Below are 45,676 nucleotides of genomic sequence, written 5' to 3' on the forward strand. Positions count from 1 at the left end.
TATTGGGCTTGTTTGGGTCTTTGGGTTGTTTCTACTACGATGTTAAGTGCCCCCCGGGGGCGCGGCGGGGTCCACCGGGGGGCCCGACTTCGAGAGCTGACGAGGAGCACGACACCATGACCACCCAGCCAGGCGCCGCCTACCCCACGCTCGGGCTGCACCCCGGTGCCGGTTCGCAGCAGAGCCGCGCCGAGACCCGGGAGCAGCTGTCGCGGGCGACGTACGACCTCCTGGTCATCGGGGGCGGCATCCTCGGCATCTCGACGGCCTGGCACGCCGCCCAGTCGGGGTTGCGGGTGGCCCTGGTGGACGCCGCCGACTTCGCCGGCGCCACCTCGTCGGCCTCGTCCAAGCTGCTCCACGGCGGGCTGCGGTACCTCCAGACCGGGGCCGTGAAGCTCGTCGCGGAGAACCACTTCGAGCGGCGGGCGGTCTCCCGTGAGGTGGCGCCCCACCTGGCGAACCCGCTCACGTTCTACCTCCCGGTGTACAAGGGCGGCCCGCACGGCGCGGCGAAGCTCGGGGCGGGCGTCTTCGCGTACTCGGCGCTCTCCGCGTTCGGCGACGGCGTGGGCCACCTGCTGTCGCCCGCGCGGGCCCAGCGGGACGTGCCGGAGTTGCGCACGGACAACCTGAAGGCGGTCGCGGTCTACGGCGACGGCCAGATGAACGACTCCCGGATGGCCCTGATGACCGTGCGCGCGGCCGTCGAGGCGGGAGCGGTGGTCCTCAACCACGCCGAGGTCACGGGGCTGCGCTTCACCCGGGGCCGGGTCACCGGTGCCGAACTGAAGGACCGCATGGACGGCACCGAGTTCGGGGTGGACGCCCGGCTGGTGCTCAACGCGACCGGGCCGTGGGTGGACCACCTGCGCCGGATGGAGGACGCCGGCTCGGCCCCGTCCATACGCCTGTCCAAGGGCGCCCACCTGGTCCTGAAGCGCACCTCGCACTGGCGGGCGGCGCTCGCCACGCCCATCGACAAGTACCGCATCACCTTCGCGCTGCCCTGGGAGGACATGCTCCTGCTGGGCACCACCGACGAGGAGTTCGAGGGCGACCCGTCGGAGGTGGCGGTGACCGAGAAGGACACCGCGCAGATCCTCGACGAGGCCGCGTTCTCGGTCCGGGACCGGCAGTTGGACCGGGAGCTGATCACCTACTCCTTCGCGGGGCTGCGGGTGCTGCCCGGTGGCCCGGGCGACACGTCCAAGGCCAAGCGGGAGACGGTCGTGAGCGAGGGCCGGGGCGGCATGCTGTCCGTCGCGGGCGGCAAGTGGACGACCTTCCGGCACATCGGCCGCACCATCATGGACAAGCTCGCCGCGCTGCCGGGCCGTCCGCTCGGCGAGGACATGGAGCCCATGTCGGCGCTGCCGAACCGGCTGCCGCTGCCGGGCATCGCCAACCCGCAGGCCGTGGCGCACCGGCTGCTGGTCGACGGCGGCACCCCCGGTCCGCGGATGGCCGCCGACACCGCCCGGCACCTGGCCACCCACTACGGCTCGCTGGCCTTCGACATCGCCCGGCTCGCCAACGAGGACCCGCAGCTGGCCGCGCGCGTCCACCCGGACGCCCCGGAGATCTGGGCCCAGGTGGTGTACGCCCGGGACCACGAGTGGGCCGAGACGGTCGACGACGTGCTGCGCCGCCGGACCACGCTGACCGTCCGCGGGCTGGACACCGACGAGGTGCGGGCGCGGACCCGGCAGCTGCTGGACGCGCGGCGCTGACCCCGCTCCGCCCGGACGCCCGTCGGCCGTCGGGTGGCACCCCCTGGGGAGCCGCCCGGCGGCCCTCGTGCGTCCGGCGCGGCGCACGCTCCGGACACGAACGGCCGTGCGACCGCCGCCACGCCGCGTACACACCCCGGCAACACGGCGCCGGGACAGTGGACGCATGAGGTTCCAGGTGCTCTCCATCGTGGGCCACGCGCCCCACCCGCTGACCGGTCGGCTCAGCTCCGCCGCGGACCGTCTCCAGGAGGTGGTCGAGACCGGGGTCGCCGCCGAACGGCTCGGTTTCGACGCGTACGCGATCGGGGAACGGCACGCGGGCGCGTTCCTCTCCTCCAGTCCGACGGCCCTGCTCGGCGCGCTCGCCGCACGGACCCGTCGGATCAGGCTGCTGACCGGGGTGACGGTGGTGGCGATCCTCGACCCGGTGCGGGTCGCGGAGGACTACGCCACCTTGGACCAGCTGTCCCGGGGCCGGATCGAACTGGTCGTCGGCAAGGGGGCCGAGGCCGGTCACTTCGATCTGTTCGGGCTGGACGAGGCGCGGCAGTGGGACCTCCAGAAGGAGAAGTACGAGTTGCTGCGGCGGCTCTGGCGCGAGGAGGGCGTCGACTGGGAGGGCGAGTTCCGGCCCGCGTTGAAGGGCGTCACCACCGTGCCCCGCCCGTTCGCGGGTGCCCCGCGCGTCTGGCACGGTTCGGCGACCAGCCTCAACTCCCCCGAACTGGCGGCCCAACACGGGGACCCGCTGTTCACCGCCAACGCCGTCCAGCCGCGGGCGGCCTACGTCCGGCTCATCGACCACTACCGGGAGCGCTTCGAGGCGCACGGGCACGACCCCGCACAGGCGTACGTCGGTGCCGGGTCCGGCGGGCTCCTCATCGCGGACACCCACGAGCAGGCCGTCGCCCGGTACAAGGAGCTGTACGAGGCCCGGGTGCGGCAGAGCTTCAAGCCCCATCTGGTGGGTCGACCCGGCTACAACACCCCGTTCACGACCATCGAGGACGCCATCGCGGACGGGCCCCAGCTCATCGGCTCGCCGCAACAGATCATCGACAAGATCCTCGGGTACCACGCCGCGTACCGGCACCAGCTCCAGTCGGTCACCGTGGACGGCTTCGGGCTGTCGGCCGGCGAGCAGGTCGACACGCTCCAGCGCTTCGCCGAGGAGGTCGCGCCCGTGGTCCGCCGGGCGGCTCCGTCCACGCTCTGGAGCTGAGCGGGCCCGGGCGCCGCGTCCGCACGGACCGCCCCCGCCCCCACCGGTCGGGCCCGAGGATCATCGGTCGCCGGTCGGGGGTGTCACCGGGCGTTGACCGGGGCAGTGTCCGTTCACTCCCCCGTGCGAGGGGGCTGCGGCGGGTCGCCCCGATGGCCGTAAGGTTGGGGCGTACGTGAGGGCTTGTCGGAAGGAGGCGCTGGGTGATCGAGCTCGACGGGGTTCCCGAGCTGATCGACCCGGTCATGGTGGCCGCGTTCGAGGGCTGGAACGATGCCGGTGACGCCGCCTCCACCGCGGTCGCGCACCTCGACAGGGAGTGGAAGGGCGAGGTCTTCGCCGCGTTGGACGCGGAGGACTACTACGACTTCCAGGTCAACCGGCCGACGGTGTGGTTGGACGGCGGCGTGCGGAAGGTCACCTGGCCGACGACGCGGCTGTCCGTGGTGCGGGTCGGCGGTGACAAGCCGCGTGACCTGGTGCTGGTCCGGGGCATCGAGCCGTCGATGCGGTGGCGGTCGTTCTGCAACGAGTTGCTGGGCTTCGCGCACGAGTTGGGCGTCGAACTGGTGGTGATCCTCGGGGCGCTGCTCGGCGACACCCCGCACACCCGACCGGTACCGGTCAGCGGGGTCACCTCCGATCCGGACCTGGCGCGCACGATGGACCTGGAGGAGACCAAGTACGAGGGCCCGACCGGCATCGTCGGCATCCTCCAGGAGGCGTGCACCCACGCCGGTGTGCCCGCGGTGTCGCTGTGGGCGGCCGTTCCGCACTACGTGTCGCAGCCGCCGAACCCGAAGGCGACCCTGGCCCTGCTCAACCGGCTGGAGGACCTGATCGACCTGCGCATCCCGCTCGGGGAACTACCGGAGGACGCGCGGGCGTGGCAGCTCGGCGTGGACCAGCTCGCCGCCGAGGACAGCGAGGTCGCGGAGTACGTCCAGACCCTGGAGGAGGCCCGGGACACCGCGGAGCTCCCGGAGGCGTCCGGGGAGGCCATCGCACGGGAGTTCGAACGCTATCTCCGGCGGCGGGACGGCGGGAACGGCCCCGCGGCCACCGCGCCGGGGCTCACCACCGACGGCGGTGAGGCCGCGGCGTACCTGCGCGAGTCGCCGAGCGAGCGGACCCGTCCGCCCCGTCCGCAGCGGGCGGCCGACGGCGCCGAGGCGCGGGAGGGCGACGGCCCCGCAGCCGAGGCCAAGGGCCCGTCCGGGGAACGCCGCGCACCGTCCGGGGAGGAGCCCCCGGGCGCCGACTCCGAGGACGGGTCTTCGGGGGACGGACCGGAGCGGGAGACGGACTGAACCGCCGCAACGCGGGTACGGGCCGTCGCACGGGAGGAATCTCCCGTGCGACGGCCCGTTCGTCGTTTCGCCCTCTGAACCGCTACTGACCTGCGGATTCGCCTGCGGCACCAGGGGGCGCCCGAGCCCTCGCCGCCCGGATGTCATCGATCTGGAGAAGAATCTTCGGCAGCGGTGTCGATCCGTCGGTGTTCCGTTCGTCGTCAGGGTGTACGGCGGATCACCGCCGCTGACACACCTTGACGACAGGAGTCGAACCATGAAGTACATGCTGCTGATCCAGACCAGCTCCGCCGACGCATCGGGCAGCTCCGCCGGCTGCGAGGTCTCGGACTGGATCGCGTACACCAAGGCGGTGCAGGACGCCGGGATCTACGTCTCGGGCGAATCCCTCGCCGACCTGGTCACCGCGACCACCGTGCGGGTCTCCGCCGAGGGCGAGCGGACCGTGACCGACGGCCCGTTCGCGGAGACGCGCGAGTTCCTGGGCGGTTTCTACGTCATCGACGTGCCGGACCTGGACGCGGCACTGGACTGGGCCGCCCGCTGTCCGGGGGCGCTCGGCGACGGCGCGGTCGTCGTGCGGCCGATCGCCGACTTCACCGGCTGAGGCTCCGGGACCGAAGGAACGGATCATGACGGACACGGGCCGGCCGCACCCCGCCGACGAGGGGGGCGAGGTGAGCGCCGCCGACCGAGCGGTCGAACAGGTGTTCCGTGAGGAGCGCGGACGGTTGCTCGCCTCGCTCGTCGGCCGGTTCGGCGATCTCGACCTGGCCGAGGAGGTCGCCTCGGAGGCCGTGGAGGCGGCGCTGCGGCACTGGCCCGTGGACGGCGTGCCCGCACGACCGGGCGCCTGGCTGCTGACCACGGCCAGGCGCAAGGCCGTCGACCGGCTGCGCCGCGACCAGACGTACGCCACCCGGCTCGCCGTCCTCCAGGCCGAGGCGGACCGGGCGGCCCCCGCCCCGCCCGCCGACACCACCCGGGACCTGCCCGACGAGCGGCTCCAACTGTTCTTCACCTGCGCCCACCCCGCGCTGGCGGAGGACGCCCGGGGCGCCCTGGTGCTGCGCTGCCTGGCGGGGCTGACGACGCCCGAGGTCGCCCGGGCCTATCTGATGCCCACGGCGACCATGGCCCAGCGGATCGTCCGGGCGAAGAAGAAGATCCGGGAGGCGCGCGTCCCGTTCCGCGTCCCCGGCCCCGACGAACTGCCGCGGCGCCTGCCCGGTGTGCTCCAGGTCCTCTACTCGATCTTCACCGAGGGGTACGCGGCCAGTGCGGGGCCGCGGTTGCAGCGGCTGGACCTCGCCGAGGAGGCGATCCGTCTGACCCGCCTGCTGCACCGGCTGCTGCCCACGGAACGGGAGGTCACGGGGCTGCTCGCGCTGATGCTGCTGGTCCACGCGCGCCGCGCCGCCCGGACCGGACCGGACGGCGCCCTGGTCCTCCTGGCCGACCAGGACCGGAGCCGCTGGGACCGGCCGATGATCGAGGAGGGGCTCGCCCTGGTGCCCCGGGCGCTGGCGCCGGGCCCGCCCGGACCGTACGGGGTGCAGGCGGCGATCGCCGCGCTGCACGACGAGGCCACGGACCCGGCGGACACCGACTGGCCGCAGATCGTCGCCCTGTACGACGTGCTGCTCGCGATCGCCCCGTCCCCCGTCGTCGCGCTGAACCGGGCGGTGGCGGTGGCGCTGCGGGACGGTCCGGCCGCCGGGCTCGCCCTGCTCGACGCCCTCGCCGACGAACCGCGGCTACGCGGCCACCACCCGTACGCGGCGGCGCGGGCCGAGCTGCTGCACCTGCTCGGCCGGCGGGCCGAAGCCGTCGTGGCCTACCGCGCGGCGCTCGCCCTCGCCGGCACCGCGCCCGAGCGGGCCCATCTACGGCGCCGACTGGACGCCGCCCTGGCAGCGGGCGACGCGCCCTGCTCATGAACGGTGCCCCCGGGCCCTCCCCCGTCGTGGCGGGAGGGCCCGGGGGCACCGTGCGCTGACCGTGGTGGCGCGCTACAGGGCGACGCCCAGCAGGGCGTCCACGGTGCGGGAGACCACACCGGGCGCGCCCTCGTCGCTGCCGCCCTCCGCGGCCTGGCGGGCGGCCCAGCGGTCGACAGCGGCGAGCGCGGCGGGAGCGTCCAGGTCCTGGGAAAGGGCCTGGCGGACCTCCTCGACCAGGGCCTGCGCCGCGGGGCCGTCGGGGCGCGAGACGGCGGCGCGCCAGCGCCCGAGGCGGTCCACGGCGTCCCCGAGGACGGTGTCGGTCCACTCCCAGTCGCTGCGGTAGTGGTGCGCCAGCAGGGCCAGCCGGATCGCGGCCGGGTCGACGCCCTCGCGGCGCAGGGTGGAGACGAAGACCAGGTTGCCCTTGGACTTCGACATCTTCTCGCCGTGCAGGCCGACCATTCCGGCGTGGACGTACGCCCGGGCGAAGGGGTGCTCGCCGGTCAGCGCCTGGGCGTGGGAGGCGCCCATCTCGTGGTGCGGGAAGGCGAGGTCGGAGCCGCCGCCCTGGATGTCGAAGCCCATCCCGAGGTGGTCCAGGGCGATGGCCACGCACTCGATGTGCCAGCCGGGCCGACCGGGGCCGAGGGAACCGCCGTCCCAGTGGGGCTCGCCGTCGCGGGCCGCCATCCAGAGCATGGGGTCGAGCGGGTTCTTCTTGCCGGGACGGTCGGGGTCGCCACCGCGTTCGGCGGACAGCAGCCGCATCGCGGCGGCATCGAGGCGGGACACCTCGCCGAAGTGCGGATCGGACTCGACGGAGAAGTAGACGTCGCCCTCCAGCTCGTAGGCGGCGCCCGCGTCCCTGAGGCGTTCGACCAGGGGGACGATCCCCGGTATGGCTTCGACGGCCCCTATGTAGTGGCGCGGCGGGAGCATCCGCAGGGCGGTCATGTCCTCGCGGAAGAGGTCGGTCTCGCGGTGGGCGAGCCCCGCCCAGTCGACACCGTCGCGCTCCGCCCGTTCCAGGAGCGGATCGTCGATGTCGGTGACGTTTTGCACGTAGTGGACCTGGCGCTTGGTGTCGAGCCACACGCGCTGAACGAGGTCGAACGCGTTGTAGGTCGCCGCGTGACCCAGATGGGTCGCGTCGTACGGCGTGATGCCGCAGACGTAGATACGGGCGACGGGACCGGGGGCGAGATCGACGAGGCCGCCGGTCGCGGTGTCGTGAATCCGAAGGTCGCGGCCCCGTCCGGGCAGGGCGGGGACCTCAGAAGCGGGCCAGGCATGCATGACATGAGCGTAACCGGACGGTGCGTCCGCTACACCGGTGGCCAAGGGTTTAAACCGGTGGCCAGGGAATCGCGGGCCACTGCCCGCCGGGCCGCGGGTGGACGCCGGAGGCCAGCAATGCGGCCACCCGGGCCCGCGTGGCGTCGATCTCCGGCCCGGTGATCAGTTCCGCGAGCCGTGTGGCCAGGGGCTCTTCGGGCTCCAGGGCGGCCCGCAGCGCGGTGAGGGCGGCCAGCGCCCCGGTGGTCAGCGGCTCGCCCGCCCAGCCCCACAGGAGGGTGCGCAACTTGTCGTCCGTGTGGAAGGTCACGCCGTGGTCGATGCCGTAGAGCCGGCCGTCGGCGGTCGGCAGCAGATGGCCCCCCTTGCGGTCGGCGTTGTTGATGACGGCGTCGAGCACCGCGAGGCGGCGCAGCCGGTCGTCGTCGGCGTGCACCAGCAGGGCGGTGCGCCCCTCGCCGACCTCGGCGAAGCCCACGGCCTTCCAGCCCGGCCCGGGCTCGCGCGCGTCCAGGAGGGCGAGCAGACCGTCGCCGGACGCTTCGGGGTCGCTGTCGATCCACAGTTGGCACATGCCCTCGCCGTGCGGACCGTCCCGGAGCACGGTGGGGGGCACCAGGTCCCGGCCGAGGACCTCGGCGACCTCGTAGGCGGCGACCTCACGCCGGGCGAGGTCGCCGTCGGGGAAGTCCCACAGCGGGCGTTCACCGGCGACCGGCTTGTAGACGCAGGCGGCGCGCTCCCCCTCGTGCTCGACCGTGCAGTACAGGGCCGTGTTGGACGCCTCCCGGATACGGCCGCGGATCGTCAGCTCGCCGTGGGCGAGCAGCTCGGTGACGGTCACGCCCCGCGGCGGTATCCGTTCTGGCGCGGGCATACGTGTCCCTCCGGGTCGAGCGGCAGACTGCACAGCGGGCAGGGCGGGCGACCCGCATTGACGACGTCCAGGGCCCGCTTGGCGAAGGCCCGGGCCTGCACTCCGGAGAGGCGGACGCGCAACATCGGCGGGCCGTTCTCCTCGTCCTGGAGGAGTCGTTCCTCGGCCTCGGCGAGGTCCTCCTCGGAGTCCGCGTCGAGTTCGACGAGGGCCTGCGCCTCGACGACCATCCGCTGCTCGTCGCCGTCCCAGGCGAGCGCCATGGTGCCGACCCGGAACTCCTCCTCGACCGGGGTGTCGAGGGGTGCGGTGTCGGAGATCTCGGTGGGCGCCACGGCCGGCACGGCCGCGCTGCCCCCGCTCCGCCGGACGACCTCGTCCAACAGTTCGTCCATGCGCTCCGCGAGGGCGGCGACTTGGGTCTTCTCCAGGGCGACGCTCGTGACCCGGGAGCCGGACGATGCCTGGAGGAAGAAGGTACGGCGCCCTGGCAGACCGACCGTGCCGGCCACGAAACGCTCCGGCGGGTCGTAGAGGAACACCTGACGGGACACGTCCTGTCTCCCTTGGAATCGACGGGTCGATCAGAGGATCGCCCGGGGGTTGCTGCTTTGCTCCGACCGCTTCACCCTACTGCGGTCCGCGATCACGGCGCGCCCGCGCCTCCACCCACCGTCGCGGTCCCGTCGGCCCCGCCGGTGTCCGCGACTGGGTCCTCGGCGTGCTCGGCGTGCTCGGCGTGCTCGGCGTGCTCGGCGTCCTCGCGGGGGACGAGCGAGGCGAAGTCGCCGGTGTCTCCGAGCCGGACCAGGAAGGGACGCACGGGTGTGTAGCGGATGACGGTCACCGAACAGGGTTCCACGGACACCCGTTGGAAGAGGTCCAGATGGAGACCGAGGGCGTCGGCGACCAGTGCCTTGATGATGTCGCCGTGCGAACACACCAGGTAGGTGGCGTCCGCGCCGTGCTCGTCGGCGACCCGGGCGTTCCACTCGCGGACGGCTTCGGCGGCCCGGGTGGCCATGGCCCGCATCGACTCGCCGCCGGGGAACGCGACGGCGGAGGGGTGTTGCTGGACGGCCGCCATGAGGGGTTCTTGGTTCAGCTCGGACAGCTTGCGGCCGGTCCACTCGCCGTAGTGGGCCTCGCCGACCCGTTCGTCGGTATGCAGGGTGAGTCCGGGCCGGGCGGCGAGCAGGGGTGCGACGGTCTGCCGGCAGCGTTCGAGGGGGCTGCTGACGACCGTGGCGAGGGGAACGCCGTCGAGCCGGCCGGGGAGGGTGGCGGCCTGGTCGGTGCCGCGTTCGTCGAGGGTCACACCGGGGGTCCAGCCCGCGAGCAGGCCCGCGGTGTTGGCGGTGGAGCGTCCGTGTCGGACGAGGATCAGCGTGGGCATGACGACAGCCTAGGACGACGGGGGTGTGCCTCCGGGGCCGGAGGGGAACAGGTGGTGCGTGATCGTGGACTGCGCCATCTACCGGGACGGACGCCGCGTCGAGGGGCCCGTCGACCTGCCCGATGCGCTCGCGCGGGCCCGCGCGAGCGAGGACGCCTTCGTGTGGATGGGGCTGCACGAACCGACGGAGGAGGAGTTCGCGCACGTCAGGGAGGAGTTCGGGCTGCACCCCCTGGCGGTGGAGGACGCCTTGAAGGCGCACCAACGGCCCAAGCTGGAGGTGTACGACGACTCGCTCTTCGTGGTGCTGAAACCCGTGGTGTACGAGCCGGAGGGCGACACGGTGTCCTCGGGCGAGGTGATGGTCTTCCTCGGCGACTCGTTCCTGGTGACGGTCCGGCACGGCGAGGGGGCGCCGCTCGGGGAGGTGCGGCGGCGGCTGGAGTCGGAGCCCGGCCTGCTGCGCAAGGGCCCCACGGCGGTGCTGTACGCGATCGCGGACGCGGTGGTCGACCACTACTTGGAGGTGGCCACGGAACTCCAGACGGACCTGGAGGAGTTGGAGGCCGAGGTCTTCTCGCCGGAGGGCGGCCGGTCACGGCACACGGCGATGCGGATCTACACCTTCAAGCGGCAGATCCTGGAGTTCCGCCGGGCGACGGTGCCCCTGTCGGTACCGCTCGGGCGGCTGGCGGGGACGGGGCCGTTCGCGGTGGCGGTGCCGTTCGTGAAGGAGTCCGCGCAGCCCTTCTTCCGTGACGTCAACGACCATCTGATGCGGGTGAACGAGTCCGTGGAGGGCCTGGACCGTCTGGTGTCGGACATCCTGTCGGCGCACCTGGCGCAGATGAGCGTGCGGCAGAACGACGACATGCGGAAGATCTCGGCGTGGGCGGCGATGGCGGCGGTCCCGACGATGATCGCCGGGATCTACGGCATGAACTTCGACCACATGCCGGAGTTGCACTGGGTCTGGTCGTATCCGGCGGTGATCGGGCTGATGGTGGTGCTGGAGGTCGCGCTGTACCGGACGTTCAAGCGGCGCGGCTGGCTGTGAGGGGCCGACCGCGCCGCAGGTGCCGGGGTCAGGCGAACTCGGCGGCGGAGGTGGCGGGTCCGCCGAGCGCGTCGCGGCGTTCGGGCATCGCCAGCGAGACCATCCGCCGCCAACCGTGGGCCCGCTCGTACGCGTACACGGCGTGGATGCCGGCCGCGAGGACCGCCGCCTTGGCCCGGGACCAGCCCAGGATGCGGCCCATGTGGGCCATCACGGCGAGGCTGACGTCCCGGTAGACCCGGATCTCGGCGTGCGCGCACTCACGGAGCGTGCGTTGGATGGCCCGGCCGTGTCCCGCGTACGCGAAGCGCAGCAGTTCCTCGTGGCAGTAGGCGAGGTGGTTGTCCTCGTCGTGGGAGATCATCTTCACCGCCCGGCCGATGTCGGGGTGGTCGCCGAAGAGGCGCCGCAGCAGTTCCATCTGCTCGGAGGCGCGCTGTTCGGTGACGCGGCTGTGGGCCAGGTAGGTGACGAGGTCCTGGACGGTCAGGGGCTCGTCCCGGTGGAGCTTGTCGTGGGCGAGGCCGATGCCCCGCCGTTCCAGCAGCATGGTGTAGTCGGTGTCCCCCGGCACCTCCACGGGGGTGAGGCCGCGCTTCTTGATCAGCGCGTTGAAGATGCGCCCGTGCTTGTCCTCGTCGGCACCGTGCCGGACCACCTTGGGGGCCAGGTCCCGTTCGACGGCGGGGACGAGGGCCGCGATCCGGGCGTTCTCCCACCCGCCCTGGGACTCGCCGCTGGCCGCGATGGAGCAGAACAGGCGGAACGACTCGTCGTTGTCGAGGATCTCCTGGAACAGGCTCTTGGCCGAGAGCATGACTGCCACCTCCGTGCAGGGGTCCGCGCAGAACGAGTCAAGTGCGGGACGCGCCCGACGGCAACAGGTGTGGGCGTCGGCTCGGCCGAACGAAGGACGCGCACCGCACGGTCCGGTGCGTAACCGTGCGGGCGGTGCCGCGTTGTGCTGGGTGACGGCCGTGGCGGGGAAGACCCCCGAGCCCCCACCACGGCCGCGGGCCCCCTGTCCGGGAACCGCCCGCCCGGCGGGGATGCGCCGGGGGGCGGTGCGTCGTCGGGGCCGCCCCCGCCGGACGGCGACCGGGTCGGCTCAGGCCAGTCCCGCACGTTCCAGGGCCTCGGTGCCGGCGCGCAGGGCGGCGAGGCGCTCGTCGAGGGTGAATCCGGCGGGGGCCAGGGTGAGCGTGGTGACTCCGGCGGCGGCGTACGCCTTCATCCGGTCGGCGATGCGGTCGACGGAACCGAGCAGTGTGGTGGAGTCGATCAACTCGTGCGGAACGGCGGCGGCGGCCCCGGCCTTGTCGCCGGACAGGTAGCGGTCCTGGATCTCGGCGGCCTCCCGTTCGTACCCCATGCGCCCGGCCAACTGGTTGTAGAAGTTCTGCTGGCGACTTCCCATGCCGCCCACGTAGAGCGCGGTGTACGGGCGGAAGGTGTCGGCGAGCGCGGTGACGTCCCGGTCCGCACCGACCGCCAGCGGCAGCGTGGGGCAGACGTCGAAGCCGTCCAGGGTCAGACCGGCCTTCTCCCGGCCGGCGCGCAGATGACGGACGGCGGTCTCCTCCAGGTGGTCGGCGGAGGGGAAGATCAGCAGGGCGCCGTCGGCGATCTCCCCGGTCTGCTCCAGGTTCTTCGGGCCGATCGCGGCGATGTACAGCGGGATGTGGGGGCGTTGCGGGTGCACGGTCAGCTTGAGCGGCTTCCCGGGTCCGTCGGGCAGCGGGAGCGTCCAGTGCTGGCCCTCGTAGGAGAGGCGTTCGCGGGTCATGGCCCGGCGGACGATCTCGACGTACTCGCGGGTGCGGGCGAGCGGCTTGTCGAACTTCACGCCGTACCAGCCCTCGGAGACCTGCGGGCCGGACACCCCGAGGCCGAGGCGGAACCGACCGCCGGAGAGCGAGTCCAGGGTGGCGGCGGTCATCGCGGTCATCGCGGGCTGTCGGGCCGGGATCTGGAGGATCGCGGAGCCGACGTCGATGCGTTCGGTGTGGGCGGCGACCCAGGCCAGCACGGTCGGGGCGTCCGAACCGTACGCCTCGGCGGCCCAGCACACCGCGTAGCCGAGGCGGTCCGCCTCCTTGGCCACCGCGAGGTTGTCGCCGTCCATGCCCGCGCCCCAGTAGCCGAGATTGATCCCGAGTTGCATGACCGATGCCCCTTACTGGTCAGTAACGTTGTCTGTGCGGCGAACCCTAGCGCGCGGCGGGCGATCCGTCAGGGGACGGGACGGGGGCTGCGGCCGGACCCCGCACGGCAGGTCGTCCGGGACGGGCCGTCGTGTCGGTTCGGCACCGGTTGTCGTCAGTTATCCACAGGCTTCCGCACCCGTGGACATCTGGCCAGTAATGTCGACGCCCATGGAGCAGAGGTATCTCGGCCGTACCGGCCTGCGCGTGTCCCGCATCGGGCTCGGCACCCTGACCTGGGGCCGTGACACCGACGAGAGCGACGCCGCCGACCTGATGAAGACCTTCTGGGAGGCGGGCGGCACCCTCGTCGACACCGCCGACGTGTACGGCGGTGGGGAGGCCGAGTACCTGCTCGGGCAGCTGATAGAACGCCTGGTGCCCCGTCGGGACCTGGTGATCGCGACGAAGGCCGGCAGCGTCCCCGATCCGGAGCGTCGCTTCGACGGCTCGCGGGGGCACCTGCTGAGCGCCCTCGACGCCTCGCTGGCCCGACTCGGCACGGACCACGTCGACCTGTGGCAACTCCACGCCTTCGACCCGACGACCCCGCTGGAGGAGACCCTCCAGGCCGTGGACATCGCGGTGAGCAGCGGGCGCGCCAGGTACGCGGGGGTGTCCAACTACTGCGGTTGGCAGCTGGCGAAGGCGGCCACCTGGCAGCTGGCCGCCCCGGGCACCCGCGCCCGGCTGGCCAGTACGCAGATGGAGTACTCCCTGCTCCAGCGCGGAGTGGAGCGCGAGGTGCTGCCGGCGGCGGTGGACCTGGGGGTGGGGCTGCTCCCCTCGTCCCCGCTCGGGCGCGGGGTGCTCACCGGCAAGTACCGGCACAGCACTCCGCCGAACTCGCGCGGCGCCTCCGAGCACCTGTCCCTGTTCGTGGAGCCGTACCTGGACGAGGAGGCGGGTCGGATCGTCGACGCCCTGACGACCGCTGCGGACGGACTGGCCGTCACGCCCCTCCAGGTGGCCCTGGCCTGGGTGCGGGACCGGCCCGGGGTGACCGCGCCGATCATCGGTCCGCGCAACGCGCAGCAGCTCGCCGCCGCGCTGTCAGTGGAGACGCTTAATCTTCCTGACGAGATCTGTCGGGCCCTCGACGATGTGTCGGCGCCCGTCCACCGCTATCCCGACCAGGACTGGAGCACGTTGTGAGCACGCACCCCCAAGCCGGGGCGCCCAGCGCGGAGACCGCAGCCGGGGAGCCGGCGGACGCTCCCGCGGGTGCGGACGCCCGGCCGGAGGCGGCCCAGGACGGCGACGGCTCCGGGCCCGGAGCGACGCCCCCCGACGCGGACACGAACGACACGGGCACGAACGACACGGGCACGAACGACACCGGTACGGATGACACCCGCACGGCCGGCGCCGGCACGGACGTCGGCAAAGCGGACACGGGCGGAACCGAAGCGGAGGGAACGGACGCCGGGGAAGGCGTATCCGAGGGGGGCGACACCGGCGGTGCCGCGGACCCGGCCGGGAGCACCGACGGGGCTCAGGGCCCCACGGAGGCCGAAGCCGAGCTCGCCGCGCAGCGCGAGGTGCGGGAGCGCATCGAGCGGCGCAAGGCCGAACGGGAGGCGCCGATCGACAGCGGCGCCAAGCTGAGCGGCACGGCGGCCGAACTGCTCGCCGCCGTCCGTGCGGTGGAGAGCGGCGAACGGCCCGCCCGGACGTTCGCGGAGCCGACGGAGGCCCCCCGCAGCCCCGCTCCGGCCGCAGCCCCCGCGCCTCGCCCGGTCACGGCCTCGGTGCCGGCCCCCGCCCCGGGTCCGGCGCCCTCGACGGTGAGCGCCGTACGGACGGTGCTCACCGAGGGCGGCGCTCCCGAGTCCCTCGCCCCCCAGGTGTCCACGGCGCTCGGCGAGGACGCCGGGTCCGTACTGCGCGCGGACCCGTGGCAGTTGCTCCAGGTCGCGGGGGTACGACCCGAGCAGGCCGACGGTTTCGCCCGGGCGCTGCTGGGCCCGGACTGCCGCCCGGACGACGAGCGGCGCGGTCGCGCCGTCACGGTGTGGCTGCTGGGCCAGGCGGCCCTCGCCGGACACACCGCGCTGGACGCGCCCGCGCTGAGCGCGGCGCTGGCCCAGCGGTCGGTACCGGCTGCCGACGAGGCGCTGCGCGGCGCCGTCGCCGAGGGCGAGGTGCTGGTGTTCCAGGACGCCCTGGACGCGGCCCCGCAGACCGACGGGGCGCCGACCGTGGCGGTCGACGGCAGCCCGGTCGACGGGACCCCGGACGAGGAGGCTCCGGGCGAGGAGGCGGAGCCTCCGGTACGGGTGTTGATCGGCCTGGAGCGCTTCGCGCTGGCCGAGGAGAGCCTGGCTGACGGCCTCTCCCGGTTGGTGAACGCCCCGGCCGGGCCGGGCGACGGGCCGGACGAGGCCCGGGGCGGCGGGGCGGTCGGCTCGGCCGCCGAGCTGATCCGCGCCTCGGCGACGCACGCCCTGGTGCTGCACACCGGCGGCGAGGCGGCCCGCGCCGAGCCCGCCGCGCTGGTCGCCGGCGCCCTCGCACGGGGGCAGCGGGTGGTGGCGGCCACCCACACGGCCGACGGCCGGGACCGGTTCGCGAAGCTCCTGACGGCGTCGAACCCGGCTGCCCCGGTGCCGGCGGCTGCGGTCGTGACGGTCGCGGGGTTGCTGGCCGGGACGGAGGGGCCGGGCCGCGACGCCGAGGGCGCGCTCGCCGTCGACCTCCTGGTGGTGCTGGACGCCCCGCAGCTCGACGTGGAGAACGCGGCGATGCTGGTGGAGTCGCTGGGGGACGGCGCGCGGCTCGTCCTGAGCGGTGACCCCGCACTGCTGTGGTCAGCCGGTCCCGGCCGGGTGTTCGCCGATCTGCTGGCGGCCCGGGTGTGCCCGCAGATCGCGTCCCGGACCCCGGATCCGGGTCCGATCGGGGAGCTGACCAGCAGTGTCGCCTTCGGTGAGCTGCCCCAGGTGGAGGCCCCGGGCAAGGAGGTCGTGATCGTCCCCGTGCGGGACGCGGGCGAGGCCGTGCACCGCACCGTGCAGCTGGTCGCCGACTCGCTGCCCAGGGCCCTGGGCGTCCCGCCCGAGGGCACCCAGGTGATCACCCCGGGTCACGGCGGGGCGGCGGGCACCCGCGCTCTGAACTCCGCGTTGAAGGAACGCCTCAATCCCGGGCCCGGCCGGTTCGGCGGCTTCGACCCGGGTGACCGGATCGTGTGGTCACCGGCGCCCGGGCGGTCGGCGCCGGGGCGGGTCGTGGGCGCCGATGCCGAGGGGCTGCGCCTGGAGTGCGACGGTGCGCCCGTCCTGGTCCCCCGGGAGCAGGTCGAACGGACGGTGCGGCACGGCTGGGCGATGACCGCGCACCAGGCGGTGGGGCGGCGCTGGCCGGCCGCCGTCGTGGTGTTGCCGGGGGACGCCGCGCAGGCGTTGAGCCGGCCCTGGGTGTACACGGCGTTCGGGCGCGGGGAGCAGCACCTGTCCGTGGTGCACGGGGTGGAACAGGCGCTGCCGCAGGCGGTCGCGGAGGGCGCGCCGAAGCCCCGCACCACCAGATTGCCGGTGCTCCTGCGCGGCCAGGGCCCGACCAGCGCCGGATAGCGAGCGGCCGGGGCCCGGTGGGCCCCGGCCGGCGCGTCACCGTCTGCGTGCGTCGCCCCGTGCCCGGTCGGGTGGCCCGTCGAGGTCGGTGTCCAGGTCCTCGTCGGACTCGACGTCGAGGTCGGACCGGACGTCGGAGTCGTCGGGGTCCCCGTGGCCCTGGCCGTCCTGGTCGTCCTCCACGTCTTCACCCTCCTCGTCGCCCTCGTCCTCGCCGTCAGCGTCCCCGTCGTCGTACTCCTCGTCGAAGACGGCGCTGACGTCGAAGCGGCACACCACGCGCTGCGGGTCGGCCTGGTCGAACGGGCCCTCCAACCACTCCCCCGGGTCGGCGGGGTCGTCGGCGGCGGTCACCCAGAGGGTGGAGTCCCCCTCCTCCAAGCCGAACTCCTTGTGCCGGGAGGCGATCTCATCGGGTTCGAACTCGCCGAAGAGGACGCCGAGCGCACCGTGCACGGTGCTGCCCGCCGAGTCGGTGAGCGGCGCACCGTCCGCTTCGGCGGCCTCCACCCGCTGGGCCTGGGCCATCAGGCGCTGCGGTTCCACCACCACGTAGTCACGGCGGATCAGCACGCTGAGCGCGTGCGGATCCTCGGGACCCGTGTACGGCGGAAGGGTGTCCTCGGAACCGGGGATCTCGAAGGGGGTGACCTCGTCGTAGCGGTCGTAGAGCAGCTCGTCGTACTCCTCGGCGGCCACCGCCAACTCGTTGAACGCCTCGTAGACGGCCGGGTCGTCCTCACCCGACCTGCTCTCGACCGCCGCAAGGTGACGGTCCAGAGCGGCCTTCACCGCCTCGGCGGCGGCGCGTACCTCGGCAACCGTGGGCTGCGCAGCATCAGACATAGTGCAGACGCTATCCGTACCCGGCCCGTGCCCGCACAATAGATGGCGATGCCGGAATACGAATTTGTCGACGTGTACGTGCCGCGCGGGGTGACTCGCAAGGACACGACCCGCCTGCTGACCGACCACGCAGAGTACGGACACTGGGAGTTGGAGCGTTTGCGACTGAACCCCGACGGGAGTCGACGGGTACGGCTTCGTCGACGGATCATCCGCCAGTTGCGCGCCACCTGGTGACGCGCCACGACCCGCACGGAGGGGGTCGGGCCCGGGCCGGACCCCCTCCGCGGTGACGGACAGTCGCACGACCGGGTGATTCACCACCGCCTCGACACGGCCACCCGCTGGCCCCGTGTGCTCGACGGAATCGGCCGTCTGTGATCTACGCGACAGCCTCCGCCGAGGGGGGCCGCCCGGCCCGGCCCGCCCGGAACTCCCGGTGGACGGGGCGGAACGGGAACGACACCGGCCCCGGAGTGCGTGGCTCGCACTCCGGGGCCGGTACCTCAGCCTCAGGGCCTCAGGGCAGGCGTGGCGTCAGCCGTTGATGCAGGTGTTGCCGAAGGCGGGGTTCAGCAGACCGATCACGTTCACGGTGTTGCCGCAGACGTTCACCGGAACGTGGACGGGCACCTGGATGACGTTGCCGGACAGCACGCCCGGGGAACCCACGGCGGCGCCCTGGGCACCGGCGTCGGCAGAGGCGAGGCCCGCGCCCGCGAGCATCAGGCCACCAGCGGCAGCCGCGACGGCGACGACCTTCTTGATCATTGTTCCTCCTTGTTGGGCAGTACGGCCCCGACCTCGGGCCGCATGACCAGTAACGAGGGGGAAGCAATGGAGCTACGAGCGTATCTTCGCATTCACCCTATTCAGTCACTTTCGTACGAACTACCGATTCGGTCGCCCGGTGGGGCCGCCGGTCAGGACGCGTCGATGAACCGGTCGAGCACCCGTACGCCGAACTGGAGGCCGTCCACCGGCACCCGCTCGTCCACGCCGTGGAACATGCCCGCGAAGTCCAGCTCCGGCGGCAGCTTCAGCGGGGCGAAGCCGAAGCAGCGGATGCCCAGGTCGTCGAAGGACTTGGCGTCGGTGCCACCGGACAGCATGTAGGGGACGGCCCGGGCGATGGGGTCCTCGGCGCTGAGGGCCGTCTGCATGGCGTCCACCAGGTCACCGTCGAAGCTGGTCTCCAGCGCCTTGTCGCCGTGCACGTCCTCCCGCTTGACGCGCGGGCCGAGGATGCGGTCGAGGTCGGCGAGGAACTCCTCCTCGTGGCCCGGCAGGAACCGGCCGTCGACGTGCGCGGTCGCCTCGCCCGGGATGACGTTGACCTTGTAGCCGGCACCGAGCATGGTCGGGGCCGCGGAGTTGCGCAGGGTCGCGCCCACCATCTTGGCGATGCCGCCCAGCTTGGCGAGCGTGGCGTCCATGTCCTCCGGGTCGAGCGGGGTGCCGAGCGCGTCGGACAGCTCGTCGAGGAACGAGCGCACGGTCTTGGTGACCCGCACCGGCCACTGGTGGCGACCGAGCCGCCCGACGGCCTCGCACAGTTCCGTGATGGCGTTGTCGTTGTTGGTCATCGACCCGTGACCCGCCGTGCCCTCGACGGTGAGCCGCATCCAGTGCATGCCCTTCTGAGCGGTCTCCACCAGGTAGAGCCGCAGCTTCTCGTTGACGGTGAAGGAGAACCCGCCGACCTCGCCGATGGCCTCGGTGACCCCTTCGAAGAGGTCGGGGTGCTTGTCGACGAGGTACCGGGCGCCGTACGCGCCGCCGGCCTCCTCGTCGGCGAGGAAGGCCAGCACGATGTCCCGCGGGGGCTTGCGCCCGCTGCGCAGCCGGTCGCGGACGACCGCGAGGGTCATCGCGTCCATGTCCTTCATGTCGACGGCGCCCCGCCCCCACACGCAACCGTCCGCGATCTCGCCGGAGAACGGGTCGTGCGTCCAGTCGGCGGCGTTCGCGGGCACCACGTCGGTGTGTCCGTGGATGAGCAGCGCCGGGCGGGACGGGTCCTCGCCCTCGATGCGGGCGACCGTGGAGGCGCGGCCGGGGTGGGACTCGATGACCCGGGGCTCCAGTCCGACCTCGGCGAGCTTCTCGGCCACGTACTCGGCGGCCTTGCGCTCGCCGGGACCCGAGTGGTCGCCGTAGTTGCTCGTGTCGATCCGGATGAGGTCGCGACAGAGGTCGACGACCTCGTCCTCCCCGGTCACACCCCGAGGTCCGGCGGCCCTGTTCGACTCGCTCACGGCGGTTCCTCCCACTGTCGCTGCCTGCTGTTCCTCTCCCCATACTCTCCCTCCTCCCCTCCGCCTCCAAGGGTGGACCCCGCCCGACATGCACCGTTCACGCAGCCGGGACCGGGCGGGGGCGGGGGGTGCGTGCGGGGCGCCGGGGAGCAGGGCAGACGGGCGTGATCAGGGGACGGAATCTTTGCTATGGTTTCCCACGTCGCCGCGGGAAACCGCGACAGACCACCGGTCCGGGTGGCGGAATGGCAGACGCGCTAGCTTGAGGTGCTAGTGCCCTTTATCGGGCGTGGGGGTTCAAGTCCCCCCTCGGACACCAGCTGAGACCCCATGTGATGTGGGGTCTTTTGCTTTCCTCGTTCGCCGTCGGTCAGTAGACCGAGTTGATGTTCGCCTTGTTGTTCGCGCCCAGGTCCGAGTTGTTGACGTTGACCGTCATGCACCCCAAGATCGGGTCGTCCTTGTGACGCGGCGGGTCAGCGATGTTTCCATGGGTGAGGCCGACCGCGTGGCCTGTCTCGTGACACATCGTCGAGTAGTCCATCCACGCAGACTCGATGCGGATGTAGTTCTGATCGCACTTGTAGGTACGGGCGATCGCGTCATTGCACCAGGAGATCCCGACGGCGCTCCCGGAGACGGCACCCTCCGCGTAGTAGATGTCGGTTTCGGCTGCCCCGCTCCACGATGGCGTCGAGTCGTAGCTGATCTTCAAATCGGTGGGCGAGTACTCGTTCTTGAGCATGGTGCGCATTCGGTTCTTGTCCGACTCCTCAAGCGCGTCGCCACCGCCACTGTCCATGTAGTAGGTCAGATCGGCGTTGTCCGTCTGACACAGCCCACCGTTCTCCGTACAGAGGTTGATGTAGTGGAAGGTGGGAACGATGTTGTCCGTACGGGCCGCCGCACTGTCGGTGGCGGTCAGCATCACGAACGCCGAGGCGGCGGCCAACAGGGCCGGAGCGCGACGGCGGGCCTTCCTGCCTCGTGCCGGCAGGACGGTTTCCGGGCTTTGCATGGGTTCCGACTCCTCGCGCTGAACGATGGTGATTCCTTGTCCGTCCCGACACCCCTGGGCTCACGAACGATCATTGGGGTGCGGGTGACGACGCCGAGCGACGGACCGCCGGCTCCCAGGGCGCCCGCTCATCCGCAGGGGGTACGGGCAGCGGGCGGGCCGATCTGTTTCCGCTGACCGGGCACCGCGCTGTTCAGCACCGATGTCAGGTGCTCCGCGGACTGGCCCGCCACCTGCGCCTCAAGGGTGCGGTGGGGATCACTGGGGTCGACCACGGCTGCGCGCTGCGGCTGAGGGCTGACCACAGTGCCCGCTGACTCGCCCTGCCCCAGAACACCGTTGTCGAAGGGGATCGTCGAGTCGGCGCCCAGTCCGCGCCATTGGCCGGGCGCCTGTGCGTCACCGGGAGTGCAGTGGGGCTCGGCCCATTCGACGGCCATGACGTAGCTGTGGCCGGACTCGATACGGGGCTCCTCGTCGCCGGCCATCTCGGTGCGGTTGGCGAGGCTGCCCTCGGTGAACTGCCAGCCGTAAGCGGTCCAGGAGAAGGATGGCGGCGCGGGCAGGTCAGGAGCCGGACGGGACCAGAGCACACGGTCGACGCGGAGGGTGACGTCCCGGAAGATGACACCCTCACCCCGTTCGATCTCCTCCTGTCCGGGGGCAATCTCCCGTTCCGCCACCGGAGTCACGACCACGACGTGGTCTGCGTACGTCACCCAGTCCGCCGCGGTGGCGGCAGGCAAGCGGTCCTTGCCGTGGGCGGTGATGACGGAGAGTCCGGGACGGTCGGCGGGGGCTTCGGACGGATCGTGCGTGGCGAAGGCTACGGCTCCCAGCGCCACTGCGGCGGTCACGGCGGTCAGGGCGCCGGCACGCAGCATTAGGTTCATCGGTCTCTCTTCGCTCCGTGGTGACCGCTGAGTCGCCCAGCACTTCCGACTCAGCGGCTCATGCAGCACTCATTACGCCACCGCTATAGACCGCTGCCTAGATCATCAGCATTTCCACATTTCCAGAAAAGGAGGGGAGGGCAAATGCCTCATCTTCACGTCTCCCCAGCTCAGATGCGTGCCGCGGGGCAGCAGATCGATCACCCATGACGTAAACACGCCTCCCACCGCCGATACTGGAGCAGCCGTTCGGCGTGCACTTCCGATTCCCGAGGACGGGCTGGACAGCAAATCCGCCCACCGAAAGGCGAGGAATTCCGTCGACTGGCGGGCACCCGTTCCGAACATGGCGGGACGACCGGCCGCAGACAGAGCCAGGCAGTGGGCACGGGTCGGCCGAGAGCAGGCCGAGTCCACCGGTGCGCGGAGAGACCTGCGACCGCACCGGAGCCGGGGCGCGGACGGAGCACCCCGGGGCCAGGGGGTCCGGCACAATGGCGGGCATGTCGCGACGCGCCCGGTCCTCCCGTACGCCCCGTTCCCCGCAGGCCCCCGTGGACTGCCCGTGCGGGTCGGGCGAGCGGTACGACCGCTGCTGCGGGCCGTTCCACCGGGGCGCGTCGGTCGCGCCGACGGCCGAGGCGTTGATGCGGTCCCGGTACGCGGCCTACGTCGTGCGGGACGCGTCGTACCTGGTGCGCACCTGGCATCCGGCGACCCGGCCGGCGGCCCTGGAGCTGGACGGCGGTCCGCACTGGACGGGGCTGGAGATCGTCGAGGTGGCCGAGGGGTCCGTGTTCCACCGGACGGGAACGGTGACGTTCCGGGCTTCGTACACGGACGCCGGGCGGCCCGGCACGTTGACCGAGCGGAGCCGGTTCGACCGCGTGGACGGGGCCTGGGTGTACGTGGACGGGACGGTGCGGGACTCGGGTGACCTGACCGGGGGCGCCGGGGGCCGTCCGTGAGGTGAGCGGCGGGGCGGCGGGGTGCTTCAGGGCACCAGGACGTCGAGTTCCTGGAGCGCGCCGACCGCGATCTGTCGGGTCAGCTCCTCGGCCCGGGCCGCGTCCCCCTCGCGCACCGCCTCCGCGACCTGGACGTGCAGGGTGACCGCTGCCGGGTCCGGGTCCTCGAACATGACCTGGTGGTGGGTGCGGCCCGTGAGGACCTCGGCGACCACGTCGCCGAGGCGGGCGAACATCTCGTTGCCGGAGGCGTTGAGGACCACCCGGTGGAAGGCGACGTCGTGGACGAGGTACGCCTCCAGTTGCCGTCCGCGTGAGGTGGCGACCATGCCGAGGGCGCACTCCGTCAGCTCGGCGCACTGCGCGGCGGTCGCGTTGCGGGCGGCGAGCCCGGCGGCGACCGGCTCCACGGCGGACCGCAGGACGGTCAGCGAGCGGAGTTGGCGGGGCCGGTCGGCACCCGCGAGGCGCCACCGGATGACCTGGGGGTCGTAGACGTTCCACTCCTGGGTGGGGCGGACCGTGACGCCGACCCGGCGACGGGACACCACCAGGCGCATCGACTCCAGGACCCGGACGGCCTCCCGCATCACCGACCGGGACACCTCGAACCGTCCGGCCAGTTCATCGGTGCGCAGCACGCTGCCCGGCGGGTACTCGCCCGCGGTGATCGCCGGACCGAGGGTGTCGAGGACATGGGCGTGCAGGCCGCGGCCCGAGGAGGTCATGGCGCTCAGCCTACGAGCTGCGATGTCCCCACACGAACTCGAAAAGTCAGACTTTTATGTCACACCCACTTGAATTCATCAGACCTTATGAGTTTCAGTGTCGTTCGGCGTCGTGACACCTCGATGTCACGCACCCCCTGACGGCGTCCGGCCCCCCGGACGTCGAGCCGACGGGGCGCCCCGGCCCCCGGGGACGCCCCCGGACACGAGGACTCCAGATCGTGAAGAACACAGCTCCGACGCCCCATGTCATCGTGGTCATGGGCGTGGCGGGGACCGGCAAGACGACGATCGGCCCGCTGCTCGCGGACCGGCTCGGCGTCCCGTACGCCGAGGGCGACGACTTCCACCCGGCCGCGAACATCGCCAAGATGTCCGCGGGCACCCCCCTCACCGACGAGGACCGTTGGCCCTGGTTGGACGCCATCGGGGAGTGGGCCCGCGGGCGGACCGGGCTCGGCGGGGTGGTCAGCAGCTCGGCACTGAAGCGGAGCTACCGCGACCGGCTGCGCACCGCCGCACCGGACCTGGTGTTCCTGCACCTCGCGGGCGACCGGTCGCTGATCGAGGACCGCATGTCCCACCGCGAGGGCCACTTCATGCCGACCGCGCTGCTCGACTCCCAGTTCGCGACCCTCCAGCCGCTGGAGCCGGACGAGGCGGGGGTGGTCGTCGACGTGGCGGGCGACCCCGGGGACATCACCGAACGGTCCGTCCTCGCACTCGCGGCCCCGGACGGTGCCGCGCCCACGCCTGCGCCGACCGCCTGATCCGCCGGGCGCCCGGCGGGCCGCCCGCGCTCGGGGCACGCGCCCCACAACCCTCCGTCCCCTTCGCTTCCGTACGTTCCCGTACGACCGAGTACCCCAAGGAAACCGACCGTGACCAGACTCAGCGTCGAGATGCTGGCAGCGGACCCCATCGAGCCGATCACCTCCGCGGGCCACGCCCAGCTGGGGATCGCCGTGCTCGCGGGCATCGCCGTCATCGTCCTGCTCATCACCAAGTTCAAGGTCCACGCGTTCCTCGCACTGACCATCGGCTCGCTCGCCCTCGGCGCCTTCGCCGGAGCGCCGCTGGACAAGGTGATCCCCAGCTTCACCAGCGGGCTCGGCAACACCGTCGCCGGTGTCGGCGTGCTGATCGCGCTCGGCGCGATCCTCGGCAAACTGCTCGCGGACTCCGGCGGCGCCGACCAGATCGTCGACACGATCCTGGCCAAGGCCAGCGGACGCGCCATGCCCTGGGCCATGGTGCTGATCGCCTCGGTGATCGGTCTGCCGCTGTTCTTCGAGGTCGGCATCGTGCTGCTGATCCCCGTGGTGCTGATGGTCGCCAAGCGGGGCAACTACTCGCTGATGCGGATCGGCATCCCCGCCCTGGCCGGTCTGTCCGTGATGCACGGTCTGATACCGCCGCACCCCGGCCCGCTGGTCGCGATCGACGCGGTGCAGGCGAACCTCGGTCTGACCCTGGCGCTCGGTGTGCTCGTCTCCATCCCGACGGTGATCATCGCCGGCCCGGTCTTCGCCAAGTACGCCGCCCGCTGGGTCGACGTGCCGGTGCCGGAGAACATGATCCCGACGCGCCCCTCGGAGGAGTTGGAGAAGCGCCCCGGCTTCGGCGCCACCGTCTTCACCGTGTTGCTGCCCGTGGTGCTCATGCTCGGTAGCGCCCTCGTCGAGATCATCGTCGACGACCCCACCCACATGGTGCAGCGGGTGTTCGACGTGATCGGCTCGCCGCTGATGGCGCTGCTCGCCGCGGTCATCGTCGGCATGTTCACGCTGGGTCAGGCGGCCGGGTTCACCAAGGGCCGGCTGTCGAGCACCGTGGAGAAGTCCCTCGGCCCGATCGCGGGCGTCCTGCTGATCGTCGGCGCGGGTGGCGGCTTCAAACAGACGCTGATCGACTCCGGCGTGGGGCAGATGGTCCTGGAGATCTCCGAGAGCTGGTCGATCCCGGCGCTGCTGCTCGCCTGGCTGATCGCCGTGGTCATCCGTCTCGCGACGGGCTCGGCGACCGTCGCGACCGTGTCGGCCGCGGGTCTCGTCGCTCCGCTGGCCGCCGACATGTCGAACACGCACCTCGCACTGCTCGTGCTGGCGATCGGAGCGGGTTCCCTCTTCTTCAGCCATGTCAACGACGCCGGCTTCTGGCTGGTGAAGGAGTACTTCGGCATGAACGTCGGACAGACGATCAAGACGTGGTCGGTGATGGAGACGATCATCTCGGTCGTCGCCGGTGCCATCGTGATGCTGCTGTCCCTGGTGATCTAGCCACCCCCGAACACCAACGCGGGGCGGTCCGTCGGATGACGGACCGCCCCGTCGGCGTGGGCGCCGGGGTCAGGACTCGCCCTCGGCCGCCTTCTCCAACTGGAACGCCTCGTTGCCGAGGCCGATCCGGGCGTGCGCCTCGGGGTTGCGGGACTTCAGGAACGCGCCGACGGCCAGGCCGACGACGGCCGCGAGGACGATGATGCCGGGCAGCACCCAGCGCAGCAGCGAGTCGGAGCCGGTGCCGACCAGGACGTAGAAGTCCTTGACCGTGTACCCGGCGATGACCAGCAGGGCCGTGCCGGCGATGCCGGAGGCGATCAGGCGCCACAGCTGGGCCCGGGCGGCGCCGCGCCGGACGAAGAAGACGATCACGGCGAGCGAGGCGACGGCCATCAGCAGGGTGACCCCGAAGGCGCCGATGTTGCCCATCCAGGTGAACAGGCGCAGGATCGGCGCGGTCGGGTCGCCGACCGGCTTGTCGTCGGTGAGCGCGAACGCCAGCAGCACGACGATGGTGACGCCGCTCTGGAGCAGGGCGCCGGTGCCGGGGGCGCCGCTGGCGCTGCTGGTCCGTCCGAACGCGGCGGGCAGCAGGCCCTCGCGGCCCATCGCGAAGGCGTAGCGGGACACGACGTTGTGGAAGCTGAGCGTCGCGGCGAACACACCGGTCACGAGGAGGACGTGCATGATGTCCGTGAAGGTCTCGCCCAGTCGGCTCTCGGTGAGGTAGAAGAGCATCCCCGCGGAGTGCTCACGGGCTGCGGGGACGACGCCGTCGGGGCCGGCCGCAACGGTCAGCGCCCAGGAGCTGAAGGCGAAGAACGCCGCCACGAAGCCGACGGCGAGGAACATCACCCGGGCTACGACGACCTGCGGACGGCTGGTCTCCTCGGCGTAGACGGGTGCCTGTTCGAAGCCGGTGAAGGCCGCGATGCAGAAGCACAGGGCGGTACCGATGCCCGCACCGGTGAGGGTGTCGGGGTTGAACGCCTCCAGGGACACGCCCTGCTTGGAGGGGTCCGCGATGGCCGCGATGTCGAACACCACGACGAGCGCCACCTCGATGAGCAGCAGCACGCCGAGGACCCGCGCATTGACGTCGATCTTCATCAGGGCGAGGAAGCCGACGACCGCGGCACAGGCGATGGCCGGGACCCACCAGACCAGTTCGACGTCGAGGTGCTCGTTGACGAGCAGGGAGACCTCGAAGCCGAAGAGCCCGTAGAGCCCCACCTGGAGGGCGCTGTAGGCGACCAGCGCCACCAGCGCGGCGCCCGCGCCCGCGGTGCCGCCGAGACCGCGCGATATGTAGGCGTAGAAAGCGCCCGCGTTGTGAACGTGACGGCTCATCTCCGCGTATCCGAAGGAGAAGAGGATCAGGACGACGCCCAGCAGGACGAAGAGCAACGGCTGCCCGACGATGCCCATGACGCCGAAGGTGGTGGGCATGACGCCCGCGACGACCATGAGCGGTCCGGTCGCCGCCAGCACCGACAGGAGGAGGCCCGCCGTGCCGAGCCGGTCGGCGCGCAACGCGCGGTCGTGGCCCTTGAACGTGTTGATCCCACCGGGCTTGTCACCGGGGGCGGATCTGGTGTCGCTGGAACTCGAACTGCCCGTCTTCATGGCGGGGATGGTCCTTTCGCGTGGGTCCTCTGAGCGTGGTGCGGGCCTTGCTGGTGCGGCTCTTGCGGTGTGCTGTGGGCCGGCGGATCGTCGTGCGCCCGTACATCAGTACGTGCGTCGTACTCGTGTGCGGCCCGGTGGTGCGGTGGTGCCCTGGTGCTGGTCGTGCGGGGGTGTGCGGATGGTGCGGACGCGTCGTGCGCCGGTGCCGCAGGTGCGCGGGTCCCGGGTGGTTGCCCGGTGGCCCGCGCCGCCTCGGTGCCCCGGTGCTGCTGGGGCCGTGCTGGTGGTGCTCGGTGGTGCGGTCCGCGCCGACCGCCGGGGCGCGGGGGGAACGGCGCCGTCAGACGGTGCCCAGGGAGGCGCCGCGCGCTTCCCGGAACGCCTCGAACGGGTCCCGGTCGGGGTACGACCAGGGGGCGGGGGTGATGTGGTTGCCGATGCGGTGGAAGAGGGCGGCTGCTTCGGCGCCCCTGCCTCCGCAGTACTTGGCGTGGGCGAGGAAGTTGAGGTCGACCCGGTTGCGCGGGTGGTCCTCGCGCTCCCACTCCAGCCACCAGTCGAAGGCGGCCTTCATGACCTGGCGGGCGCGGCGGCCGACCCAGTGTCCGGACGAGAGGGGATCGGCGGGCTCGCTGCCGGCCGCGGCGAGGACGCGGTACCGCTCGGCGTGCGCGACGACCGGGAGGATCGCTAAGGGCGAGTCCGCCGGTGCCTGTTCGGCGGCCCACGCAGCGAAGTCGTAGACCTCGTGCATGGGGTCCTGGCCGGCGTCCGCACGACGCTCGGCGAGCCGGGCGATCATCAGGTGGTGGGCCTGGTGGTGCTCGGCGTGGCGGTGCCTGACCTCGTCGAAGAGCCGCACCACGTCGTCCTCGGTGCCCAAGGCGCGTTCCAGTGTCAACAGGGCGAGCCAGGGCGTGGGGTCGTCGGGGACGAGACCGGTGGCCGTGCGACAGGCGGCGCGCGCGGCATCGGGGCGGGCCTTGCCGTTCAGCGCGCGCTGAACGGTGGCGAACCCGATGAGCACGGCGGCGTCGACGGACTCCGGCTCGGCGATCTTCCAGTCCTGGGCCCAGGCCAGGGTGCTGCCCTCCTGGGCCAGTACGGAGATGCGGTGGCCCCGTCGGTCCCAGTCGTCGCCGGTGTCGACGAGCAGACCGCGGACCACGGACCAGCGGCCCTGGGTGAGCGCAGTGCGCGCAGTGGCCAAGGGTGCGTCATCGAGGGCCGCGTCGAAGACGTGCGGGCCGCGCTTGCGCGAGCGACCCAGAGGCGGTGGGGGTGGCGTCACCGCGGGACTTCCTCCCCGACACGGTGTGTTGAGCGAATGATCACGGACAGCAAACAGGCACGAGGTGCCCTGAGTCAAGAGCGACTGGATCACCTACACGTGTCAAGTACCCGTTCGAACGGTCGAGTTGTCCCTTGGATGCCGCTTCATCCCCTGTCGACTTGAGCCGGGTCGGGTTCAACGACCTGCTGGTTCCTTGATCGTTCGCGAACGATCCGGGTCGACGCGGGCGAATGAGCGGGAGGTCGTACGGGGTTGACGTGCGGTTCGTGGGACGTCCTACCCGCCGGTCCGCCGGGGCACGCCTCCGGGCGGCCGGTTCCGGGGCGCCGGTACCGACGGACCGGTTTCCGGCGCTGGTACCTACGGACCGGCTTCCGGGGGCGGGGCGGTTCCCGGCCGCACGCGCCGGGCCGCCCCGGGACTCGCGCCGCACCGCGCGGCATGCCGCGCGGGACGTACACCGAGCCCGGCAGCGCGCCGTGCCAGCGGTACGCAGCGCCGGCGGATCGGTCAGCCGATCGCCCCGGCCGCGGCCCGGCCCGCCGCACGACCGGAGAACAAACAGCCACCGAGGAAGGTGCCCTCCAGGGCGCGGTAACCGTGCATCCCCCCGCCGCCGAAACCCGCCGCCTCGCCCGCGGCGTACACCCCGCCGACCGGTTCGCCGCTCTCGGTGAGGACCCGGGAGTCGAGGTCGGTCTCCAGCCCGCCCAGGGTCTTGCGGGTCAGGATGCTGAGCCGCACCGCGATCAAGGGGCCGGCCGCCGGGTCCAGCAGACGGTGCGGGGCGACCGTGCGGACCAGCCGGTCCCCCAGGAACGCACGGGACCCCCGGATCGCGGTGAGCTGGGAGTCCTTGGTGAACGGGTGGGCGACCTCGCGGTCACGCGCGACGACGACCCGGCGCAACTCCCCCTCGTCGACGAGGTCTTCCCCGGTGAGCGCGTTCATGCCGCGTACCAGTCGGCCGAGTTCGCGTGCGACCACGAAGTCCGCACCGTGGTCCAGGAACGCCTGGACGGGGGCGGGCACCCGGGCGCGGGCCCGGGCGAGCACGCCGCGCACGGAACGACCCGTGAGGTCGGGGTTCTGTTCGGAGCCGCTGAGCGTGAACTCCTTGCCGATGATGCGCCGGTTGAGGACGAACCAGCTGTGTTCGTACCCCGTCCGCATCAGGTGGTCGAGGGTGCCCAGGGTGTCGAAGCCGGGGAACAGCGGAACGGGCAACCGGTTGCCGCGCGCGTCCAGCCACAGCGAGGAGGGGCCGGGCAGCACGCGGATGCCGTGGTCGTGCCAGATCGGGCTCCAGTTGTGCAGCCCCTCGGTGTAGTGCCACATCCGGTCGCCGTTGACCAGGTGGCCGCCGGCCGCCTCGGTGATCTGGAGCATCAGCCCGTCGACGTGTGCGGGCACCCCGCGGACCATGCGCGCGGGCGGGGTGCCCAACCGGGCGGGCCAGTTGCGGCGGACCAGCCCCAGGTTGCCGCCGATGCCGCCGGAGGTGACGATCACGGCCTGGGCGCGCAGTTCGAACGAACCGGTCACGGTGCGGCTGCTGGGCCGGCCGCGGGCCACCTCCGAGTGGTCGAGGACCTCCCCGCCCACCGTGTCCACCGTCCCGGCCGGGCCGGACAGGGCGGTCACCCGGTGCCGGAACCTGAGGTCCACCAGCCCCCGGGCGGCACCGTCGCGGACCCGTCGGGCGAAGGGGGCGAGCAGGGCGGGGCCGGTGCCCCAGGTGAGGTGGAAGCGGGGCACCGAGTTGCCGTGGCCGGTCGCGTCGTAGCCGCCGCGCTCCGCCCACCCGACGACCGGGAAGAAGCGCACCCCCCGCCGGTGCAGCCAGGAACGCTTCTCCCCCGCGGCGAAGTCCACGTACGCCTCGGCCCACCGACGGGGCCAGTGGTCCTCGGGGCGGTCGAAGCCGGCGCTTCCCAGCCAGTCCTGGAGGGCCAGCTCCCGGCTGTCGCGGACGCGCATGCGGCGCTGCTCCGGGGAGTCGACGAGGAAGAGGCCCCCGAAGGACCAGTGCGCCTGGCCGCCGAGCGACTGCGCGGGCTCCTGGTCGAGGAGGATGACCTTGCGGCCCGCGGCCACGAGTTCCGCGGTCGCCACCAGGCCCGCGAGGCCCGCGCCGATCACGATCGCGTCTGCGTCGTACGCCATGCGCCGTCCCTCCGGTCCACCGGACCCCCCGTTGCACCGGCGGCTCGGCGCCCGGGTGGGATACTGGGGTTACTGGTGAGTCAGATCCTTGGGGGACGGGGTGACCCGCGTCAACCTCTCGTGACGGGGACTCCTCGCTCGGTGCGGCCTCCGGTGCGGGCGTGGCCGGAACGCACCGGCCACGGATCCCGGTGCCCGGCGCTCCGGGCCGGACGGTCGTGAGGTGGTCTGCGGCGTGTCGGTACTCGTGCTCGTCCTCGCCGTCAGCGCGGCCTGTTGCCTGGGGTTCGGGTTCGTCCTCCAACAGGACGCGGCCCAGCGGGCGCCGCTCGGCGACTTCCTCTCCTTCCGACTGCTGCTGGACCTCGTGCGGGTGCCGCGCTGGCTCGCCGGCATCGGGCTGATGGTGTGCGGCATGGCCCTCGGGGCACTGGCCCTCGGACACGGGCAGCTGAGTCTGGTGGCGCCCCTGCTCGCCACCCATCTGCTGTTCGCGCTGGCCCTGTCCCGATGGCTGACCGGGCAGCCGCTCGGCGCCCAGGGGTGGACGGGGCTGGCCCTGCTCGCGGGCGGGGTGAGCGCCTTCATCGTGGCGGGGCGGCCCGAGGCCGGGGAGGCGGTCGCCGACCCGTTCCGCCAGTGGCTGATCATCGGACTGGTCCTGGGGGCCGCGGCGCTCCTCGTCGGGCTGGCGCTCCGGGCCAGACTGGTCGTGGCGCCGGTGTTCCTGGGGGGCGCGGCCGGGCTGCTGTACGGCGTACAGGACGCGCTGACCCGGGTGACCGGGCTGCGGTTCGCCGACTCCGGTCTCGGCTCGGTGATCACCTCCTGGCAGCCGTACGCGGTGCTGGCGCTCGGCGTCACCGGCCTGCTGCTCGTGCAGAGCGCCTTCGAGACGGCGCCGCTGCGGATGTCGTTGCCCGCGCTGACCGCCGCGCAACCGCTGGCCGGCATCCTGTGCGGGGTCGGGTTCCTCGGGGACCGGCTGCGCACCGACTCGGCCGCGCTGGCCTGGGAGGCGGCGGGTCTGGCGGCGGTGGTCGGGGGCATCGTGCTGCTCGGGCTGCACCCGGCCATGCCCCGGGGCGCGGAGGAGTACGCCCGGGCAGGCGACCTGCATCACGGGACGGTCCCCGGCTCGTCCTGACCCGGGCTGACCTCCGACCGGACCCGATCGGCGGGGCCGCGGGGGTGGTGCTTGGATGGGGGGATGAGTAACGCCGGCACGGCCGCGGACGAGGTCCTCGACGTCGTGGACGAACAGGACCGGGTGGTGGGGCGCGCGTCCCGGGGCGAGGTCTACGCGCGCGGACTGCTGCACCGCTGCGTGTTCGTGTTCGTCCGGGACCCGCAGGACCGGGTGTTCGTCCACCGGCGGACCGCCACCAAACTGGCCTTCCCCTCCCAGTACGACATGTTCGTCGGCGGGGTGGTCGGGACCGGGGAGAGCTACGCGACGGCCGCGCTGCGGGAGGCGGAGGAGGAGTTGGGGGTCACGGGACTCCCTGCGCCCACGCCCCTGTTCACCTTCCTCTACCGGGACCCGGAGACCGGGTACGGCTGGTGGTCGGCCGTCCACGAGGTGCGCTGCGCCGAGGCCGTCCGGCCGCAGGTCGAGGAGGTCGACTGGCACGCCTTCCTGCCCGAGGAGGAGCTGCTGGCCGTGCTCGACACCTGGACCTGGGTGCCGGACGGCATGGAGGCGTACCGTCTGCTGCGGGAGCGCCGGGCGGCCGGACGGGCGTCCGGGTGAGCGGGGGCGGGGGGCGCGGTCGGGGGGCCCTGTCGTCCCTGCGGCTCTGGTTCGCGCCGCAGCGGATCGCCGAGGAGGGCGACACCCCGGACTACCGCTTCTCGCTCGCCAACGAGCGCACGTTCCTCGCGTGGCTGCGGACCGCGCTGGCCCTGATCGGCGGCGGTTTCGCCGTGGACCAGTTCCTCCCCGACCTGCGGTGGGGCTGGCGCGTGGGGTTGGCCCTCGCGCTCCTCGGCGCGGGGGTGCTGTGCGCCCTGCGCGCGGTGAACCACTGGGTGCGCTGCGAGCGCGCGATGCGACGCGGTGAGGACCTGCCCGTGTCGCGCTTCCCCGCCCTGTTGAGCCTCGTCGTGGCGATAGTGGCCGTGGCGATGGTCGTGATCGTGCTCGCGGGCTGGGCGGAATGACCGGCCGGGTCCGTGATCCGGGACTGCAACCGGAGCGGACCAGGCTGGCGTGGCGTCGCACCACGCTGACCGCCACGGTGGTGGCCGTGCTCGCGGTGCGGGCCGCCGCGGACGGGGGGTCGCCCGCGGTCTGCGCGGTGGCCGGCGGACTGTGCGTCCTGGTGTGGCTGGGGTTCCTGGCGGTGGCGCACCGCAGGACCTGGCAGCTCTCCGGGAGCGCCGCGCCCCCGCCGCCGTTGGCGCCGCGGCTGGCCACCGTCACGGCCCTGGGTACGGTCGTCCTCGCGGGGTGCGCCGCGGTGGTCGTGTTCTGACCGGCGCGGTGCTCAGGGGCGCAGGGCGCGCATCAGCAGGCCGGCCAGGTGGTCGGCGATCTGCCGGGGGCTCAGGGGGCCGTCCGCGCGGTACCAGGTGGGTAGGTGGTGGACCGAGCCGAAGTGGTAGTCGACCACGAGGTCGGCCGGGGTCGAGGTGGAGAACACCCCGCTGGCCTGGCCCTCCTCGATGAGCGCGCGGAAGCACTCGTGGTAGTGCCGGCGTTGGGCCCGTACCTGCCGCAGCTTCTGGGGGCTCAGTTGGTGCATGGAGCGTTGGAAGATGACCGCGTCGTCGAGGTTCTCCAGGGTGGTGACCACGACGTCGGCGGCGGCGTCCCGCAGCCGGTCCGTCACGGGGGCGTCGGCTCCGGCAACGGCGTCGAGGCGTTCCTGCTGGAGCCGTAGCGTCCGCGAGTAGACCTCCTGGAGCAGGTCCTCCTTGGAGCCGAAGTAGTGGTAGAGCGCGCCCTTGGTGACCCCGGCCGCCTCCACGATCTCCTGTACGGAGGTGCGGTCGTAGCCCCGGTCGGCGAAGAGGCGGGTGGCAGCCGCCAGGAGTCGCTGCGGGACGGTCGCTCCGTCTCCGGCCTTCGTCTTGGGCACGTGGGCACCCGCCTTCCTGTGTCGTGGGTCGTGCTCCGGGCACCGGCGTCAACGGCGGCTGCGGCCCGAGGATCTTCCCACCCCGTCCGCGGCCTCCGCGCGGGCGTGCGGGCCTGCACGAGGGGGTGCGGAAGAGGTCCACGCGCGCCGCCCGTGACGTCCGTGACGCGTGGGGTGGAAGACCGCAGGACCGCCGCGTCGTCGATCGGGCGGGCGGGTCCGCAGGAGCGTCGGTGATCGCACGGTGCCCGGGAGCGGCACCGGCACCACCGCACCCCACCGCCCCCGCGTTCCGGCGGCGGCCGTGCGGGCGGCGTGTCGTGCACCGGGTCGCCCCCATCGGCCTGGACCTTACCCCCGGGCGCGCCGCACCGGCGCGGGCAGGTCCACCGGGAGTACGGGGGGTGGCCCGGATCGCCCGTGTCCGACGCATTCCGCAGGAGCGGACCACACGCTAGCGTGCGCGATCATGACCGTTTCCGCCGACGGAAAGGATCGAACATGACGTATTTCGTTCGAGAGTGTGCGATGGCGGAGGTCGGCCGATGACGCTCTCCCGTCGAGGACTCCTGGCCGTCACCGGGGGTGCGGTGGCCGCGGGCGGCGCGGTCGCGTCCGCCACGCCGGCGCTCGCCCACACCCCGCGGGGCCGCCGTGCCACCCGCACCGGGTTCGAGCGGCTGGCCGCGGGCGGCTACGCCCAGTTGAGCGGCGACCGGGTCGGCATCGTCACCAATCCGACCGGGGTGACCCGCGACGCCCGGCACATCGTGGACGTGATGCACCTGGACGAGCGGGTCGACCTGACGGCGGTCTTCGGCCCGGAGCACGGCTTCCGGGGCACCGCGCAGGCCGGCGGTTCGGAGGGCCGCCACGACGACCCGGCGACGGGACTGCCGGTCTACGACACGTACCGGTTGACCGGTGAGGCGTTGGCGGAGGTCTTCCGGACCTCGGGGGTGGACACCGTCGTCTTCGACATCCAGGACGTGGGCGCCCGCTTCTACACGTACATCTGGACGCTCTACGACTGCATGGTGGCCGCGCAGTTGGCGGGCCGGCGCGTCGTGGTGCTCGACCGTCCGAACCCGGTGACCGGCCGGGCGGCGCTCGGGCCGTCGCTGCGCAAGGAGTTCGCGACCTTCGTGGGCCGCGAGCCCATCGCGCAGGCCCACGGCATGACCGTCGCCGAACTGGCCCGGCTGTTCAACGCGGAGTTCCTGGAACGCCCGGTGGAACTGGACACGGTCCTGATGTCCGGCTGGCGGCGCGCCGACTTCCCGGACGTGACCGGGTTGCCGTGGGTGCCGCCGAGCCCCAACATGCCGACCCCGGACACCGCGCTCGTCTACGCGGGCACGTGCCTGTTCGAGGGCACCAACCTCTCCGAGGGGCGCGGGACCACCCGCCCCTTCGAGTTGCTGGGCGCCGAGGGGCTGGACGGCCGCTGGGCCGCCGCCGCGAACGACCTGGGCCTGCCCGGGGTGCACCTGCGCGAGGCGTACTTCACCCCGACCTTCGGCAAGTTCGTCAACAAGACCGTCGGGGGCGTGCAGTTGCACGTCCACGACCGGGCGGCGTTCGACCCGGTCCGGACCGGGATCGGCCTGCTGGTCACCGCCAAGCGGACCTGGAACGCCTTCTCCTGGCGGCTAGACCGTCGGCCCGACGGCACGGCGACGCACTGGGTCGACCACCTCACCGGATCGTCCCGGGTCCGCACGATGATCGACGCGGGCGCGGACACGGATGCGGTCGTGGGGGCCTGGCAGGAGGAACTGTCGGCGTTCCGCACCCTGCGACGGCGCTACCTGACCTACAACTGACCGAACGTGAGCGATGGCGACCGTTGGTGAACAGCTGGTGAAGGCGGCCTCTCATCTTCGATGGTGAACATTGGTCAACTTGCGCTCGCGGACGAGGCTCCATCCGGCGGCTATGCGGGCAGAAGCGTCGAGTTTCGGCCAGATGAACACACCTTCCGAAGATGAGAGGGAGCCAATCCGGGTCCTCATTCGTCTACTCGACAACGCCCGAACGACGTCGAACGAGTGCTACCGCACAAGTGACGGAGGTGCAGGACGATGGCCGGATTCCGAAGTCTCGCCAGACAGGTGCGGGATCCCCGCAACGACCTGGCGCTACGGAGGTACTCCCTACGGAAGTGTCTGGAACGGTTCGCGCCCTACGGGCACCGTGCCACCTGGGACCACCTGTGCTCCCGGGCCGGGTTCGGTCCCGAGGACCGGTCGCCCGACCCGCGCCGGCTGGTGGCGGCGCTCGACGAGTTGGAGGACGCCCGCGCGGTGTGGCTCGCGTACGAGTCGGAGTTCGCGGCGCGACGGCGCAGGGAGAAGCACGGGGGGCTGCGCCGGCCCGGCAGCGTGGACGACTGGCACCGGCTGACCTGGGGCGGCTTCGGGGTCGCCTGGTGCCACGACCCGCAGGTGCACCCGCGGGCCCCGTTGGGCGAGGTGTTGCGGCGGTTGATCGCCGCGCTGGAGCGGAAACCGGGCGACGGCTGTCCCGTCTGTGGGGACGAGCAGTTGGTGTGGCGGCACGACCTCGCGCACGCACCCTCGGCCGGCGCGGTGTGTCAGAGGTGCGGGATCATCGTGCCGCGCCCCGTGTTGACCACGGCGGCGGTGGCCGGGGCGCGGCGGGCCCGGGCCCTGGTGAGCGTGTAGGCGGTCACTCCGGGGCCGGGGGTTCCGCACGGGGCCGGCCCCGCGGCGCGTCGACCGGTCGCCGGGGCGGCGAGCACCGAGGGGCGAGCGACGGAGCCCCGGGAGGAGCTGCCCGGAGGCGTCCGGAGCCGCCCGCACGGTTCACCGGACGACGGACGTCAGTTCGACGGCTCGCAGGCGGTCGGGTCCCCGGGCTGGGACCCCGAACAGACGCCCGCCGGGTCCGTTTCCGGCGGGGCGGGCTTGTTCAGCCGGGACGGGAGGAGCCGGGAGCCCGCGTTCTCCTCACCGAAGACGTCGTCCGGGTTCGACAGGACACAGGTCTCCAGGGACAGGCAGCCGCAACCGATGCAGTCGGTGAGGTGGTTGCGCAGTCGGCCCAGCTGTTTGATGCGCTCGTCCAACTCCGCGCGCCACGCCCGGGAGAGCCGGGCCCAGTCCTCCTTGGTCGGGGTGCGCTCCTCGGGGAGCTCCGCGAGGGCGTCCCGAATGGTGGCGAGCGGAATGCCGACCCGCTGGGCGGCCCGGACGAAGGCGACCCGGCGCAGCGCGTCCCGGTGGTAGCGGCGCTGGTTGCCGGAGGTGCGCCGACTCCAAATGAGCCCTTTGGACTCGTAGAAGTGCAGTGCGGAGACGGCTACTCCGCTGCGGGCGGCGAGTTGGCCGACCGTGAGTTCATGGACCTTGACCGGGATCTGGGGCACCCTTCGCAGCCTAATCCACCTGGCCGGGCAACCGGTCGCGTCCGCGTTGACACGGTTCGCCGGCCCCCCGGTGCTGAGCGGGCGCGCGAAGGGCGCCGGAGCGGCACGGTCGGGGAGGTCAGGGAGATGACAGGGCCGAGGATCTTCACGTCCGTCGGGGAACTGCGTGCCGCCGTCGGTGAGCCGTTGGGCCCCGGCGAGTGGCTGGAGATCGACCAGAATCGCGTCGATCTCTTCGCCGAGGCGACCGGGGACCACCAGTGGATCCATGTCGATCCGGAACGCGCGGCGGCGGGTCCGTTCGGTACGACCCTCGTGCACGGGTATCTCACCCTCGCCCTGCTGCCCGTGCTGGTGTCCCGGGTCATGCGGGTCGACGGCGTGCGGATGGCCCTCAACTACGGCACCGACCGGGTGCGTTTCCCGGCCCCCCTTCCGGTGGGCTCCCGGGTGCGGGCGTCGGTGGTGCTGCGCGAGGTCCGGGAGGTGGCCGGAGGCGTCCGGGTGACGGCCGCGGTGACGGTGGAGCGGGCGGGCGGCGACAAGCCGGTCTGCGTCGCGGAGTCGGTCTCCCGCTACTCCTTCTGAAGGCGCCCGCGCGGTGTCAGGGCGCCCGGTGCCCGACCATCCGCAGGACGAGGTCGGCGTAGAGCGCACCCACCTGGTCGGGGGTGCGGCGCCCGGCGACGTTGAACCAGCGGGCGACGTCGATGCAGAGCGACAGCACGGCGACGGTGGTTCCGGGGACGTCCTCGACGTCGAACTCCCCCGTGCGCACGCCCTCCTCGATGAGGTCGCGGACCACGCCGTCGGTACGGCGCCGCAGGGCGACGATCTCCGCCCGGGCCGGTTCGCCGAGGGCGTCGAGTTCGTACTGCACGACCCGTGCGGTGGTGTGCTGGGCGGCGTGCCAGCCGACGAAGGACCGCACCGCACCGGCGAGCCGCTCGGCGGGGGTGCCGGGGGCACGGGACGCCTCGCGCAGGATGGCGAGGGCCTTGTCGTGACCGATCCGGCTGATCCGGTGCAGCAGCTCTTCCTTGGTCTTGTAGTGGATGTACAGCGCGGCCGGGCTCATGCCGGCCCGGCCCGCGATGTCCCGGGTGGTGGTCGCGTGGTAGCCGCGCTCGGCGAACGCCTCCACGGCGGCCACCAGCAGCCGTCGGGCCGCGTCCGGCGTGACCTGGCCCCAGGGCGGGGTGTCGCAGCCGGTCTCGTCCGCCGCAGTCATCACGCGCTCCTCTTCTCGCCGGCCGGTCCCTGGTCGGGCCCCCGGCCGGGAAGCAACGATACCCCGAAGGTGAGCAAGCGCTTAGACAAGGGAGGCGGGGGCGCGGAGCCGGCTCAGAGCTTCTCGAACGGGTCGTGCGCGGCGAGCAGCTTGTCCACCCGGGCCTGGTCGACCCTGCTGACGATGCGGTCCGCCTCCTGGCGGTCCCGGATCACCTTGGCGAGCGTGAAGCTCGACGTGACGAGGTAGAGGACGGCGATGGCCAGGAAGGCGCGTACCCAGGAGTCCGCGTCCAGTCGGGCGATGCCGACCCCGGTGGCCCCGAGGGCGACCGCGAACGAGACGACGGCCTGGCCGTAGAACGCGGCCGTCGACTGCTGCTTGACCGATGATTCACTCATGGCCCCACCCTCGCCCCGGGCGGCCGGGACCGCCTCCGTACGGGTACTCAGATCCGTACTCAGCACCTGCCCCGGCCTGCGCCGGTGCACCCTCGTCGGGGTGAGCGCCGGGACGCACCCGCGGCTCTACGATGTGGCGCATGGGCAGACCCCGCAGACCCCTCCTCAGCAAGGACCGCATCGTCGAAACGGCCCTCGGCCTGGTGGACGCGGAGGGGCTGGCGGCCCTGTCGACGCGTCGGCTGGCCGCGGAGTTGGGGGTGAGCGGCCCCTCGCTGTACAACCACTTCCGGACCAAGGACGAGATCCTCGACGCGGTGGTGGACTCGGTGAGCGCGCAGGTCGACCTGTCGATGTTCGAGGGCGACCGGGACTGGCGCACCGCCCTGCACGACTGGGCGCTGTCGTACCGGCGGGCCCTCAGCGCCCATCCCCACGTCGTACCGCTGCTCGCGCGGGGCCCCGGCCGGCGGCCCGCCGCGCTGCGCCTCACGGACACGGTGTTCGGTGCGCTGGTGGACGCGGGGTGGCCCCCCGTGCAGGCGACCTCCGTCGGGGCGTCGATGCGGTACTTCGTCATGGGGGCGGCCCTCGGCTCGTTCGCCGGCGGGTTCGTCGACTCCCCGACGGAGGTCGCCCACGACCCGGCGGCCCACCCCCGGCTCGGGCAGGCCCCTCTGCTCGCGGAGCGGCAGCGGTCGGTCGACGACCGGGCCTTCGAGGCGGGGTTGGCCGCCCTGCTGGACGGGCTGGCCCTCCGGTTCACCGTGCCGCAGGCGCGCGTGCAGGTGCAGGAGGGCTAGATGATTGAGTCCGATGTTTGTGCGGGCCCGTGCGGGACCGCCGACCACGAGGTGCTGTCCGCGGTGCTGCGCCGTTCCAGAGGCGGGGGCCGCCCCGCGCTGGACCAGGTCGAGGCGGAGGCGGTCGGGCGCGTGGTGGCGAGCACTGCACCACCGCTGCCCTCGGCTACCGCTCCCGCTCCGGCTGATTGGTGAACGACCAGGCCCCGGGTGCTTGCTGCCCGGGGCCTGGTGGTGCACTTCGCTTGACCGGCGTGTTCAACGACCGGCTGGGGGCGGTGTCACGCCCACTCGGCTCCTGCCTCCGGGAGGGCGGTTCGCTGGTGGTCGGTGAGCTGTTCCCCGCCGGTGCTTGGTGTCGGTGGCGTAGGCACCGGGCTTCACCGTGCGCCCGGCCCTGTCGATACCGGACCGGGCGCGCGCCGTCCGGCGTGGCCGTGCGGGCGGGGTTTGTGCGGTTTATCCAGGCTGACCCGTCGACCATGTGGGCAGGCCCGCCCTCGTACGGCTGCCGGTGTTCTCCTCCGCGAGGGAGTTCTGGTCGTCGGTGGCGGCGCAGGTCACGTTCCGTCGGGGCAGTGCGCCTGTGGCGAGGTAGTCGTTTCCGGCCTTCACGGCGCACTGGCCGGGAGCGCCGTGGTAGATGCCGTGGCCCTCGCCGCCCTTGACCGAGACCAGCCGGGAGCCCTTGAGGGCCTTGTGCATGCCGATTCCGGTGATCTGCGGGGTCTGCGCGTCCCACTCGTTCTGCAGAATCAGTGCGGGCACGGTGTTGTCGACGACGGTGACGGGCTCGGCCGACTTCCCCCAGAAGGCGCAGGGCTTGATGTTGGAGGTGAAGTCGCCGTAGATCGGATAGCGGGCCTTGTCCCGGATGGAGTCCTTCCGGTACTGCGCGGGGTTGCGCGGCCACGCCGTCTCGTCGTCACCGCAGATGACCGACCAGGTGGTCTCGGTGCCGCCCGGGGGCGGAGTGTACGGTGCCGGGGCGGGCGGCGGACCCACGGGCAGTCCGAGCGAGGCCCGGCGCAGGTCTTCGACCTTCTCGGCTCCTGTTTTGACGTAGTAGAAGCCGAATGCCAGGTCGCCCCGGATCCTGTCCCCGTCCCAGCTCTCCCCCCGCAGCGTGATGGGCGCCCGGTCGGCCTTCCGCACGAGCTTCCAGAAGGTGTCGCGGACCTCTGCGGGGGTGGCTCCCAGGTCGTAGCGGGCGTCGCGCGTCGCGGTCCACTTCGACCAGCGGGCGAACGCGGAGCCGGCTTCCTCGGCGCGGACCTGGATCATCCCGCGCCACACCCGCTTCGGGTCGACGGCGCTGTCGAGGACGAAGCGGTCGGCGCGGTGCGGGAACATCTGGGTGTAGACGGCGCCCAGATAGGTCCCGTACGAGATACCGAGATACGAGATCTTCTTCTCGCCGAGGACGGCGCGGATGACGTCCATGTCCCGGACGGTGTTGCGGGTGGTGATGTGCGGGATCCGGTCGCCCTCCTTCGCTTCGCACTTCTGAGCCATCGAGCGGGCTGTTGCGATGTCCCGCTGCGCGGTCTCCGGCTTGTAGGGGCTGTCGAAGAACTGGTCTTCCTCCTGGGTGAAGCCGCAGTTCAGCGGGGAACTGCGGCCAAGCCCCCGGGGGTCGAAACCGATCAGGTCGTACTTGTCGAGTACGGACGCGGGCAGTTTCGCCGCCATGTCGAGAGGAACGGAGAGGCCTTCGGCGCCGGGGCCGCCGGGGTTGAAGAGCAGCACCCCGTGGCGCTTGCCCGGGACGCTCGTCCTGAGGCGGGAGATCTCGACCCCGGTCTTCGGGCCTTCGGGCCGCTGGTAGTCCAGGGGGACCTGGATCGTGGCGCATTGGAAGCGGGCGGGGGCCGTGCCGCCGCACTGTTTCCACTGGGGCTTCTGGCTCTCGTACCAGGTCGTGGCGGAGCCCGAGTCCGGAGCGGCCTGGGCGGCGAACGCCGTCTGAGGCGCCAGCGGGGCGATGATTCCCACGGCGAGCGCGGCTGTGAGTGCGCTTAAACGCATGGCGGTCCTTTCATCCCGGCCTCGGGCCGGGCGGAGGGGTCACAGAAGACCCTGCCGTGCACAGGTGCCTGGGGGCATCGGCCTCATGTCGGGGTCGGCGTGCGACCACAGCGGTATCCGGACGCCTCGGTTGACAGCCGAGAAGCGGACTGATCCCCGGGAAATCCCTGAGCCACGCCCTCCCGCCCGGAGGGCGTCCGTGACGGCCACTCCCGGCCGGCAGGGCAGGGCAGGTCCTGTCCCGGTCGAGGCGTCCGTGTCTTAAAGCCAGGAGTGGGCCGGAAGTCGCTCAACCGTCCGCCGGCTGTCAACCCGGGCGTTCCATGCCACGTCACCACCCCCGATATGGGTTCGCGCCGGTGTGCTGGACGACGCAGGCCGGCGGGGTGGACCCCGAGACGGACGAACACGCTGAGGCGGTAACAGGCATGAACGCGGTACGAGGACGGGTGCGAACGGCCGTAGTCGGGCTGGCGGTGGCGGCGGTGACCGTCACCGGGATCGGAGGGATCGCGCAGGCGGAGCAGAGTGGGGAGAGGAAGGATCGGGGGCATGCGGCGACCCAGCGGGCGATCGACGCCGTGGTGGCGGCAGGCGTGCCCGGGGCGCTCGGCCAGGCGAGGGACAAGGACGGGGTCTGGAAGGGCTCCTCGGGCGTCGGGAACGTCAAGACCATCACCCCGCGCGGGGCGAACGACCGTTTCCGGATCGGCAGCGTCACCAAGACGTTCACCGCCGCCGTCCTGCTCCAGATGGAGGCGGACGGCCTGCTTGATCTCGACGACACCGTGGAGAAGTGGCTGCCCGGACTCGTCCGCGGCAACGGCAACGACGGGCGGAAGATCACCGTACGGATGCTGCTCAACCACACCAGCGGTCTCTTCAATTATCTGGAAGACAACACCTTCTACCAGAAGTACCTTGTGGCGCCCGGCTTCTTCCAGCACCGCTACGACACGCACACCCCCGAGCAGCTCGTCAGGGTCGGTATCGCCCACAAGCCCTACTTCGCCCCGGGCACCCAGCACAATTACTCCAACACCGGCTACATCCTCGCCGGGATGATCATCGAGAAGGCGGGCGGCTCCTCCTACGAACAGGAGATGACACGCCGGATCATCAAACCCCTCGGTCTGCGGGGCACCAGCGCGCCCGGCAAGGCCACGGGCATGCCCCAGCCGAGCGGCCGGGGCTACGACCCGCTGAGCCTCGCCCCGAACGCGACCAAGCTGTACGACACGACCGAGCTGAGCCCGACCATCGCATGGTCGTCCGGCGACCTGATCTCCACCACCGGCGACCTGAACCGGTTCTTCAGCGCTCTGATGCGCGGCAAGCTCTTCCCCCGCGAGCAGCTCAACGCCATGAAGACCACCGTCCCCGACCCCGACGAACCGGGCCAGGGATACGGCCTCGGCATCAGGACCATCGCGACGAAGTGCGGCGCCAAGGTGTGGGGCCACCCCGGCGGAATCCCCGGCGGGACTTCCTACGGCCTGACCACCGAGGACGGCCGCCACACCTTCGCCTTCAACATGAACGCCGAAATCTCCAAGGCCCTCGGCATCGTCGAAGAGATCCCGAGCGCCGAATTCTGCCGCAGCGCCACCTGACGACAAGGCCCCGCCGCGCCGCGGGCGCGCCCACCCGGGGGACACCGGGTGGGCGCACCCTCCGGCGTCCGGTCCGGCAGCAAACGGCTCGAACCGCGCCCACTGCGCGTCACTCAATGGCACACCCGGACCAACGATCAGGTAATCCGAACGAATGGCCCAGATGAGTGGGTCCGAGTGGTTTCAGTGGTCGTAGGCGATCAGGGATCGTTTGGTTTTGGCGCCGGTGGTCCAGTTGTGCCAGATGGCTGCTGCCAGGGCGAGGAGTCTTTGTCCGGTGCGGGCGAAGACTCCGGCCGGGGTTCTGCCGCCGTGTTGTTCGAGGCTGAGCTGGCCTCTGAGGGTGTCGAAGACTGCTTCGATCCACTGGCGTGAGCGGGCGAGGCGGCCGTGCCGGACGGGTTCGTTCTTCCGGTCCGGCCGCACGAGGTGCACGCCGAGGCAGTCGGTGAGGAACGCTTCGAAGCCCTTCCCGGCGAAGCCTTTGTCCGCGAGGATCACCCGACCGTTGCGGACCAGGCGGTGATCGCGCTCCAACAGCGCGGTCATCACCTCCCTCTCGCCGAGTTTCGGGTTCGCCAGGCACCAGGTCACGGGCATGCCCTCGGCGGTGGTGAGCAGATAGAGCCGGAATCCCCAGAAGAAGCGGGAGTGGCTGCGGCAGTAGCCGTAGCCGGCGTGTCCGGCGAGGCCGGAACGTTTGACGGTCTCCCTCGACGCGGCGCAGGGCAGGGGCGTGGAGTCGATCAGCCTGAGGTCGTCGTGCCAGGTGGGTACCTGCCGGGCCAGGGCTTCGATCACCTGGGAGATCAGCGGGCCGGCTGCGTTCAGCCGCTTGTTGTAGCCGGACTGCTGGGGCAGATAGCGGAACAGATGCGACAGCCGGGCATGGACGAAGCGGATCCAGTGCCGCGCCGAGGGAAAGTCGAGCAGGGCCTGCGCGACCGCCAGGCACAGCAGTTCGGCGTCCGTCAGTCTCGGAGGTCGCCCGATCCGGCGACCTCCCTGACACGGCAACACATGGTCGTCGATGAACACCTACAGTGCCGGCAGAAGGGCGTCCAGGTTTGTCTTCACACACTGACCAACGGGCGTCCTTCGCCACGGTCGCGGTCAGCACAAACATCGGACTCAATCATCTAGCGGCCGGGCCCCGCCTCCGGGCTTGCCGCGCGGCGGCAGGGCCAGGCCCGCCGAGGCGAACAGCAGGACGCCGAGGAGGACGAACGGGGCCGCCGCCCCCGCGACCCCGGCCACCAGGCCCGCGGCGGCCGGCGCGGCGACCTGGCCCAGCCGGTTGCCGGTGAGCCGCAGGGCGAGTGCGGTGGAACGGGCTCCGGGCGGGGCGGCCTGGACCACGGTGGTCATCGACAGGGGCTGGCCGACCCCGAGGCAGAAGCCGAGCAGGGCGAGCATCAGGGCGAGCCCCCACACCGGAACGGGCAGCGCCACGCCCGCGCACAGGACGCCCGCCAGCAGACAGCTCGTCACCAGCAGGGTGGTCCGGCCGACGATCCGGATCATGGGCGTGATCACCAGTCGGCAGGCGATCGTCGCCGCGGCCCGCAGGCTGAGCAGCAGTCCGACGGCCAACGGGCTGATCCCCCGTTCTTCGCCGACGACGGGGAGGAAGGCGGTGAGCACGTCGGTGGCCGACAGCACGGCCAGGCTGATGACGATGCCGCCGGGCACTCCCCTGGTCCGCAGGATGCGGTGGACGGGGACCGGCGCGCTGCGCGCGGGGGCCGGCCCGGCGGGCGCCCGGTGCTCCACCCGCCACAGGGAGCTGAGGCCGACGGCTCCGGTGATCGCCGCCACGAGGAGGGCGAGGGCGCTGGTCCGGGCCAGTTCGGCGCCCTGGCCGGAGACGACGAGTCCCGCGCCGATCGGGCCGATCAGCTGGCCGAGGGAGGCCCCGATGGTGAAGTGCCCGAAGTTGCGGTCCTGGTCCTCGGGCGCCGACTGCCGGGCGACCAGCGACTGGGCGCCGATCACGAAGCACAGGTGGCCGAGTCCCATGACGGCGCTCCAGGCGGCGATCGCGGTCAGGGAGTCGGCCGTGCCGCTGAGTGCGCACCCCGCGGCGATGAGGGCCACTCCGGCGGGCAGCAGGGGGGCGCAGCGGCCGTGGTCGGTGCGGCGGCCGAGGGGAACGGCGGCGAACAGCGGGAGGAGGGCGTAGACACCGGCGATGACGCCGACGGCGCGTTCGTCGGCGCCGAGTGCCAGCGCACGGTACGACACGGCGGGCCGGGCCATCGACACCGCCGCCTGCGCGAAGGCGAAGGCGATGACGAGGCGCAGCAGCCAGTGCCGCTGCGGTCCGCCGGACGTACCGGTGGGTATGTGCAAGGTGCCTCCCGGGGCGGTGCCCACCGCCGTCGTTTTTGACACTTCAGGGTCGGCTGGAGTGATGCTTGTA

Annotated in this window: 43 protein-coding genes and 1 tRNA gene; 22 read left to right on the forward strand and 22 right to left on the reverse strand. The window is 72.2% G+C overall.

Annotated elements, in window-relative coordinates; translation table 11 throughout:
• Window positions 1-116: 116 nt before the first annotated feature.
• The 5 genes from ACFWIA_RS05620 to ACFWIA_RS05640 all read left to right on the forward strand — a co-directional run bounded on the left by ACFWIA_RS05620 (window position 117) and on the right by ACFWIA_RS05640 (window position 6,211).
• Window positions 117-1,733, forward strand: a complete 1,617-nt coding sequence (locus ACFWIA_RS05620; protein ID WP_387000691.1) for an FAD-dependent oxidoreductase — start codon at window positions 117-119, stop codon at window positions 1,731-1,733.
• Between the two features lie 166 nt (window positions 1,734-1,899).
• Window positions 1,900-2,958 carry an LLM class flavin-dependent oxidoreductase gene (locus tag ACFWIA_RS05625; RefSeq protein ID WP_387000693.1) on the forward strand — a complete coding sequence of 353 codons (1,059 nt, stop codon included), beginning with the start codon at window positions 1,900-1,902 and terminating at the stop codon, window positions 2,956-2,958.
• A gap of 203 nt (window positions 2,959-3,161) precedes the next feature.
• Entirely contained in the window at window positions 3,162-4,268 is a 1,107-nt protein-coding gene (locus tag ACFWIA_RS05630) for a PAC2 family protein (RefSeq protein ID WP_387000695.1), read from the forward strand.
• A 259-nt stretch (window positions 4,269-4,527) separates the two neighbouring features.
• Complete coding sequence (locus ACFWIA_RS05635; protein WP_387000697.1) at window positions 4,528-4,878, forward strand: YciI family protein; 351 nt, start codon at window positions 4,528-4,530, stop codon at window positions 4,876-4,878.
• 25 nt (window positions 4,879-4,903) lie between these two features.
• Window positions 4,904-6,211, forward strand: a complete 1,308-nt coding sequence (locus ACFWIA_RS05640) for an RNA polymerase sigma factor (protein WP_387000699.1) — start codon at window positions 4,904-4,906, stop codon at window positions 6,209-6,211.
• A 72-nt stretch (window positions 6,212-6,283) separates the two neighbouring features.
• Here the strand turns inward: ACFWIA_RS05640 and mshC are convergent, their stop codons facing one another.
• The 4 genes from mshC to ACFWIA_RS05660 form a co-directional block, all read right to left on the reverse strand.
• A complete protein-coding gene (mshC, locus tag ACFWIA_RS05645) occupies window positions 6,284-7,513 on the reverse strand; it encodes a cysteine--1-D-myo-inosityl 2-amino-2-deoxy-alpha-D-glucopyranoside ligase (protein ID WP_387000701.1) in 1,230 nt (409 codons plus the stop codon).
• A gap of 49 nt (window positions 7,514-7,562) precedes the next feature.
• On the reverse strand, window positions 7,563-8,390 hold the full coding sequence (locus tag ACFWIA_RS05650) for an SCO1664 family protein (protein ID WP_387000703.1): 828 nt from the start codon (window positions 8,388-8,390) through the stop codon (window positions 7,563-7,565).
• Window positions 8,354-8,944, reverse strand: coding sequence for a DUF3090 domain-containing protein (locus ACFWIA_RS05655; RefSeq protein WP_385760458.1), 591 nt, complete (start codon window positions 8,942-8,944; stop codon window positions 8,354-8,356). Before ACFWIA_RS05655 ends, ACFWIA_RS05650 begins: the two co-directional genes overlap by 37 nt.
• A 92-nt stretch (window positions 8,945-9,036) precedes the next feature.
• Window positions 9,037-9,786, reverse strand: coding sequence for a histidine phosphatase family protein (locus ACFWIA_RS05660; RefSeq protein ID WP_387000705.1), 750 nt, complete (start codon window positions 9,784-9,786; stop codon window positions 9,037-9,039).
• A gap of 58 nt (window positions 9,787-9,844) precedes the next feature.
• On the opposite strand from ACFWIA_RS05660, the gene corA reads away from it, so the two are divergent.
• Window positions 9,845-10,843 carry a magnesium/cobalt transporter CorA gene (gene corA, locus ACFWIA_RS05665; protein ID WP_387000706.1) on the forward strand — a complete coding sequence of 333 codons (999 nt, stop codon included), beginning with the start codon at window positions 9,845-9,847 and terminating at the stop codon, window positions 10,841-10,843.
• A 28-nt stretch (window positions 10,844-10,871) separates the two neighbouring features.
• Here the strand turns inward: corA and ACFWIA_RS05670 are convergent, their stop codons facing one another.
• Both ACFWIA_RS05670 and ACFWIA_RS05675 read right to left on the reverse strand, forming a co-directional pair.
• Complete coding sequence (locus tag ACFWIA_RS05670) at window positions 10,872-11,660, reverse strand: ferritin-like domain-containing protein (RefSeq protein WP_387000708.1); 789 nt, start codon at window positions 11,658-11,660, stop codon at window positions 10,872-10,874.
• A gap of 291 nt (window positions 11,661-11,951) precedes the next feature.
• Window positions 11,952-13,007 carry an LLM class F420-dependent oxidoreductase gene (locus ACFWIA_RS05675; protein ID WP_387000710.1) on the reverse strand — a complete coding sequence of 352 codons (1,056 nt, stop codon included), beginning with the start codon at window positions 13,005-13,007 and terminating at the stop codon, window positions 11,952-11,954.
• Window positions 13,008-13,218: 211 nt separating this feature from the next.
• Here ACFWIA_RS05675 and ACFWIA_RS05680 point away from each other — a divergent pair, with 211 nt between their 5' ends.
• Both ACFWIA_RS05680 and ACFWIA_RS05685 read left to right on the forward strand, forming a co-directional pair.
• Complete coding sequence (locus ACFWIA_RS05680) at window positions 13,219-14,202, forward strand: aldo/keto reductase (protein WP_387000711.1); 984 nt, start codon at window positions 13,219-13,221, stop codon at window positions 14,200-14,202.
• Window positions 14,199-16,622 (forward strand): helix-hairpin-helix domain-containing protein, encoded by a 2,424-nt coding sequence (locus ACFWIA_RS05685; RefSeq protein WP_387000713.1) that lies wholly within the window; start codon window positions 14,199-14,201, stop codon window positions 16,620-16,622. The genes ACFWIA_RS05680 and ACFWIA_RS05685 overlap by 4 nt, the downstream gene beginning before the upstream one ends.
• A 36-nt stretch (window positions 16,623-16,658) precedes the next feature.
• Here ACFWIA_RS05685 and ACFWIA_RS05690 read toward each other — a convergent pair whose 3' ends face one another.
• Complete coding sequence (locus ACFWIA_RS05690; protein ID WP_387000715.1) at window positions 16,659-17,468, reverse strand: hypothetical protein; 810 nt, start codon at window positions 17,466-17,468, stop codon at window positions 16,659-16,661.
• A gap of 48 nt (window positions 17,469-17,516) precedes the next feature.
• On the opposite strand from ACFWIA_RS05690, the gene ACFWIA_RS05695 reads away from it, so the two are divergent.
• Complete coding sequence (locus ACFWIA_RS05695; protein WP_351242684.1) at window positions 17,517-17,705, forward strand: DUF5703 family protein; 189 nt, start codon at window positions 17,517-17,519, stop codon at window positions 17,703-17,705.
• Between the two features lie 300 nt (window positions 17,706-18,005).
• Here ACFWIA_RS05695 and ACFWIA_RS05700 read toward each other — a convergent pair whose 3' ends face one another.
• Together ACFWIA_RS05700 and ACFWIA_RS05705 are read right to left on the reverse strand one after the other, a co-directional pair.
• Entirely contained in the window at window positions 18,006-18,239 is a 234-nt protein-coding gene (locus ACFWIA_RS05700; RefSeq protein ID WP_387000717.1) for a chaplin, read from the reverse strand.
• A 152-nt stretch (window positions 18,240-18,391) separates the two neighbouring features.
• Window positions 18,392-19,726: a M20/M25/M40 family metallo-hydrolase gene (locus ACFWIA_RS05705; RefSeq protein ID WP_387000719.1), complete on the reverse strand. Its 1,335-nt coding sequence runs from the start codon at window positions 19,724-19,726 to the stop codon at window positions 18,392-18,394.
• A 231-nt stretch (window positions 19,727-19,957) separates the two neighbouring features.
• Between ACFWIA_RS05705 and ACFWIA_RS05710 the strand changes: the two genes are divergently transcribed.
• Window positions 19,958-20,045: transfer RNA gene (locus ACFWIA_RS05710), tRNA-Leu, on the forward strand.
• A 51-nt stretch (window positions 20,046-20,096) separates the two neighbouring features.
• On the opposite strand, the gene ACFWIA_RS05715 is transcribed toward ACFWIA_RS05710, so the two are convergent.
• Window positions 20,097-20,744: a hypothetical protein gene (locus tag ACFWIA_RS05715; protein WP_387000720.1), complete on the reverse strand. Its 648-nt coding sequence runs from the start codon at window positions 20,742-20,744 to the stop codon at window positions 20,097-20,099.
• A 128-nt stretch (window positions 20,745-20,872) separates the two neighbouring features.
• Window positions 20,873-21,637, reverse strand: a complete 765-nt coding sequence (locus tag ACFWIA_RS05720) for a hypothetical protein (protein WP_387000722.1) — start codon at window positions 21,635-21,637, stop codon at window positions 20,873-20,875.
• A gap of 503 nt (window positions 21,638-22,140) precedes the next feature.
• On the opposite strand from ACFWIA_RS05720, the gene ACFWIA_RS05725 reads away from it, so the two are divergent.
• Window positions 22,141-22,605 carry a YchJ family protein gene (locus ACFWIA_RS05725; RefSeq protein ID WP_387000724.1) on the forward strand — a complete coding sequence of 155 codons (465 nt, stop codon included), beginning with the start codon at window positions 22,141-22,143 and terminating at the stop codon, window positions 22,603-22,605.
• A gap of 26 nt (window positions 22,606-22,631) precedes the next feature.
• On the opposite strand, the gene ACFWIA_RS05730 is transcribed toward ACFWIA_RS05725, so the two are convergent.
• The gene (locus ACFWIA_RS05730) at window positions 22,632-23,333 is read right to left on the reverse strand and encodes a FadR/GntR family transcriptional regulator (protein WP_387000726.1); all 702 of its coding nucleotides are present in this window, start codon (window positions 23,331-23,333) and stop codon (window positions 22,632-22,634) included.
• 260 nt (window positions 23,334-23,593) lie between these two features.
• On the opposite strand from ACFWIA_RS05730, the gene ACFWIA_RS05735 reads away from it, so the two are divergent.
• Together ACFWIA_RS05735 and ACFWIA_RS05740 are read left to right on the forward strand one after the other, a co-directional pair.
• Window positions 23,594-24,103, forward strand: coding sequence for a gluconokinase (locus ACFWIA_RS05735; RefSeq protein ID WP_387000775.1), 510 nt, complete (start codon window positions 23,594-23,596; stop codon window positions 24,101-24,103).
• Between the two features lie 111 nt (window positions 24,104-24,214).
• On the forward strand, window positions 24,215-25,612 hold the full coding sequence (locus ACFWIA_RS05740) for a gluconate:H+ symporter (protein ID WP_387000728.1): 1,398 nt from the start codon (window positions 24,215-24,217) through the stop codon (window positions 25,610-25,612).
• A 69-nt stretch (window positions 25,613-25,681) separates the two neighbouring features.
• On the opposite strand, the gene ACFWIA_RS05745 is transcribed toward ACFWIA_RS05740, so the two are convergent.
• The 3 genes from ACFWIA_RS05745 to ACFWIA_RS05755 all read right to left on the reverse strand — a co-directional run bounded on the left by ACFWIA_RS05745 (window position 25,682) and on the right by ACFWIA_RS05755 (window position 30,704).
• Window positions 25,682-27,241, reverse strand: a complete 1,560-nt coding sequence (locus ACFWIA_RS05745; protein WP_387000729.1) for an APC family permease — start codon at window positions 27,239-27,241, stop codon at window positions 25,682-25,684.
• A 343-nt stretch (window positions 27,242-27,584) separates the two neighbouring features.
• Window positions 27,585-28,535 (reverse strand): hypothetical protein, encoded by a 951-nt coding sequence (locus ACFWIA_RS05750; RefSeq protein WP_385493040.1) that lies wholly within the window; start codon window positions 28,533-28,535, stop codon window positions 27,585-27,587.
• 513 nt (window positions 28,536-29,048) lie between these two features.
• Window positions 29,049-30,704 (reverse strand): FAD-binding dehydrogenase, encoded by a 1,656-nt coding sequence (locus ACFWIA_RS05755; RefSeq protein ID WP_387000731.1) that lies wholly within the window; start codon window positions 30,702-30,704, stop codon window positions 29,049-29,051.
• Window positions 30,705-30,939: 235 nt separating this feature from the next.
• On the opposite strand from ACFWIA_RS05755, the gene ACFWIA_RS05760 reads away from it, so the two are divergent.
• The 4 genes from ACFWIA_RS05760 (at window position 30,940) to ACFWIA_RS05775 (ending at window position 33,181) form a co-directional block, all read left to right on the forward strand.
• Complete coding sequence (locus tag ACFWIA_RS05760; protein ID WP_387000733.1) at window positions 30,940-31,851, forward strand: DMT family transporter; 912 nt, start codon at window positions 30,940-30,942, stop codon at window positions 31,849-31,851.
• 63 nt (window positions 31,852-31,914) lie between these two features.
• On the forward strand, window positions 31,915-32,457 hold the full coding sequence (locus tag ACFWIA_RS05765) for an NUDIX hydrolase (RefSeq protein WP_387000735.1): 543 nt from the start codon (window positions 31,915-31,917) through the stop codon (window positions 32,455-32,457).
• Window positions 32,454-32,867: a YidH family protein gene (locus ACFWIA_RS05770; protein WP_387000737.1), complete on the forward strand. Its 414-nt coding sequence runs from the start codon at window positions 32,454-32,456 to the stop codon at window positions 32,865-32,867. The genes ACFWIA_RS05765 and ACFWIA_RS05770 overlap by 4 nt, the downstream gene beginning before the upstream one ends.
• Window positions 32,864-33,181, forward strand: a complete 318-nt coding sequence (locus ACFWIA_RS05775) for a DUF202 domain-containing protein (protein ID WP_387000739.1) — start codon at window positions 32,864-32,866, stop codon at window positions 33,179-33,181. The genes ACFWIA_RS05770 and ACFWIA_RS05775 overlap by 4 nt, the downstream gene beginning before the upstream one ends.
• A 12-nt stretch (window positions 33,182-33,193) precedes the next feature.
• On the opposite strand, the gene ACFWIA_RS05780 is transcribed toward ACFWIA_RS05775, so the two are convergent.
• A complete protein-coding gene (locus ACFWIA_RS05780) occupies window positions 33,194-33,787 on the reverse strand; it encodes a TetR/AcrR family transcriptional regulator (RefSeq protein WP_387000741.1) in 594 nt (197 codons plus the stop codon).
• 545 nt (window positions 33,788-34,332) lie between these two features.
• Here ACFWIA_RS05780 and ACFWIA_RS05785 point away from each other — a divergent pair.
• Window positions 34,333-35,613 (forward strand): exo-beta-N-acetylmuramidase NamZ domain-containing protein, encoded by a 1,281-nt coding sequence (locus ACFWIA_RS05785; RefSeq protein ID WP_387000743.1) that lies wholly within the window; start codon window positions 34,333-34,335, stop codon window positions 35,611-35,613.
• 258 nt (window positions 35,614-35,871) lie between these two features.
• The gene (locus ACFWIA_RS05790; protein ID WP_387000745.1) at window positions 35,872-36,474 is read left to right on the forward strand and encodes a hypothetical protein; all 603 of its coding nucleotides are present in this window, start codon (window positions 35,872-35,874) and stop codon (window positions 36,472-36,474) included.
• Window positions 36,475-36,632: 158 nt separating this feature from the next.
• Here ACFWIA_RS05790 and soxR read toward each other — a convergent pair whose 3' ends face one another.
• Window positions 36,633-37,178 (reverse strand): redox-sensitive transcriptional activator SoxR, encoded by a 546-nt coding sequence (gene soxR, locus ACFWIA_RS05795; protein WP_387000747.1) that lies wholly within the window; start codon window positions 37,176-37,178, stop codon window positions 36,633-36,635.
• A 126-nt stretch (window positions 37,179-37,304) separates the two neighbouring features.
• Here soxR and ACFWIA_RS05800 point away from each other — a divergent pair, with 126 nt between their 5' ends.
• The gene (locus ACFWIA_RS05800; protein WP_387000749.1) at window positions 37,305-37,766 is read left to right on the forward strand and encodes a MaoC family dehydratase; all 462 of its coding nucleotides are present in this window, start codon (window positions 37,305-37,307) and stop codon (window positions 37,764-37,766) included.
• Between the two features lie 16 nt (window positions 37,767-37,782).
• On the opposite strand, the gene ACFWIA_RS05805 is transcribed toward ACFWIA_RS05800, so the two are convergent.
• Both ACFWIA_RS05805 and ACFWIA_RS05810 read right to left on the reverse strand, forming a co-directional pair.
• Complete coding sequence (locus ACFWIA_RS05805; RefSeq protein WP_387000750.1) at window positions 37,783-38,409, reverse strand: TetR/AcrR family transcriptional regulator; 627 nt, start codon at window positions 38,407-38,409, stop codon at window positions 37,783-37,785.
• Window positions 38,410-38,522: 113 nt separating this feature from the next.
• Complete coding sequence (locus ACFWIA_RS05810) at window positions 38,523-38,810, reverse strand: YiaA/YiaB family inner membrane protein (RefSeq protein WP_387000752.1); 288 nt, start codon at window positions 38,808-38,810, stop codon at window positions 38,523-38,525.
• Between the two features lie 140 nt (window positions 38,811-38,950).
• On the opposite strand from ACFWIA_RS05810, the gene ACFWIA_RS05815 reads away from it, so the two are divergent.
• Window positions 38,951-39,613 carry a TetR/AcrR family transcriptional regulator gene (locus ACFWIA_RS05815; RefSeq protein ID WP_387000754.1) on the forward strand — a complete coding sequence of 221 codons (663 nt, stop codon included), beginning with the start codon at window positions 38,951-38,953 and terminating at the stop codon, window positions 39,611-39,613.
• A 459-nt stretch (window positions 39,614-40,072) separates the two neighbouring features.
• Here ACFWIA_RS05815 and ACFWIA_RS05820 read toward each other — a convergent pair whose 3' ends face one another.
• Window positions 40,073-41,641 (reverse strand): alpha/beta hydrolase, encoded by a 1,569-nt coding sequence (locus tag ACFWIA_RS05820; RefSeq protein ID WP_387000755.1) that lies wholly within the window; start codon window positions 41,639-41,641, stop codon window positions 40,073-40,075.
• Between the two features lie 449 nt (window positions 41,642-42,090).
• Between ACFWIA_RS05820 and ACFWIA_RS05825 the strand changes: the two genes are divergently transcribed.
• Window positions 42,091-43,254, forward strand: a complete 1,164-nt coding sequence (locus tag ACFWIA_RS05825; RefSeq protein WP_387000757.1) for a serine hydrolase domain-containing protein — start codon at window positions 42,091-42,093, stop codon at window positions 43,252-43,254.
• A 183-nt stretch (window positions 43,255-43,437) separates the two neighbouring features.
• Here ACFWIA_RS05825 and ACFWIA_RS05830 read toward each other — a convergent pair whose 3' ends face one another.
• Complete coding sequence (locus ACFWIA_RS05830; RefSeq protein ID WP_387000759.1) at window positions 43,438-44,292, reverse strand: IS982 family transposase; 855 nt, start codon at window positions 44,290-44,292, stop codon at window positions 43,438-43,440.
• A gap of 93 nt (window positions 44,293-44,385) precedes the next feature.
• Window positions 44,386-45,600, reverse strand: coding sequence for an MFS transporter (locus ACFWIA_RS05835; RefSeq protein WP_387000777.1), 1,215 nt, complete (start codon window positions 45,598-45,600; stop codon window positions 44,386-44,388).
• Window positions 45,601-45,676 lie beyond the last annotated feature (76 nt).

Origin of the sequence: Streptomyces sp. NPDC127068 (assembly GCF_042724695.1) — a bacterium.
GTDB lineage: Bacteria > Actinomycetota > Actinomycetes > Streptomycetales > Streptomycetaceae > Streptomyces.

Excerpts from the sequence above, each read along its gene's own strand:
- ACFWIA_RS05620 (WP_387000691.1), top strand. The coding sequence starts at position 117 with ATGACCACCCAGCCAGGCGCCGCCTACCCCACGCTCGGGCTGCACCCC.
- ACFWIA_RS05625 (WP_387000693.1), top strand. The coding sequence starts at position 1,900 with ATGAGGTTCCAGGTGCTCTCCATCGTGGGCCACGCGCCCCACCCGCTG.
- ACFWIA_RS05635 (WP_387000697.1), top strand. The coding sequence starts at position 4,528 with ATGAAGTACATGCTGCTGATCCAGACCAGCTCCGCCGACGCATCGGGC.
- ACFWIA_RS05640 (WP_387000699.1), top strand. The coding sequence starts at position 4,904 with ATGACGGACACGGGCCGGCCGCACCCCGCCGACGAGGGGGGCGAGGTG.
- mshC (WP_387000701.1), bottom strand. The coding sequence starts at position 7,513 with ATGCATGCCTGGCCCGCTTCTGAGGTCCCCGCCCTGCCCGGACGGGGC.
- ACFWIA_RS05650 (WP_387000703.1), bottom strand. The coding sequence starts at position 8,390 with ATGCCCGCGCCAGAACGGATACCGCCGCGGGGCGTGACCGTCACCGAG.
- ACFWIA_RS05660 (WP_387000705.1), bottom strand. The coding sequence starts at position 9,786 with ATGCCCACGCTGATCCTCGTCCGACACGGACGCTCCACCGCCAACACC.
- ACFWIA_RS05670 (WP_387000708.1), bottom strand. The coding sequence starts at position 11,660 with ATGCTCTCGGCCAAGAGCCTGTTCCAGGAGATCCTCGACAACGACGAG.
- ACFWIA_RS05675 (WP_387000710.1), bottom strand. The coding sequence starts at position 13,007 with ATGCAACTCGGGATCAATCTCGGCTACTGGGGCGCGGGCATGGACGGC.
- ACFWIA_RS05680 (WP_387000711.1), top strand. The coding sequence starts at position 13,219 with ATGGAGCAGAGGTATCTCGGCCGTACCGGCCTGCGCGTGTCCCGCATC.
- ACFWIA_RS05690 (WP_387000715.1), bottom strand. The coding sequence starts at position 17,468 with ATGTCTGATGCTGCGCAGCCCACGGTTGCCGAGGTACGCGCCGCCGCC.
- ACFWIA_RS05695 (WP_351242684.1), top strand. The coding sequence starts at position 17,517 with ATGCCGGAATACGAATTTGTCGACGTGTACGTGCCGCGCGGGGTGACT.
- ACFWIA_RS05700 (WP_387000717.1), bottom strand. The coding sequence starts at position 18,239 with ATGATCAAGAAGGTCGTCGCCGTCGCGGCTGCCGCTGGTGGCCTGATG.
- ACFWIA_RS05715 (WP_387000720.1), bottom strand. The coding sequence starts at position 20,744 with ATGCAAAGCCCGGAAACCGTCCTGCCGGCACGAGGCAGGAAGGCCCGC.
- ACFWIA_RS05720 (WP_387000722.1), bottom strand. The coding sequence starts at position 21,637 with ATGAACCTAATGCTGCGTGCCGGCGCCCTGACCGCCGTGACCGCCGCA.
- ACFWIA_RS05725 (WP_387000724.1), top strand. The coding sequence starts at position 22,141 with ATGTCGCGACGCGCCCGGTCCTCCCGTACGCCCCGTTCCCCGCAGGCC.
- ACFWIA_RS05730 (WP_387000726.1), bottom strand. The coding sequence starts at position 23,333 with ATGACCTCCTCGGGCCGCGGCCTGCACGCCCATGTCCTCGACACCCTC.
- ACFWIA_RS05735 (WP_387000775.1), top strand. The coding sequence starts at position 23,594 with ATGGGCGTGGCGGGGACCGGCAAGACGACGATCGGCCCGCTGCTCGCG.
- ACFWIA_RS05745 (WP_387000729.1), bottom strand. The coding sequence starts at position 27,241 with ATGAAGACGGGCAGTTCGAGTTCCAGCGACACCAGATCCGCCCCCGGT.
- ACFWIA_RS05755 (WP_387000731.1), bottom strand. The coding sequence starts at position 30,704 with ATGGCGTACGACGCAGACGCGATCGTGATCGGCGCGGGCCTCGCGGGC.
- ACFWIA_RS05765 (WP_387000735.1), top strand. The coding sequence starts at position 31,915 with ATGAGTAACGCCGGCACGGCCGCGGACGAGGTCCTCGACGTCGTGGAC.
- ACFWIA_RS05775 (WP_387000739.1), top strand. The coding sequence starts at position 32,864 with ATGACCGGCCGGGTCCGTGATCCGGGACTGCAACCGGAGCGGACCAGG.
- ACFWIA_RS05785 (WP_387000743.1), top strand. The coding sequence starts at position 34,333 with ATGACGCTCTCCCGTCGAGGACTCCTGGCCGTCACCGGGGGTGCGGTG.
- ACFWIA_RS05790 (WP_387000745.1), top strand. The coding sequence starts at position 35,872 with ATGGCCGGATTCCGAAGTCTCGCCAGACAGGTGCGGGATCCCCGCAAC.
- ACFWIA_RS05800 (WP_387000749.1), top strand. The coding sequence starts at position 37,305 with ATGACAGGGCCGAGGATCTTCACGTCCGTCGGGGAACTGCGTGCCGCC.
- ACFWIA_RS05805 (WP_387000750.1), bottom strand. The coding sequence starts at position 38,409 with ATGACTGCGGCGGACGAGACCGGCTGCGACACCCCGCCCTGGGGCCAG.
- ACFWIA_RS05810 (WP_387000752.1), bottom strand. The coding sequence starts at position 38,810 with ATGAGTGAATCATCGGTCAAGCAGCAGTCGACGGCCGCGTTCTACGGC.
- ACFWIA_RS05815 (WP_387000754.1), top strand. The coding sequence starts at position 38,951 with ATGGGCAGACCCCGCAGACCCCTCCTCAGCAAGGACCGCATCGTCGAA.
- ACFWIA_RS05820 (WP_387000755.1), bottom strand. The coding sequence starts at position 41,641 with ATGCGTTTAAGCGCACTCACAGCCGCGCTCGCCGTGGGAATCATCGCC.